This is a genomic window from Albibacterium profundi, assembly GCF_042159835.1.
GTDB lineage: Bacteria > Bacteroidota > Bacteroidia > Sphingobacteriales > Sphingobacteriaceae > Albibacterium > Albibacterium profundi.
In genome coordinates this window covers 576,714-634,384 of record NZ_JBBVGT010000003.1, presented here as the reverse complement: position 1 = coordinate 634,384, position 57,671 = coordinate 576,714, and the positions used below count along the sequence as shown (strand labels likewise).

Annotated in this window: 55 protein-coding genes and 1 tRNA gene (2 of these 56 cut by a window edge); 19 read left to right on the top strand and 37 right to left on the bottom strand. The window is 40.6% G+C overall.

Translation table 11 applies throughout. The features are described 5' to 3' along the window. Together WKR92_RS14170 and WKR92_RS14165 are read left to right on the top strand one after the other, a co-directional pair. Window positions 1-1,176: the 3' portion of a GMC oxidoreductase gene (locus WKR92_RS14170; protein ID WP_375558496.1), read on the top strand. The gene continues 504 nt to the left of window position 1, outside the view; the window shows 1,176 of its 1,680 coding nt (coding positions 505-1,680); its start codon lies off the left edge, out of view; it ends in the stop codon at window positions 1,174-1,176. 16 nt (window positions 1,177-1,192) lie between these two features. Continuing rightward, window positions 1,193-1,759 (top strand): gluconate 2-dehydrogenase subunit 3 family protein, encoded by a 567-nt coding sequence (locus WKR92_RS14165; RefSeq protein ID WP_375558495.1) that lies wholly within the window; start codon window positions 1,193-1,195, stop codon window positions 1,757-1,759. Here the strand turns inward: WKR92_RS14165 and WKR92_RS14160 are convergent. Then, window positions 1,756-3,858, bottom strand: coding sequence for a heavy metal translocating P-type ATPase (locus tag WKR92_RS14160; RefSeq protein WP_375558494.1), 2,103 nt, complete (start codon window positions 3,856-3,858; stop codon window positions 1,756-1,758). The genes WKR92_RS14165 and WKR92_RS14160 overlap by 4 nt on opposite strands. A gap of 99 nt (window positions 3,859-3,957) precedes the next feature. Between WKR92_RS14160 and WKR92_RS14155 the strand changes: the two genes are divergently transcribed. Continuing rightward, window positions 3,958-4,803: a helix-turn-helix domain-containing protein gene (locus tag WKR92_RS14155; RefSeq protein ID WP_375558493.1), complete on the top strand. Its 846-nt coding sequence runs from the start codon at window positions 3,958-3,960 to the stop codon at window positions 4,801-4,803. Between the two features lie 2 nt (window positions 4,804-4,805). Here WKR92_RS14155 and coaA read toward each other — a convergent pair whose 3' ends face one another. The 10 genes from coaA to WKR92_RS14105 all read right to left on the bottom strand — a co-directional run bounded on the left by coaA (window position 4,806) and on the right by WKR92_RS14105 (window position 15,400). Beyond that, on the bottom strand, window positions 4,806-5,750 hold the full coding sequence (gene coaA, locus WKR92_RS14150) for a type I pantothenate kinase (protein WP_375558492.1): 945 nt from the start codon (window positions 5,748-5,750) through the stop codon (window positions 4,806-4,808). A 1-nt stretch (window position 5,751) separates the two neighbouring features. After that, complete coding sequence (locus tag WKR92_RS14145) at window positions 5,752-6,159, bottom strand: OsmC family protein (RefSeq protein ID WP_375558491.1); 408 nt, start codon at window positions 6,157-6,159, stop codon at window positions 5,752-5,754. Window positions 6,160-6,169: 10 nt separating this feature from the next. Continuing rightward, complete coding sequence (locus WKR92_RS14140; protein ID WP_375558490.1) at window positions 6,170-6,556, bottom strand: methylglyoxal synthase; 387 nt, start codon at window positions 6,554-6,556, stop codon at window positions 6,170-6,172. Between the two features lies 1 nt (window position 6,557). Continuing rightward, on the bottom strand, window positions 6,558-7,790 hold the full coding sequence (locus tag WKR92_RS14135; protein ID WP_375558489.1) for a spore maturation protein: 1,233 nt from the start codon (window positions 7,788-7,790) through the stop codon (window positions 6,558-6,560). A 31-nt stretch (window positions 7,791-7,821) separates the two neighbouring features. Beyond that, window positions 7,822-10,650 (bottom strand): S9 family peptidase, encoded by a 2,829-nt coding sequence (locus tag WKR92_RS14130; RefSeq protein WP_375558488.1) that lies wholly within the window; start codon window positions 10,648-10,650, stop codon window positions 7,822-7,824. A 35-nt stretch (window positions 10,651-10,685) separates the two neighbouring features. Then, window positions 10,686-12,587: an AMP-dependent synthetase/ligase gene (locus WKR92_RS14125; protein WP_375558487.1), complete on the bottom strand. Its 1,902-nt coding sequence runs from the start codon at window positions 12,585-12,587 to the stop codon at window positions 10,686-10,688. A gap of 77 nt (window positions 12,588-12,664) precedes the next feature. Continuing rightward, the gene (locus WKR92_RS14120) at window positions 12,665-12,991 is read right to left on the bottom strand and encodes a HesB/IscA family protein (protein ID WP_375558486.1); all 327 of its coding nucleotides are present in this window, start codon (window positions 12,989-12,991) and stop codon (window positions 12,665-12,667) included. Window positions 12,992-13,068: 77 nt separating this feature from the next. After that, the gene (locus WKR92_RS14115; protein ID WP_375558485.1) at window positions 13,069-14,457 is read right to left on the bottom strand and encodes a cysteine desulfurase family protein; all 1,389 of its coding nucleotides are present in this window, start codon (window positions 14,455-14,457) and stop codon (window positions 13,069-13,071) included. A gap of 25 nt (window positions 14,458-14,482) precedes the next feature. Beyond that, window positions 14,483-14,929, bottom strand: coding sequence for a hypothetical protein (locus WKR92_RS14110; protein WP_375558484.1), 447 nt, complete (start codon window positions 14,927-14,929; stop codon window positions 14,483-14,485). Window positions 14,930-14,983: 54 nt separating this feature from the next. Beyond that, complete coding sequence (locus WKR92_RS14105; protein WP_375558483.1) at window positions 14,984-15,400, bottom strand: HYC_CC_PP family protein; 417 nt, start codon at window positions 15,398-15,400, stop codon at window positions 14,984-14,986. A gap of 252 nt (window positions 15,401-15,652) precedes the next feature. On the opposite strand from WKR92_RS14105, the gene WKR92_RS14100 reads away from it, so the two are divergent. Further along, window positions 15,653-16,360, top strand: coding sequence for a class I SAM-dependent methyltransferase (locus WKR92_RS14100; RefSeq protein WP_375558482.1), 708 nt, complete (start codon window positions 15,653-15,655; stop codon window positions 16,358-16,360). A gap of 6 nt (window positions 16,361-16,366) precedes the next feature. On the opposite strand, the gene WKR92_RS14095 is transcribed toward WKR92_RS14100, so the two are convergent. Both WKR92_RS14095 and WKR92_RS14090 read right to left on the bottom strand, forming a co-directional pair. Further along, window positions 16,367-16,609, bottom strand: coding sequence for a Fic family protein (locus WKR92_RS14095; RefSeq protein WP_375558481.1), 243 nt, complete (start codon window positions 16,607-16,609; stop codon window positions 16,367-16,369). A gap of 166 nt (window positions 16,610-16,775) precedes the next feature. Then, a tRNA-Arg gene (locus tag WKR92_RS14090) sits at window positions 16,776-16,849 on the bottom strand. A 126-nt stretch (window positions 16,850-16,975) separates the two neighbouring features. Here WKR92_RS14090 and ligD point away from each other — a divergent pair. Further along, the gene (gene ligD / locus WKR92_RS14085; protein WP_375558480.1) at window positions 16,976-19,675 is read left to right on the top strand and encodes a DNA ligase D; all 2,700 of its coding nucleotides are present in this window, start codon (window positions 16,976-16,978) and stop codon (window positions 19,673-19,675) included. Here ligD and ku read toward each other — a convergent pair. From ku to WKR92_RS14065, 4 genes are all read right to left on the bottom strand, one after another. Then, window positions 19,672-20,442 carry a non-homologous end joining protein Ku gene (gene ku, locus WKR92_RS14080; protein WP_375558479.1) on the bottom strand — a complete coding sequence of 257 codons (771 nt, stop codon included), beginning with the start codon at window positions 20,440-20,442 and terminating at the stop codon, window positions 19,672-19,674. The two genes, ligD and ku, sit on opposite strands and share 4 nt — an antisense overlap. Before the next feature lie 62 nt (window positions 20,443-20,504). Beyond that, window positions 20,505-21,281: an enoyl-CoA hydratase/isomerase family protein gene (locus WKR92_RS14075; RefSeq protein ID WP_375558478.1), complete on the bottom strand. Its 777-nt coding sequence runs from the start codon at window positions 21,279-21,281 to the stop codon at window positions 20,505-20,507. A 23-nt stretch (window positions 21,282-21,304) separates the two neighbouring features. Further along, entirely contained in the window at window positions 21,305-22,771 is a 1,467-nt protein-coding gene (locus WKR92_RS14070) for an ATP-binding cassette domain-containing protein (protein ID WP_375558477.1), read from the bottom strand. Further along, complete coding sequence (locus WKR92_RS14065; RefSeq protein ID WP_375558476.1) at window positions 22,768-24,126, bottom strand: MATE family efflux transporter; 1,359 nt, start codon at window positions 24,124-24,126, stop codon at window positions 22,768-22,770. Before WKR92_RS14065 ends, WKR92_RS14070 begins: the two co-directional genes overlap by 4 nt. A 119-nt stretch (window positions 24,127-24,245) precedes the next feature. On the opposite strand from WKR92_RS14065, the gene WKR92_RS14060 reads away from it, so the two are divergent. From WKR92_RS14060 to WKR92_RS14045, 4 genes are all read left to right on the top strand, one after another. Further along, window positions 24,246-24,728 (top strand): Sec-independent protein translocase subunit TatA/TatB, encoded by a 483-nt coding sequence (locus WKR92_RS14060; RefSeq protein WP_375558475.1) that lies wholly within the window; start codon window positions 24,246-24,248, stop codon window positions 24,726-24,728. Then, window positions 24,712-26,976: a Tex family protein gene (locus WKR92_RS14055; protein WP_375558474.1), complete on the top strand. Its 2,265-nt coding sequence runs from the start codon at window positions 24,712-24,714 to the stop codon at window positions 26,974-26,976. The genes WKR92_RS14060 and WKR92_RS14055 overlap by 17 nt, the downstream gene beginning before the upstream one ends. Before the next feature lie 45 nt (window positions 26,977-27,021). Further along, window positions 27,022-28,272 carry a dicarboxylate/amino acid:cation symporter gene (locus tag WKR92_RS14050; RefSeq protein ID WP_375558473.1) on the top strand — a complete coding sequence of 417 codons (1,251 nt, stop codon included), beginning with the start codon at window positions 27,022-27,024 and terminating at the stop codon, window positions 28,270-28,272. 182 nt (window positions 28,273-28,454) lie between these two features. After that, the gene (locus tag WKR92_RS14045; RefSeq protein ID WP_375558472.1) at window positions 28,455-29,741 is read left to right on the top strand and encodes a citrate synthase; all 1,287 of its coding nucleotides are present in this window, start codon (window positions 28,455-28,457) and stop codon (window positions 29,739-29,741) included. Between the two features lie 80 nt (window positions 29,742-29,821). On the opposite strand, the gene WKR92_RS14040 is transcribed toward WKR92_RS14045, so the two are convergent. Next, window positions 29,822-30,031 carry a hypothetical protein gene (locus tag WKR92_RS14040; protein ID WP_375558471.1) on the bottom strand — a complete coding sequence of 70 codons (210 nt, stop codon included), beginning with the start codon at window positions 30,029-30,031 and terminating at the stop codon, window positions 29,822-29,824. 103 nt (window positions 30,032-30,134) lie between these two features. Between WKR92_RS14040 and WKR92_RS14035 the strand changes: the two genes are divergently transcribed. Continuing rightward, on the top strand, window positions 30,135-31,313 hold the full coding sequence (locus WKR92_RS14035) for a prolipoprotein diacylglyceryl transferase (protein WP_375558470.1): 1,179 nt from the start codon (window positions 30,135-30,137) through the stop codon (window positions 31,311-31,313). Next, window positions 31,306-32,097, top strand: a complete 792-nt coding sequence (locus WKR92_RS14030) for an inositol monophosphatase family protein (RefSeq protein WP_375558469.1) — start codon at window positions 31,306-31,308, stop codon at window positions 32,095-32,097. Before WKR92_RS14035 ends, WKR92_RS14030 begins: the two co-directional genes overlap by 8 nt. A 54-nt stretch (window positions 32,098-32,151) precedes the next feature. On the opposite strand, the gene WKR92_RS14025 is transcribed toward WKR92_RS14030, so the two are convergent. From WKR92_RS14025 to WKR92_RS14010, 4 genes are all read right to left on the bottom strand, one after another. Further along, a complete protein-coding gene (locus WKR92_RS14025) occupies window positions 32,152-32,706 on the bottom strand; it encodes a NifU family protein (RefSeq protein WP_375558468.1) in 555 nt (184 codons plus the stop codon). Between the two features lie 62 nt (window positions 32,707-32,768). Beyond that, complete coding sequence (locus tag WKR92_RS14020) at window positions 32,769-33,374, bottom strand: bifunctional nuclease family protein (RefSeq protein ID WP_375558467.1); 606 nt, start codon at window positions 33,372-33,374, stop codon at window positions 32,769-32,771. Between the two features lie 68 nt (window positions 33,375-33,442). Continuing rightward, window positions 33,443-34,414 (bottom strand): electron transfer flavoprotein subunit alpha/FixB family protein, encoded by a 972-nt coding sequence (locus tag WKR92_RS14015; protein WP_375558466.1) that lies wholly within the window; start codon window positions 34,412-34,414, stop codon window positions 33,443-33,445. 37 nt (window positions 34,415-34,451) lie between these two features. After that, a complete protein-coding gene (locus WKR92_RS14010) occupies window positions 34,452-35,189 on the bottom strand; it encodes an electron transfer flavoprotein subunit beta/FixA family protein (protein ID WP_375558465.1) in 738 nt (245 codons plus the stop codon). A 45-nt stretch (window positions 35,190-35,234) separates the two neighbouring features. Between WKR92_RS14010 and WKR92_RS14005 the strand changes: the two genes are divergently transcribed. Continuing rightward, window positions 35,235-35,582 carry a tetratricopeptide repeat protein gene (locus tag WKR92_RS14005; RefSeq protein WP_375558464.1) on the top strand — a complete coding sequence of 116 codons (348 nt, stop codon included), beginning with the start codon at window positions 35,235-35,237 and terminating at the stop codon, window positions 35,580-35,582. On the opposite strand, the gene dnaB is transcribed toward WKR92_RS14005, so the two are convergent. Beyond that, the gene (gene dnaB / locus WKR92_RS14000) at window positions 35,579-37,126 is read right to left on the bottom strand and encodes a replicative DNA helicase (RefSeq protein ID WP_375558463.1); all 1,548 of its coding nucleotides are present in this window, start codon (window positions 37,124-37,126) and stop codon (window positions 35,579-35,581) included. The genes WKR92_RS14005 and dnaB overlap by 4 nt on opposite strands. A 340-nt stretch (window positions 37,127-37,466) precedes the next feature. Between dnaB and rlmB the strand changes: the two genes are divergently transcribed. Further along, on the top strand, window positions 37,467-38,237 hold the full coding sequence (rlmB, locus tag WKR92_RS13995; RefSeq protein ID WP_375558462.1) for a 23S rRNA (guanosine(2251)-2'-O)-methyltransferase RlmB: 771 nt from the start codon (window positions 37,467-37,469) through the stop codon (window positions 38,235-38,237). A gap of 67 nt (window positions 38,238-38,304) precedes the next feature. Here the strand turns inward: rlmB and WKR92_RS13990 are convergent, their stop codons facing one another. Further along, complete coding sequence (locus tag WKR92_RS13990; RefSeq protein ID WP_375558461.1) at window positions 38,305-39,387, bottom strand: mannose-1-phosphate guanylyltransferase; 1,083 nt, start codon at window positions 39,385-39,387, stop codon at window positions 38,305-38,307. 66 nt (window positions 39,388-39,453) lie between these two features. Beyond that, on the bottom strand, window positions 39,454-40,422 hold the full coding sequence (locus WKR92_RS13985; RefSeq protein WP_375558460.1) for a KpsF/GutQ family sugar-phosphate isomerase: 969 nt from the start codon (window positions 40,420-40,422) through the stop codon (window positions 39,454-39,456). A gap of 94 nt (window positions 40,423-40,516) precedes the next feature. Here WKR92_RS13985 and recQ point away from each other — a divergent pair, with 94 nt between their 5' ends. From recQ to WKR92_RS13965, 4 genes are all read left to right on the top strand, one after another. Continuing rightward, the gene (gene recQ / locus WKR92_RS13980) at window positions 40,517-42,709 is read left to right on the top strand and encodes a DNA helicase RecQ (RefSeq protein WP_375558459.1); all 2,193 of its coding nucleotides are present in this window, start codon (window positions 40,517-40,519) and stop codon (window positions 42,707-42,709) included. 24 nt (window positions 42,710-42,733) lie between these two features. Next, window positions 42,734-43,549 carry a 3-deoxy-8-phosphooctulonate synthase gene (gene kdsA, locus WKR92_RS13975; protein WP_375558458.1) on the top strand — a complete coding sequence of 272 codons (816 nt, stop codon included), beginning with the start codon at window positions 42,734-42,736 and terminating at the stop codon, window positions 43,547-43,549. 229 nt (window positions 43,550-43,778) lie between these two features. Further along, window positions 43,779-45,122, top strand: coding sequence for an NADP-specific glutamate dehydrogenase (gene gdhA / locus WKR92_RS13970; protein WP_375558457.1), 1,344 nt, complete (start codon window positions 43,779-43,781; stop codon window positions 45,120-45,122). 21 nt (window positions 45,123-45,143) lie between these two features. Beyond that, complete coding sequence (locus WKR92_RS13965; protein ID WP_375558456.1) at window positions 45,144-45,392, top strand: hypothetical protein; 249 nt, start codon at window positions 45,144-45,146, stop codon at window positions 45,390-45,392. Between the two features lie 267 nt (window positions 45,393-45,659). On the opposite strand, the gene WKR92_RS13960 is transcribed toward WKR92_RS13965, so the two are convergent. After that, window positions 45,660-46,229 carry a DUF6580 family putative transport protein gene (locus WKR92_RS13960; RefSeq protein WP_375558455.1) on the bottom strand — a complete coding sequence of 190 codons (570 nt, stop codon included), beginning with the start codon at window positions 46,227-46,229 and terminating at the stop codon, window positions 45,660-45,662. A 103-nt stretch (window positions 46,230-46,332) separates the two neighbouring features. Between WKR92_RS13960 and rnhA the strand changes: the two genes are divergently transcribed. After that, complete coding sequence (rnhA, locus tag WKR92_RS13955; RefSeq protein WP_375558454.1) at window positions 46,333-46,800, top strand: ribonuclease HI; 468 nt, start codon at window positions 46,333-46,335, stop codon at window positions 46,798-46,800. Window positions 46,801-46,845: 45 nt separating this feature from the next. Here rnhA and lysA read toward each other — a convergent pair whose 3' ends face one another. From lysA to rpsO, 7 genes are all read right to left on the bottom strand, one after another. Then, entirely contained in the window at window positions 46,846-48,012 is a 1,167-nt protein-coding gene (lysA, locus tag WKR92_RS13950; protein ID WP_375558453.1) for a diaminopimelate decarboxylase, read from the bottom strand. Window positions 48,013-48,033: 21 nt separating this feature from the next. Beyond that, complete coding sequence (locus WKR92_RS13945; protein WP_375558452.1) at window positions 48,034-49,347, bottom strand: aspartate kinase; 1,314 nt, start codon at window positions 49,345-49,347, stop codon at window positions 48,034-48,036. Between the two features lie 26 nt (window positions 49,348-49,373). Further along, complete coding sequence (locus WKR92_RS13940; protein ID WP_375558451.1) at window positions 49,374-50,327, bottom strand: D-2-hydroxyacid dehydrogenase; 954 nt, start codon at window positions 50,325-50,327, stop codon at window positions 49,374-49,376. 11 nt (window positions 50,328-50,338) lie between these two features. Beyond that, window positions 50,339-51,409, bottom strand: a complete 1,071-nt coding sequence (gene serC, locus WKR92_RS13935; RefSeq protein ID WP_375558450.1) for a 3-phosphoserine/phosphohydroxythreonine transaminase — start codon at window positions 51,407-51,409, stop codon at window positions 50,339-50,341. Between the two features lie 176 nt (window positions 51,410-51,585). Beyond that, window positions 51,586-52,257, bottom strand: a complete 672-nt coding sequence (rpe, locus tag WKR92_RS13930; protein ID WP_375558449.1) for a ribulose-phosphate 3-epimerase — start codon at window positions 52,255-52,257, stop codon at window positions 51,586-51,588. Beyond that, window positions 52,254-54,383, bottom strand: coding sequence for a polyribonucleotide nucleotidyltransferase (locus tag WKR92_RS13925; protein WP_375558448.1), 2,130 nt, complete (start codon window positions 54,381-54,383; stop codon window positions 52,254-52,256). The genes rpe and WKR92_RS13925 overlap by 4 nt, the downstream gene beginning before the upstream one ends. A gap of 122 nt (window positions 54,384-54,505) precedes the next feature. Further along, window positions 54,506-54,784, bottom strand: coding sequence for a 30S ribosomal protein S15 (rpsO, locus tag WKR92_RS13920; RefSeq protein ID WP_375558447.1), 279 nt, complete (start codon window positions 54,782-54,784; stop codon window positions 54,506-54,508). A gap of 103 nt (window positions 54,785-54,887) precedes the next feature. On the opposite strand from rpsO, the gene WKR92_RS13915 reads away from it, so the two are divergent. Beyond that, on the top strand, window positions 54,888-55,301 hold the full coding sequence (locus tag WKR92_RS13915) for an acyl-CoA thioesterase (protein WP_375558446.1): 414 nt from the start codon (window positions 54,888-54,890) through the stop codon (window positions 55,299-55,301). Here the strand turns inward: WKR92_RS13915 and WKR92_RS13910 are convergent. The 4 genes in view from WKR92_RS13910 to WKR92_RS13895 are tightly spaced (at most 13 nt apart) and all read right to left on the bottom strand, a layout consistent with a single transcriptional unit that may run on beyond the window. Next, window positions 55,286-56,203 (bottom strand): ribonuclease Z, encoded by a 918-nt coding sequence (locus WKR92_RS13910; RefSeq protein WP_375558445.1) that lies wholly within the window; start codon window positions 56,201-56,203, stop codon window positions 55,286-55,288. The genes WKR92_RS13915 and WKR92_RS13910 overlap by 16 nt on opposite strands. A gap of 12 nt (window positions 56,204-56,215) precedes the next feature. Then, window positions 56,216-56,602 carry an STAS domain-containing protein gene (locus WKR92_RS13905; protein WP_375558444.1) on the bottom strand — a complete coding sequence of 129 codons (387 nt, stop codon included), beginning with the start codon at window positions 56,600-56,602 and terminating at the stop codon, window positions 56,216-56,218. 13 nt (window positions 56,603-56,615) lie between these two features. Beyond that, the gene (locus WKR92_RS13900; RefSeq protein ID WP_375558443.1) at window positions 56,616-57,569 is read right to left on the bottom strand and encodes a phosphoribosylaminoimidazolesuccinocarboxamide synthase; all 954 of its coding nucleotides are present in this window, start codon (window positions 57,567-57,569) and stop codon (window positions 56,616-56,618) included. 8 nt (window positions 57,570-57,577) lie between these two features. Next, window positions 57,578-57,671, bottom strand: partial view of a PhoH family protein gene (locus WKR92_RS13895; RefSeq protein WP_375558442.1) — the 3' end only. It continues 863 nt past the right edge of the window; 94 of the gene's 957 nt are visible here — the last part of the coding sequence; its start codon lies off the right edge, out of view; the stop codon is at window positions 57,578-57,580.

Below are 57,671 nucleotides of genomic sequence, written 5' to 3'. Positions count from 1 at the left end.
GTATTGCCCGATGGAGATTTTATGCCTCCGATGGAGATGAATGTTGTTGAAAAACATATCGCTGCGCGTCTAAAGAAACAGTACAATAACAATCGTCATATGATTATCGGTCGCGTAGCTAATATTACTCAGCCGCACCACGATCGTACTAATTGTCAATACCAAAACAAATGCTGGTTAGGATGTAATTTTGGAGGATACTTCAGTTCAAATTCTGCAACCCTTCCTGCAGCGGCAAAAACAGGAAATTTAACCGTTCGACCGTTTTCAATTGTAACTCAGATCCTTTATGACAAGGATACCAAGAAGGCAACAGGAGTGGAGATTATCGATGCGGAAACCAACCAAACTTATACCTATCACGCAAAAGTAATTTTCGTGTGTGCTTCCGCGTTTAACTCGACTTGGGTGCTGATGAACTCAGCAACGGATGTTTGGGAAGGTGGTCTTGGCAGTAGCAGTGGTGAGTTAGGACATAATGTAATGGATCATCACTTCCGCTTAGGAGCGAGTGGACGAGTAGAGGGTTTTGATGACAAATACTATTACGGCTCTCGTCCGAACGGTATCTATATTCCTCGCTTCCAAAACGTCGGGGATGATAAACGGGATTACCTACGTGGATTTGGGTATCAAGGCTCAGCTAGTAGATCAGGCTGGTCACGAAACATCGCAGAACTAAACATTGGTGGGGAGTTCAAAGATGCGCTAAGCGAACCGGGCGACTGGTCCATCGGTATTACAGCCTTTGGTGAGATTCTACCACATCACGACAATAAAATCAGTTTAGATAAAGAAAAGAAAGACAAGTGGGGCTTACCTGTATTGGCAATGGACTGCGAACTGAGAGAGAACGAGCTGAAAATGCGAAAAGACATGACAGCCGAGGCCAAGGAGATGCTTGAAAAATCAGGTGCTGTTGATGTTCACACATGGGATTCAGGCTATTACTTTGGCCAAGGTATTCACGAGATGGGAACTGCCAGAATGGGACATGATCCTAAAACCTCTGTTTTGAATAAACACAACCAGGTTTGGGATGCATTAAATGTATTCGTGACCGACGGCGCTTGTATGACATCTGCAGCAGCAGTTAACCCATCGCTCACTTATATGGCACTTACGGCTCGGGCAGTTGACTTTGCTATAAGTGAGTTAAAGAAACAGAACCTTTAATATTGAATACAAAGACATGAACAGAAGAGAAGCAATTAACAGAGTAGCATGGATCTTTGGAGGTGCCATTATCGGTAGTCAATTATTTTTAGAGGGTTGTACCAGACCGGCAACTACGGATGTGGCCACCTTATTCGAAGAAGATCAAATTAACTTTTTGGGTGATATTGCCGACACCATCCTTCCGCCTACAGGTTCGCCAGGAGCGAAAGAAGCAGGGGTAGGGGCTTTCATTCCGGTGATGGTACGTGATTGCTACACCGAGGAAGACCAAAAAGTTTTTCTAGAGGGCTTAAATAAACTCGAGGAATCAGCAAACAAAAAATACAAGAAGAACTTTCAACAGCTCAGTGCGACCGAACGTACCGATCTTCTTGTAGAGATTGATGCTGAACAAAATGAATATCACAGTAGCAAAGAACCAGAGCAGCCTAATCACTATTTTCGTATGATTAAGCAGCTGACCTTATTGGGCTTTTTTACATCTGAATTAGGCGCGACTAAAGCGTTGCGTTATAATCCAATACCTGGTCGCTACGACGGAGACTATCCTTATAAAAAAGGAGATAAAGCCTGGGCTTAGTCTAATTTCTTGATCTTCAATCTGAGGGAGTTGCCTATAACAACAACGTCAGAGCAAGCCATAGCTAAAGCAGCCAACATAGGTCCCAAATACCCTAGAGCTGCTAATGGTATGGCGAAGATATTGTAGAAGAAAGCCCAAAATAAATTTTGCTTAATAGTGATCAACGTATGCTTACCCACTTTTAAAAGGGTAATTACAGAATTCAGGTCATTATTAAGCAAAATTACCTTTGCCGATTGAATGGCAATATGACTTGCATTTCCTAAAGAAACACCTACATCAGACGTCGTCAATGCAGGCGCATCATTTATGCCGTCGCCAACCATAGCGGTTGTACCTTTCTTTTTAAAAGAATCGATAACCTGCAGTTTCTGTTCGGGACGTTGTTCTGAATAAACCGTATCAATTCCCAGCTTCTGGGCAACGAATTCGCATTTTTCTTTCCGGTCGCCACTTAATAAGACCGGTGTTATTTTACGCTCTTTTAATAGATCGATTAAGTTCTTCGCCTCCGGTTTCAGTTCATCCTCAATTGCAATCTTACAAATTAGTTGATCATTTTTCTTCAAAAAGACATCAAAGCCATCGATATCAGTTTCCGGTTGTACAATCTTACTTGAGCCTATCTCATATTGATTACCGTCGGCATCAATAGCCTTGATACCCATTCCTTTCACCTCGTTCACTTCGGTGAAGATAAATCTCTTCATCTTATCACTCTCTAATTCTGCCACGAGTGACTTGGCAATTGGGTGGTTAGAATAAGACTCAAGCGCTACGATCAACGATTTTGCTTCAGCCATATCCAAGTCAAATACTTGTATATCGCGCACAGCAAAATTACCGGTGGTCAAGGTACCTGTTTTGTCAAACACCATGTATTTGAGATTCGCCATCTCTTCAACCGTGGCACCCCCTTTTATGAGCACGCCTTGTTTTGCCCCTCGGCCTAATCCGACCATTACCGCTGTTGGGGTCGCCAAACCCATCGCACAGGGACAGGATATAACTAATACGGCGATCGATCTCATAATGGATTCGCCCAGTTGCACATCAAATATCAAATAGGATAAAACAAAGGTTAAGACAGCGATACTCACGACAACGGGAACAAAAATTGCTGCCACCCGATCTCCTAATCTTTGAATAGGTGGCTTAGAACTCTGCGCGCGTTTCATAATCTCAACAATCTGCGAAAGCACAGAATGTTTACCAACCTTTGTTGCCAGTATTTTTATACTACCTTGCTCGACTACAGTACCGCCAATAACAGAATCATATTTATTTTTTTCGATTGGCAAACTTTCTCCCGTTAGCAAGGATTCATTGACAGATGCGTTTCCCCATATAATGTCCCCATCGGCTGGTATCTTTTCTCCAGTATTTACCAACAGCGTATCGCCACTATTTATCATACGCGAATCGATTACCTCTTGTTCATCACCAATCAGTCGAATTGCCTTCACCTGCTGATATTTCAACAAGTCTTTAATCGCCGAGGTCGTTTGAGACACCGATCGCTTTTCGAAGACATTTCCAAGTAACACAAGCGTAATAATAACCGCCGTTGTCTCGTAAAACATATAATCCGGACCGAGATTGAGGACCGTTCCCGTCAAGCTATAGATAAACGCCGAAGTGAACCCGATAAATATTAAGACATCCATATTGGGAACGCCACTGCGAAGCGAGTTGATCGCGCTTTTCCCAAAATAACTCAAACCCAAAATAAAGACCGGTAAACAAAGTGCCAGTTGAATATAAGGATTGTGCAGCCAATGGAAGGGCAAAAACATATGAGAAAATAGCGGAACAGCAAATATTAAACTGAAGATAAATTTGTTCTCAACCTTCGCAAAGAAACCCTCTTGTGGTATTTCTTCATTTTCATAGACCTTAAAACCGAGGCCTTCAATATCTTTGATAATACCATCGAGGTTTAATTCGCCCGCATTTGAAAATTTCACTTCTTCATTAGCGAAATCTACATGAACCTCTTTTAAACCTTTTTTCTCTAACATTTTATGAACCGATAAGGCACAGTTATTACAATGCATACCAGTTACGTTCAACTCAACTAAATTAGATTCACTCATAACGTTCTTTTTATCACTATCAAATTTACGCTGATGTTGACATGAAAAAGATGATAAAGTCAGGAATAAATAGTACTTTTCACGGATTATTAGATTTGTATGGAAAAAAGCAAGATCCCTATTCACAAAAGCCATAGCAATTTAGCAAGTCCGGAAGACTTTTTTAATATGCAGTGGATTGACCTGAATATCGAATCATTGGAACGAATTGAAAGCCCGCATCGTCACGACTACTACAGCATCTATTTTCTTGTGGCAGGGGAGACCCTTCAGTTTATCGATTTCCACGAATATAAAGTACAGGCTGACGCACTAATCGTTATGCGTCCAGAACAGATTCATTATCACGTCCGGGCAACCAATGCCAAGTTATTACGCATTAATTTTAAGGAGCAGTTCCTTCTTCGCTTCCAAACAGGACGGCACAACTGGCAAGATATATTCAGTGTAGACGTTATTAAAGTAGACGCTCAGAGCATGAAGAGCTTCCTCAATTACATTGATCTGTTAGATACCGAAAGCAAATCTCCATTAGAAAGTAAGGATATTCTATCTAAATTGTTTAGCGCCTTGCTTGATAAAATATCACTCTATCTTAACACTGAGGACTCTCCGAATAGTAGCAAGTATACAGCAATCTACAAACAATTCAAACAACTCGTTATCCAACATTCATTATCTGAAGTGAAAGTGACCGACTATGCTAAACGATTATTCCTATCGGCTGGCCATCTCAATGACGTCGTCAAAGAGGTCACAGGCAAAAATGCAAAGACCATCATCAATGAACAGCGAATTCTTGAAGCAAAACGTTTGTTATACTGGACCGATATCCCTATTGGTGAGATAGCTTACAAGACAGGGTTTGAAGATCCAGCCTATTTTACGAGGTTTTTTAAAAAGTACACCAATATGCTACCAAGCGAATTTCAGAAGAAAATATAAGCTTATATCTTTTTAAACTTAATTTGTTTAATAGAGTGATCCACATCTTTTTCAAGAATTAGATTCGCACGGTATCGTGTCGGTAAAATGTTTTTAACCAAATTAGGTCCATTGATTTCCTTCCATATGTTTCTTGCAAAATCAATCGCGTCTTCATGACTCAAATTCGCATATTTATGAAAATAGGACTCCGAATTCTGAAAGGCCGTTTCCTGAAGATTTAAAAAACGATCTAAATACCAGTTAATCAAATTCTTCTCTGTAGAATGCACGTAGATTGAAAAATCAAAGAAATCGGATACGAATATCCGCGGGCCTTTGTATTGTTTCTTAAGATTAACCTGTAGGACATTAATACCCTCAATAATTACAATATCTGGTCTGTCGACCACCTGTTCAGCACCCTCTATAATATCGTATTCAAGATGTGAATAAACCGGCGCACTTACTTTTTCCTTCCCAGATTTAATCTCTGATAAAAACCGAATCAAGCGCTTGGTGTCGTAACTCACTGGGAAGCCTTTTTTATTCATAATATTCCTCGCTTCCAAAATATGATTCGGATAGAGGAAGCCATCCGTTGTAACCAGATCCACACGCGGTTTTCCCGGCGATAGTGATAGCACCTTTTGAAGAACTCTTGCTGTCGTGCTTTTTCCCGCCGCGACACTTCCTGCAATACCAATAATGAAGGGAAGCTTTTTAGATTTGCTTTTTAAAAACTTACTAGCCCTTTCATGAAGTTGCTGTGCTTCTTCGATATGGATCGTTAATAGATGCCCTAAAGGAAAGTACACCTCTTGAATCTCTGATAAGGTTAGCGGCTCGTTTAATGCATTTAACGAGCTGATATCCTCATTGGACAGGTTGTAGGTTATGGATCCGTTTAACTCGCGCCATCGTTGCCGATCGACGGTAATAAAGGGTGAGTATTCGTCATAACTCATCTTATTTTTGTATTAGGGTAGAATTAATCACTATTGGATTTTGCAGTAATTTATGCGTCGGGCATTTGTCAGCTATTTTAATGATTCTCGCTTTTTGCTCTTCATCTAAATCGCCTATCAGTTCAATGTTTGCATTGATATAGGTTGTCTGCTGTCCGGAAGTCTCTTGCACTTCCAAATCCATTTCCAATTTAACTTCCTCCAGTGCCCATTCCTTTCGATCTGCATACATACGCATCGTTATTGCTTTGCATGCAGCTAAAGAAGAAAGTACCAATTCAAAAGGAGCGAGGCCTAAATCTTCACCGCCCAGATCTTCTGGCTCATCGGCAATAATGCTATTCCGATCGTTCGTGATTTCCGTTTTGTATTTATCTTTACCAATACTGGCACTAATCCGATATTTCATTTACTCTAGATTATGAAAGTGATTCCTTTTGTAAGCCCAACAGAATGAGTTTTGCCGTCGCAGGATTGGTTGCAAGTGCCACATCATGCACATCGCAAATCCTCATCAGCATTTGAATATCAGGTTCATGAGGGTGCATACCCAAAGGATCCCTAAAAAATAAAATTCCACGTAACTGACCTTCGGCAGCCATCGCAGCGATTTGTGCGTCTCCACCTTTCGGCCCACTAAGTTTGCAATCTACATCCAAACCAGTTTCTGTGATTCTCTTACCTGTTGTACCCGTTGCAACAATCTTATATGCTTTTAGTTCGTCATGATACTGTTTTACAAACTCAATCATTTCAGGTTTTTTCCCATCATGGGCAATGAGTGCAATTGTCGTCTTTTCTTCCATGTTATCCGAAAAATATATATGCGATGATAATAGCGGCTACTACGCCGGCCAGTTCTGCTAACAACGCGCAGGGCAGGGTATGTCTTGTATTTTTAATGGCGACTGAACCATAATAAACGGCCAAAACATAAAAGGTAGTTTCTGTTGATCCTTGGACTACACAGGCTACTAAGGAAGCGAAATCGTCAGCACCATTGACTGCCATTAATTCCACCATTAAACCTCTGGCACCGCTGCCACTTAAAGGTTTCATAAACGCTACTGGCAATGCTTCAACAAAACGCGTATCGGCTCCAAACCAAGAGACCACCGCGCTAACACCGTCCACCATATAATCCATTACACCTGCCTCACGAAACACACCAATAGCTACCAATATTCCCACTAAATAGGGAATAATCTTAATTGCCACACCAAAGCCTTCTTTTGCTCCTTCTATAAAATTTTCATAAACATTTATCTTACGGAACATCGCCAGACCAATAAATGATACGATGATCCCGAATAGAATTACATTCCCGCCAACCATGGATATCTCTGAAATCCGGTCTTGCGGAAGCGTTGTAAAATAATAAAGCAAACCTCCGATAAAAAGTGCAATACTTCCTAGGTAAGCTAAAATGACCTTGTTAAATAAATTGATCCGTTGATAAATAGCAACCGTAACTAAACCTACAATGGTTGAAAAGAATGTTGCTATCAAGATCGGAATAAATACATCCGACGGGTCGGCAGCCCCAGCTTCCTTCCGATAAGCCATAATACTAATGGGCAATAGGGTCAAACTCGATGCATTCAGCACCAAAAACATAATCTGCGCATTCGTTGCCGTATCTTTTTTCGGATTCAACTCTTGCAGTTCTTTCATCGCTTTTAAACCCAAGGGCGTAGCTGCATTGTCCAGACCGAGCATATTCGCAGAAAAATTCATTAAAATAGAACCCAGAGCCGGATGATTTTTGGGTATTTCGGGAAATAGTTTGTTGAAGAAAGGGCCGACAGCTTTTGCGAAAAGCTGAATCATGCCACCTTTTTCACCGACCTTCATAATACCCAACCAGAATGCCATGAGGCCAATGAGACCCAAAGAAATTTCAGCACCTGTTTTTGCACTATCAAAAGTGCCGCTAATAATACGCTGAAAAATCTCAACATCTCCTAAAAATATCAGCTTAAATAAAGCAACTAAAAAAGCTATGAGAAAAAAAGATATCCAGACGTAATTTAAAGCCATAAACTAAGGTTGATGCAGTAAAAGTAAGATTTTAATCGACCAAATCAAATCCCCAATCAATTCCTTTCAATGTGGCCGGAACACCTTTTTCTAACCATACAGGTGCAGGCTTACCTTTCAGATAATGATCGAAGAACTGCTGCTCACGGATTTGGATATCTTTCCTGTTCTGTCTTTTCATCAGATTATGCTCATCGTCATTATAGTTCAGCATCCAAACGGGCTTCTGTAATCTCCTCAGTGCTGTGAACATTTCGATACCCTGATACCATGGGACAGCACCATCGCTGTCGTTGTGCATAATAACTACGGGAGTATTTACTTTATCCAGATGGAATAGGGGAGAGTTCTCGATATAAAGATCCAGATCCTCCCAAAGAGTGGCACCGATCCGACTTTGCGTGTGTTCATATTGAAACTGTCTGTTCAGGCCGCTTCCCCAGCGGATTCCACCATAAGCAGAAGTCATGTTGACAACCGGCGCTCCAGTCCACGCCGCAGCATACATATCGGTCCGGGTTATTAAGTGAGCAACCTGGTAGCCACCCCAACTTTGTCCCTGAATACCAATGTGTTCTCCGTCGACAAACGGATATTGCTTAAGGGCTTCTACACCGGAGTTAATATAGATTTCCGCAGATTTTCCTGGATAGCCAATATCATAGGAAATATTCGGCGCAAATACCAGGTAGCCATTGCTAACAAAAAAGCTAATATTTAATCTAGAAGGCGTCGGAACCGGTGGTATATAACCATATAAGCCATCACTAAGCTTTTCGTAGAAATAGACGATCATTGGGTACTCCTTATTTTCATCAAAATCTTCTGGCTTATAGAGAATACCTTCTGCTTCTTTGCCATTAGACGCTGTCCATTTAAACAATTCCGCCGTACCCCAATTGTACGCAGACTGCTGCTGGTTAATGTCGGATACCTGCACTTCTGACGTAAAATCGCTACTCAAATAAAGATTAGGAGATTCCACGTAGTTTTCCTTCGTATAAGCAAATAGCGATAAATCTTTACCAGCTGTTTCCCGACCGTAGCTGAAAGGCCCCATAGTTAGTTGTTCAGGATTCCTTTCTTTTGCCGAAGCGAGATACCAACCGCTTTCTTTGCTCGTATTATCAAATGCGCTGATATAGTTAAACTCGTTCCAGTCGATTATAATCGGTTCACGTCTCGATCGTTGAAAGCGGTCGCGTGTTAAATCATCGTAACGAAACGTAATTTGATGATCGCGTCCAAAACCATTGGTCACCATTTTTGGTTTTTTCCCGTTCAATGGTACGGACCAGATATCGTAGCGATCATATAAGTACACCAAGTCACCCGCTTCATTCCAACCGGCCATACCATACTGTCTTGGTCGGTCCGGTGAATCATTCTCCTCATCAAAGAAAACTACATCCAAATCCTCGGTTAAGGCCCTTAACTGTTTTTCGGCAACGGAATAACTGTACCAATGACCTTTGTCACGATCGAACCAAAGAACATAATCACCATTCGGCGAAAGCTCAACATTCGCACGAATGCTATCCGCAATCTGGAAACGTTCACCCGTCTTCGTCGATATCAGGTAAACATCATCATAGGTTGTCCCCAACCATTGAGAGGCTATTCGAGTACCGATATCCGAAGTTCCTAAAGCAAATTCATTGTTTCCATGATGTGTAATTGAAACTGAAGGAAGCTCCTCATTGCCAAGTGAAACAATTTTTTTAGTCTCAGGGTATATAACACTGAGGTAACTGCGACTAGAATCACGTTGACGATTCAACAGCTGACGAGGTTGCAGATAATCATCCTTCCAATGCCAGATATCTACTTTGGCTACCTCAAAATCGACTATATTCGTATCCACCAGCTTAGCGATAGGAGCCACACCAAAATATAACTTCTGTCCGTCTTCGCTAAAAATAGGTAAGCGACTACCATTCACACTCCAGTTATCCTGTATACCAGTGCTAGCTTCATCAACCAGCATCACCGCTGAATCACTATCCAGATTAAAGTAGTAAAGATTATGAAGCTCGTTAATCGACTTTTTCACAAAGGGTTGAAACGTAAATGCTATCTGCTCTGAGGCTTCATCAAATACAATATGATTATAATCGCCTTTACCACCCTTAATCCTCTGTAACTTATCCTCCTTTACATTGTATACATACAGGCCATCCTCATTTTTCAGGCTATCTTTTTTGGGTAATTCTTTATGGAAGACAAACAAGGAGCCATCTTTATTTAACTCGTACGAATCGACAAAGTCGAACGACCGCTCCGTATTCTCATCCAAGTTTCTGATGACCAACTTCGTTCGTGTATCCGTTTTCTTCTTTGATTTAGAAGCTTTGTTCTCGGTAGTATCTTTCGATAGGGTATCTGGTTCCACTTTTACTGTATCTTCCAACAAGTAACTTACAATGGAGGCGAAACCCTCTTCCGGAACTTCAAATGATTTCACCTTCGCAATCTTTTCAAGTCGGTTGTCGCTTATTGAAAAAATAGCCAAAGAGTCTTTAGGCATATCATCTCCCTTCTTTTTGTCAATCTTCGCTTGGCGTACATCTTGAAAGAAAGGTTTTATTAAGGCTATTAGATAACGACTGTTCGAGGTAAATTCAGCACCACTGCCACGAGCAACGCTGGTAATATCCTTTGCATCCCTATTAACCAGTTTGAGTTCCGCATCACCTTGTTGCGGGGTAATGGTATAAAACACGTATTGACCGTTATTGCTGATTTCCGTAGAGCCAATCGACTGCCACGAATCATATACAGAATGGTCTAAAGGCTTTTTTTGAGCAAAGCCTGAAGCAAAAAAAGTTAATAAAATAAGGCTCAGTACTAGTTTTCTCATGTCGTTATTTTAATCGTATTACTATGGACAGTTTGTTAGTGTGTAAGATAAAGTTTCGCTATTTCTTCAGCATATTTTTTCTCTACCACCCGTCGCTTTGCTTTAAGCGTAGGTGTCAGTTCACCAGATTCAATTGAAAAAGGATTTCGTTTAAGAGCAAAACTCCGAATACGTTCAAACTTGGCTAATTCGTTTGATAGTCGCTTAATATCTTCATCAATCCAATCAATTATTTCCTGATCTCTAATAAAATCGTCATCTTTATTGAAGAAGGCTTCATTCACACCAAACACCTCCCGCAGACCTTCTGCCGATGGAATAATGATTGCCGTGATATATTCTTTCTTGTCGCCAACTAAGAAAAGCGCGTCGATTTTTCTACTTTTTAAGTACACATTTTCAACCGGCGTCGGGTAAATATTTTTTCCAAAAGCATTAACCAACATGTTTTTCAGTCGATCCGTTATCTGTAGGTTACCCTTATAAAAGCGCCCAATATCACCCGTATGAAACCAGCCATTGGCATCAATCACATTAGCCGTCTCTTCCGGCTTTTTCCAATATCCTTTCATCACACAGTGGCCACTAACAATAATCTCACCTTCCGGACATTCAAAATCAGGATGAAAAGACTCATAACTCTGTTCCGTATAAATCTCCAAGGTATCGATATTCTGAATTCCGATTTTTATTCCCGGTACCACTCGTCCAACCGTCCCATACACCTGACGATGGTATTCGGTAACCGCTACCACAGGAGAAGTTTCTGTTAAGCCAAAGCCCTCTAACACTTTGATTCCTAAGTCGCCAAAAAACTCGCCAATATTTCTCGGGAGCGCACCACCACCGGATATAAGAAACTTCAACCGCCCACCCGTCTTTGCTTTGATCTTACTGAAGACCAACTTTTCGGCCAACTTGTATTTCAATGATAGAACCGGATTCGGAGTTTTTCCAGCTTCCTTTTTCAATCGGTATTTCCGACCGTTTTCCAGCGCCCAATTGAAGATTTTGGCTTTCGTTCCACCACCTTCGGTGCCACCCTTCATGGCCTTATCATGTATACGCTCCAGCAATCGCGGCACGCAATTCAGTATCGTTGGTTTCACCTCTTCCATATTCTTCGCCAGGAGCTCTAAACTTTGGGCAAAAGCAATTTGACAACCTACAGCCATAGCAACATGATAGGTTGCTGTTCGTTCAAAAACATGCGACAGCGGAAGGAAAGACAGAAAGCGATCGGTTTCATCAATCACCGGAATCTGATCTAGGCAAACACGTACATTATTAACCAGATTGCTATGCGTTAGCATCACGCCCTTCGGTGTACCCGTTGTCCCAGAGGTATAGATGAGCGTTGAGATATCGCTGGATAAGATAGCCTCCGTGCAAGCCAGAATATTGCGTTTATAATCGGGATACAACCCATTTCCCTGATCGAGCAGCTGATCGAAAGACATCACACCTGCACGTAAATTAGTTTTTTTTAACAGATCGTCATAATTAGGAAAGTTAGCGATAATACGCGTCAAGTTTTCACAATTATTCGATACGCTGATAAGTTTCTTAAACAGAAAAGGTGTGCCTACTAAGATAACCTTGGCGCCACTATCATTGAGAATATATTCAATTTCATGTGCTGGAAGGGTAGGGTAAACGGAGACATTAATGGCCCCAATCTGTTGCAGACCTTGATCAAAATACAGATAGTCGGGACTGTTATCGAGTAGAAAAGCTACGCGATCACCTTTCTGAATACCGATAGCCAACAAATAAGCCGATACGGCGTTGATTTTATCGTAAGCTTCCTTGTAAGAAATGGATTGCCAATCATCATCGACTTTATCCAAAAGGAAAGTATGGTCAAGAGGGTGGATCGTATCTACAACATTGCGAAGTAAATCCGGCACCGTCATGTCCGCCGTAACTGGGTTCATATTTTTTTATGTTGGTTAATCATTACAAACATAAAAAAAATATGTTTACGGCAAATTAATGTAAATATGATATTCGCTTAAACTGCAAAGCTTTCTCCACACGCGCAAGAACGTGAAGCATTGGGATTATTAAAGACGAAGCCTTTTCCGGTCAGACCATCGGAATAATCCAATTCAGTTCCTGAAAGATATAGGAATGATTTGATGTTCAGAACCAACTTGATGCCCTTATCTTCAAAGATTTGGTCGTTTTCTTGCTCTTGGTTATCAAAACTTAAGTTGTATGTAAGACCCGAGCAGCCTCCACTTTCTACCGCAACGCGAACGAAATATGACGGATCGTAGCCCTCAGCCTTCAAGATATCTAGTACTCTGCTTTTCGCTTTTTCTGTAACTGTTATCATATCGTTAAAACTTCAATACAAATATCGTCATTATCTCCGAGAGATGAAAATGTACATTGTCAGCTGAATATAGTCTTTTAGGTGATGACTCCTTTTTTGAAAAGCTCCCAAACCGGCGACTCCCCACGCAGCTTGGTGACTTTTTGATTCAGCATATCAATCAGCAGGTCAATTTCTGCTTCTGTATTAAATCGTCCTAAACTAAAACGCAAACTGCTATGAGCATCCTCCTTATCAAGACCCATGGCCATTAATACATGCGAGGGGTCTAAGGAACCAGTTGCGCAGGCCGAGCCAGAAGACATAGCAACATTCTTTAAGTTGGCCATCAATTGCTCCGCCTTAATAAAACGGATAACGATGTTTGATACATTAGGTAGACGTTTGGCGTCGCCGCTATTAACGAAGGTCTCGTCTATATTCAACAGGGCACTCTCTAGGTATGAACGTAGCTTAGCGATACGCTTTCCGTCTTTTTTCAACAGCTCCTTGCAGCGTTCACAGGCTGCACCTAAACCCACAATCCCCGGCACATTATAGGTGCCACCACGCATACCTTTTTCCTGTCCGCCTCCATGAACTAAGGGCTCCAACTGTATTTTACGACTCTTTTTTCGAACGTACAGCGCACCAACACCCTTAGGTCCGTAGATTTTATGTCCGCTAAGGGCCATCATGTCAACTCCAATCTCCTTTACCGAAACCGGGATCTTTCCTATAGCTTGCGTGGCATCGCAAAAGAATAGTATGTTTTTATCCCTGGCGATCTCTGCAATTTCCTTTACCGGGTGAATAACACCCGTCTCGTTATTCGCAAACATAAGTGAAATCAGAACCGTCTCGTCAGTGATGGCTTCCTCCAATTCGTTCAGATCGATATTACCATCTTTGTCAACCGACAGGTAGGTAACTTTCGCTCCCTTTTTTTCGAGCGCACGTAACACGTCAAGAACCGATTTATGTTCGGATACACAGCTGATAATATGATTGCCAATACTTTGATAGCGTTCAAAAACACCTTTAATCGCCATGTTTATGGATTCTGTGGCTCCCGATGTAAAAACGATCTCTTCTTCCTTTGCTTCCAGTAGATCAGCAACCCGCTCTCGCGCTCTTACAACCGCAGCCGACGCTTTTTTCCCAAACACATGGTTGGTACTTGATGCATTTCCATAATGTGTAGTAAAGTACGGAAGCATCTCTTCCAGCACTTGCGGATCAACTGCTGTGGTGGCATTATTGTCTAGGTATATCTGAATAGCCATAACCAAAGATATCGGTTTTTTAATAATATAGACGAACGAACTTTTCCCTACGGCGACTTTTGCTACACTCTCGTTTTGCTGTCTTTCGTAGTTCACAGTCTGTTCTCTCGGGGTTGAGTCGATAAATCGCGTAAACTCTCGACTCAACCCCGACGCAACAGGCTCTTGTGTCCGTCGGTCAGTAGAACAAGGTATAACCAAGTTCGTACATGTAACAAGTGAAAAATTAGCTTTCGATCAGCTTCTTATAATTTTCTTCATTTTCGAAGTAAACTACCTCACCGTTCTGGCCAATCAACACAATATAAGCATCCGCTTTGTCGACTTTCTTCTTACTGAACGGGTCGATTGCATAACGTACGCTCTCATCTTTCGGAATACGTTCCTTACACATATCGCAGCAGCCATAGTATGTTTTACCCTCGAAAGGTACTTCAAATTGCAAGCGCCCCATGTATGCATTGTTAACCATGCACACATAATCGTTTGGAACTTGATCGCCCAAAGCAGGCATATCAGCACCTGTGGCGGCCATCGGTTGCGGCATCGTTGTAGCCGCGCTTTGTTCCGTTTGAGCAGCTGTGGTGGTTTCTTGGTTATCAGTTGAATTACAAGCAGTGAACAACACAGCTGCTAAAGCAACCATGCTGAATAATTTTATATGAACTTTCATGTTTTATTGATTTTTTTATGTGAATTTATGGATAATAGCGGTGTTGGCCTGCTATCAAATCCGATACACACAGTGGAGAATATAGAGCGGGTTATGCCCGACCGGGAGTTTAGCCCTAAGATAGGGAAGGCCTTCTTTATCATTGATAAAGGTAGAATCAAAGATAGCTCCTAATATTGTCGGAGTCCCCTCATCCGAAGGCTTGATGGAAAAACTGTAGTTGCTTTCCTTTTTAAGGCTTTCGTCTATTTTGACAATTTTTGATGCTTCTTCACAACAGCCATCTTGTTTCTCGTCACTGCCCATATCGACCGAAGAACAGAACGGGCAAGGTTCATTGACTTCCCACGGCTCCGTCATCTCGGTCACGGGCTTTGTCAACATTTCCTTGCAGATATGAACGGTCTGGGTAAAACCAGTGGTTAATACCAGGTATAAAGACGAAAGGAAAATTACAAATAGCTTTTTCATAAAAACCTTGACGGCACAAAGATAATAATTTCTCCTACTTCTTTCTGAGGTAGCTGTCGAGTGGTCCCGCGGTGAACCCGATGGAACAGCCGTTTGACTACGTGCACCAGCCGGCCACCGCCCGTCCACCGCGGGGACACCCTATACAAGGGTAGTGCAAAGTCGATGTCTCTGTCACGGTATGATAGCATTACATGTAAGTGTTATTCTTAGATTTAAATAATAAATTTTAATTTACGAAAAAACGAAGGCATGAAATCCACCACCAAAGAGATTGAGGAACGATTTGATAATGATGTTGAACGGTTTTCCAATCTGGAAACCGGTCAGCAGTCGACCGTCGACGCGTCGATCAACATGGAATTAATCACAGAGGGGATTGCTCGTCGACATCCAGACCTTCAATCGGTACTTGATATCGGGTGTGGTGCGGGCAATTATTCGGTGAAGTTAGCGCAGAAACGGCCGAATGCAGACTATACATTGGTTGATTTAAGTCAGCCGATGTTAGATAGAGCATTACTAAGGGTAGGGGCAGAAGCGAAAGGAAGGGTAGAAGTGTACAAGGGTGATTTTAGATTGATCGATTTAGGCGGCAGGAAATTTGATGTGATTATCGCGACAGCCGTCTTACATCACCTGCGTGATGACGACGATTGGGAAAGGGCATTCCGTAGACTATACGAATTATTGAACGAAGGCGGCAGCATATGGATATTCGACCTAGTACAACAATCTGATCCGAACTTACAAGCGTATGTTTATCAAGATCTGTACGGCGAATACCTAATGGGTTTAAAGGATGAAAACTATCGTGATCATGTTTTTGCTTATATCGAAAAAGAGGACTCGCCACGAAGTCTGATGTATCAATTGAGTTTACTGGAGAAAGTTGGATTTACGAAGGTTGACGTTTTGCATAAAAATCTATGCTTCGCATCCTTTGTTGCTGTTCGTTAAGGAATACTAATCAAATGCTATTTCAAAATATCGAAGAATAGCTTTGTAATTATCCTGAACGGTCAGACATGTGTCTAATAGATATTCTCTTACATGAGGCCACTCCTGTAAACCTCTGTAATAAAATAATTTAAGGTCGTCATCAATTACAAAGGGCACGATATTGTTTGCGAGGCATTCTTTGAATAGTATCAACCTGCCAACGCGACCGTTACCATCCTGGAAGGGATGGATGATCTCAAACTTCATTTCTTTCTGCTCCTTAAGGTGATGGAGTAAAATATTATGGCTGATTTAGTCCAAAGCAAGTACCAAACAGACTAAAGTCAACATTAATAAAATGTTCGTGAGGAATGCTCTCTAGGTTGTTTAAAAGACATTTGGAATACGGTTATATATTCCAAATGTCCGGTTGTACCCCCAACAGGATTCGAACCTGTGACCGACGGTTTAGAAAACCGTTGCTCTATCCAGCTGAGCTATGGAGGCCTCTCATCGAGCGATGCAAAATTAACAAAATCTTTAATATTCAAGCAATAATTTCGAACAAAGTGCTTGGAAACATTTGTTAAATCATGTTGTTAGTTCTACTGTAACAGCATTCGATTGATTAACATGGGCTTATCTGAATATAATAAAAAGCGTGAATTTTCGAAGACACCTGAGCCAAAGGGAGGAAAGTCGGCAGGGAGGGAGCTGAGATTTGTGATCCAAAAGCATGATGCGACCAATTTGCATTACGATTTCCGTTTAGAAATGGGCGGGGTACTGAAAAGTTGGGCGGTACCTAAAGGGCCTTCTACCAACCCTGCGACAAAGCGCCTAGCCATGATGGTGGAGGACCATCCTTACGATTACCGGAATTTCGAGGGAACAATCCCCAAGGGGGAGTATGGAGGCGGGACTGTTATGCTTTGGGATGAAGGAACTTATGAGCTTGCGGAGAGTGAGCGACTAGATGTAAACAAGGATCTGGATATAAAGACACTGGAAAAGGAGCTTCTGAAACAGTTAAAGGAAGGCTCCTTAAAGGTTACTCTACACGGGCAAAAACTGAAGGGTGAATATGCCTTGGTAAAAACCAAGGGGATGGGTGAAAACTCGTGGCTTTTGATTAAACACAAGGATAAATTCGCTTCCGAGAAAGATATTTTGACAAAGGACAAATCGGTCGTCTCCAAAAGATCTCTGGAGCAGATAGCGAAAGCGGAGGGTCAGGATGAAACGGCCGAAAATAAATCCACGAAGGCTTCGGCTAAAAAAAAAGCAAACCCCACTACAAAGAATAAAGAAAGCTCAGGAACTGTTAGCAAGACACTTAAAGGTGCCCCCGAGCAACGATTTTATACCAAAGTTAAGCCCATGCTTGCTACCTTGGTTGATGAGCCTGTGGATAGCGACGAGTGGCTTTATGAAATCAAATGGGACGGATACCGCGCGGTTAGCTTTATAAAGGGTGATCGGGTTGAAATCAAGTCGCGCAACGACAAGTCGTTTACGGATAAATATCCGCCAATAGTCGATGCACTGAAAAATCAGAATATCGATGCTGTGGTCGACGGCGAGATTGTGGTAATCGATGAAAAGGGCATGGCTAAATTTGGTTCACTACAAAACTGGAAAGATGAAGAAGATGGAGAGTTGCTGTATTACATATTCGATATATTATGGTACAATGGGCATGATTTGAAAGCTTTGGAGCTCACAGATCGGAAGAAAATACTAAAGGAGGTGATTGTTGAAGATGATATCATCAAGATCAGCAAAGATTTTTTAGTAGATGGTACTGAGTTTTTAGCAGCCGCTGAAAAAATGGGCCTGGAAGGCATCATGGCAAAACGAAAGGATAGTACGTACGAAACCGGCCGCAGATCACCCAATTGGTTAAAAATCAAAGTTAATAAACGGCAGGAGGTGATTATCTGTGGCTATACAAAAAATGAAGACACCTCAAAGCCATTCAGTGCGCTACTTGCGGGGGTGCATGAAAATGGGAAACTGGTCTATAAAGGCAAAATTGGTACTGGATTTTCCATTCAAACGCAGAAAGATATGTTGAAAGAATTTGGCCCGCTAGAAGTAAAAACCGCGCCTTTTAACGACATACCTGATGTAAATAAACCTACACGTTATCGAGGACCGGTGAAGGCGGCAATCACGTGGCTAAAACCGAAATTAATCTGCGAGGTTAGTTTTACAGAATTTACAGACGAAGGACTAATGAGACACCCTTCTTTTAAAGGGATGCGAGAGGATAAAAATGCTAAAGACGTAGTTATGGAAAAGGAAAAGAAAGTTGAGGAAGTCGTGGAAGATGCAACGGATAACAAAGGTTCTGAAACTACAAAAAAGACAGGGACAAAAACCGCTAATAAAAAAGGGGCAAAAAAAGGGGCAAAAGAAATAAAATCCGAATTGAAGGTAAATGGGCAGCTTTTGACGTTCACGAATCTGGATAAAGTGTACTGGCCAAAGGAAAAAATCACGAAGGGTCAGTTAATTACATACTACGAGCAAGTTTCCCCCTTTATACTGCCGTATTTGAAAAACCGTCCGCAATCACTGAATCGCTTTCCGAATGGAATTAACGGTGAAAGTTTCTATCAAAAAGATGTAACCGACAAGGTGCCTGATTGGATTGATAAGTACCAGTATCATACCGACGATAGTGACGAGGATAAGCATTTTATGGTAGGGAATAACAAAGCGACCTTGCTGTATATGGCGAATTTGGGATGTATTGAGATCAATCCATGGAGCAGTACGACCAAGAAGCCGGATTATCCCACTTGGTGTATACTCGACCTGGATCCTGATAAGGGTAATTCTTTTGATGAAGTGATTGAAGCAGCGCAAGTGATTAAGCAGATCTTAGACGACATGAAGGTTCCAGGCTATTGTAAAACAAGTGGATCAACAGGCTTACATATATATATTCCATTGGGTGCAAAATATACATACGAGCAGTCAAAAGAGTTTGCTCGTATTATTGTAACCTTAGCAACTAGAGAGCTACCGAAAACAACGAGCATTGAAAGAGCATTGAAAGACCGGAAGGGTAAGATCTATCTGGATTTTCTACAAAACAGATCGCAAGCTACGATTGCTGCCCCTTATTCGGCGCGACCAAAACCGGGTGCAACTGTATCTATGCCTTTAGAATGGGATGAAGTAAAAGAAGGCTTAAAAATGCAGGATTTCACCATCTTCAATGCGCTGGACCGAATCCAGAACAAAGGGGATATCTTTAAGCCTGTATTAGAAAAGGGTATTGATATTAAGAAAGTGATAACCGACTATAAAAGTATGACTTAGGCCCCCTTTTTTGAATTAAGACTTTCCATGAGTTGATCGTAAAGATCGTCGCTTTTTGCCTTCTTGGGTTTGAGTTTTTTAACAGCAGCTTGTTTGCCTTTCGCCTTTGCTTTGATTATGCGCAGAAGCTCTTTGCTGTACTCGTCCTTAAAACCAGTAATATCGAAATCAGAACTATATTGTTTAATCAAGGCGAGCCCCATATCGAGTTCCTTCTTGCTAACTTTGACATCATCTACTTTTTTAAGTTCATCCCGCTCGCGTATTTCTTCTTGAAATCGAATTTTAGATACGACAATGACATCATCCAGCGGATGTATTACACATAGGTTTTCAGTATTACGCAGAACAAAACGACCGATACCCGCCTTTTTTGATTTAAGGAGTGCTTGAAGTAAAAGGGCATAGGCCTTTACTCCTTGTTTTTCCGGAGCCGAATAATAGGATGTTTCGTAATAGATTGGATTGATTTCATGAATATCCACAAAATTTTCAAGCTCAATAACTTTATTTTTTTCAGGTGCTGCCTCTTCAAAATCGTGATCGTCGAGAATGATATAACGATCCTTTAGAAAATAACCCTTAACGATATGATCATAAGGTACTTCCTTACGCGTATCTTCATTTATCCGTTGGTATTTGATATTGGCATGATCACGCTCGTCCAGCATGTCGAGATCTAGATTACTGTTCTGTACGCCGGAATAGAGTTTGACAGGGATGTTGACAAGACCAAAACCGATTGACCCGTTCCAAATAGCTCTCATAGTGTTTGTTTTTTACTTATGTAGCCAACAAGTGATGAGAGGGGATTGTTTGCTTCTTAATATCAACGTCCTTTGATCTTTTTAAGACTTTCCTTGGCATCTTTGTTAAGTACCAGTTTGCCACTGATAGCTGCATTTTCATAAAGTAGTGTATCCCAACCTTCGGTTCCGTCCCAGAAAACCTTTTTCAACGCTCGGAGCGCATCGATGTTGTAGCTGGCAAGTCGCTTACTAAACCCAGAAGCAGCTTCTTCCATTTCTTCCATCGTATCAAATATTTCCTGAAATAAGCCGTGCTGTTTAGCCCAAGGGGCGTCCCGCCATTGATCTGGGTTAAGGGTCAGCTCTACGAAGGGCACCAAGCCGATTTTACGTTTTACGACTGGTGCTATTACGAAGGGACCGATGTTAATCCCTAACTCGCTAAGCCTAATTTGCGCATGCTGAGTAGCAAAAACATAGTCGCATGCAGCTACAAGACCCACACCGCCACCAATAGCCTTCCCCTGCACTTGTGCTATAACCATTTTCTTGCACAGGCGGATAGCATTAAACACATAAGCGAAGCCAGAAAAGAATGTTTTTCCAGCGCTTTCGGTTTTGATATCGATTAGTTCATCAAAGCTTGCGCCTGCACAGAAACTCCGGTTACCGTCGCTTTTGAGTAGAAGTACTTTTACATTTTGATCTTTACCCGCTTCTGTTATAGTCGCAGCCAGCTCTTTTAATAAGGCGGCGGGAAACGCATTATGAGATGGGTGTCCGAACTCTATTCTAGCAACTCCGTATGAGTCTACTTCTTTCTTTATATACCCTTGGTTTTCAGCTGGATCATACATTAGGAAAATCGATTTGGTTCTGTTTAAACATTGGCTACCACGCAGCCATTTTCTAAAGATAAGCTTTTATTCACACAACGAGGTATATCTTCCGGATAATGACTCACATAGATCACGGTAATTTCACTGTCTGCACACAGTTGATCTACTAAACCTTTAATTGTTTCTTTTTGCTCTGTGTTTAAGCCTTGGCATGGTTCGTCGAGAATTAACAGAGGAGGACTCTTGACAAGCGCCCGTGCAATCAAGCAAATGCGCTGTTGACTTATCGACAGCTTATCAAAACACTTGTTTTCTTCACCCGAAAGCCCAGTTGCTTCCAACCATTGCAATACGATTTTCTTTTGACTGGCGCTACATTTCCTGAAAAGGCCCAAGGTGTCAAAGAAACCAGAACATACGATATCGAAACAGGTCTGCTGCGTTGGAAAGAACTGAAAGAATTCAGGTGAAACGTAACCTATTTTTTTCTTGATATCCCATATACTCTCACCACTGCCTCGTTTCCTATCGAACAAAATGATGTCATTGGCGTAAGCCTGCGGATTATCTCCATTGATTAAACTGAGGAGGGTAGATTTACCGGCGCCATTAGGACCTCGCAAATTCCATCGTTCTCCTTGACGTATATCCCAGCTAACGTTTTCCAGAATTTGCTTGCTACCATAACGAACGTTTACATTGTTCATCAATACAATATTATTGTATCTCAGCGGTTCTTTTGAATTCAACAATGGCTTTATGTTATCTGTAGTAAATTGCTTTTTATCTGAATATTGAGAAGAGATGGAGTTGATTTTAAAATCATCTATTTTCCGCTGTTTTGGCATAGCGTCTTTGTCAAATATGATAACATCGGTGACGATTGACGGTATTTCTCGGTGATGACTGGATATGATTAAATGTATGCCCGACTCAACAATCTCTGTAAACAAGGCATCAAATGCCACGCGAGTGGATGCATCGAGACCGACGAATGGATGTTCAATGAGAATGATCTCCGGATTTTTTATTAGAGCAGCCGCAAACATAAGTCGCCTCGTTTCTCCATTCGATAGGGATATCATAGGCTTATCGATCAGCTCGCTCAGTTGAAGGCGATCCGTAACACGATCAACATTCCATATCCCTGTTTTGTTGATAGTTAATGACTCTAGATAATCAATCACTTTAACGGAATCTTCAATCTCAAAACTATTAAATCGCTGCTGATAATAAAACTGGCTGATGTTCGATTTATTACGAAAATGGTGTCTGAATGATATATAAGAAATCCGATCCGCTGCTCTTCTATATTCGCCAATTGGCGTGGCGTCTAGATAATCTTTAGCAAATGGGTAATGAATCTCTCCTGATTGGACAACTTTCTTTGTCGCTAGAGTATCGAAGAAATCTTTTTTGGCTAGATCGTCGTTCCCAAGAACAAGCCAAGTTTGACCGTCTGTCCATTTGAAGTTAAATGTTGTATTTAGTTCTATTAGAGTTTTCATTTGTTAAGAGTAATCGATTTACTTTTGTATTTATAACGCAGGAAAAGGAGCAAGGAAGATGTCATAAGTCCAAATGTTAAGCCATACCAGATACCTTGCAATCCCATGTCCAGGTGAATACCAAGCAGATAGCTAATTGGCAAACCTACTATCCAATAGGCAACAAACACGATAAAAGTCGGTTTGTTCACATCCATCATGCCACGTAATATACCAAGTCCGACAACCTGTGTGCCATCAAATAGTTGAAACAACCCTGCGATAATCAATAGTTTCGCCGCCATGGCAATCACCACCGTATCGCTGGTAAAGATCCACGGAAGATATTGATTGAACAAAGCAAATACGACGGCGGCAAAAGTCATAAATATCAGAACAATATGGTAATTTGCATTTGCAAACTTAAGCATTCGGTGATAATTTCTTTTACCGAGACTGTTTCCGACTTGTATCGTTGCAGCTGACGCTATTCCACTGGCCATCATAAAGGTTATGGCGGCTAAATTAATTGCTACTTGATGCGAAGCCTGCTCTTCTGCACCCAAGACACCAGCAAGTATGGCCGCACCAGCAAAGGCACCTATTTCAAAAACATATTGCATGGCTACCGGGGAACCTATTTTTAAAATAGCATAACAGCTGGCAAAGTCGATCCGCTTAAAAACGAAATGTGAGATATATCGTTTAAAATCTTTCGAACGGAGGATATAAATCCCCATAACAAGAGCCATCGCACAACGGTCGATTAATGTAGCGTAGCCTACACCTCTGACACCCATCGGTTCGATACCAAACATACCTTTAACAAAGACTATCGCCAAAATAATATTAACGACATTTCCCCAAATGGTAATCCGCATCGCTTGCTTGGTAAAGCCTAAACCTTCAGCAAACTGTTTAAAAGCGCTAAAGATCATGATAGGAATGATCGAGAGGCTAAGAATAAAGAGATAAGGTTTCGCTTCCATAACTACCGCCGGATCCTGATCTAGGTGATCAACGAGCGCCATTGAGCCAAAATATACTGTGATGAACAACAAAATACCCGTCAAAATATTCAAAAACAGGCTATTAGAAAGTAAATGAGCGCAATGTGCATAGTTTCTTCTTCCATTTTCTTGCGCTATAAGAGGTGTCAGGCCAAAAGCAATACCTAACCCAATTACCATGACAATCATAAAAACACTGTTCACAAGTGAGACAGCAGCTAAAGGAATGGTACCAGCGAAGTGACCAACAATCACACTGTCAGCCGTATGCACGAGGGTGTGACCGAGTTGTGAGATCATAATCGGGCCGGCCAAATGAAAGCTTGACTGATAGTAGGCTTTGTATCGTTTAAGGAAATTCTTCACTGTCTAAAATTATAAGTCGGCAAAGATACAGCAAAATATTACAGCAATTTTCATTATGAGATTCCTTGTTCTGTTTAAAAAGTAATATCTTTGGGCTTATCAATCATTAATCGCAACAGATGTTTAGTACTGTTTTTCTATTTTTGAATATCGGTAGTCAGGAGATGATTTTTATCTTCGTGATTGCATTAGTGTTGTTTGGAGGAAAGAAACTTCCTGAATTAGCCCGTGGCTTAGGTAAGGGGATCAGGGAATTCAAAGATGCTTCCGAGAATATTAAACGAGATATCAATGATCAAATCAACGATTTTGATAAAGAAATTGAACGTCAACCGACTAAAAGCGAAACTAAACCCTCCGCTGCTGAAGGCACAAGCTCAACGGATAATGCCGCAGCGGATGCTCCGAAATTGGACCAATCAGTAGATATTCCTGAAATACCGGACGACTACGCTGGAGAGTATGATCATAACGATGAAAACTCTGATGATGTGTCACACTCAGACAGCTTTTACAAACACAATTACGACTATAACGAATCGGAAGAATATGTAGATTCTTCTGAAGGAACTGCTGCTGATAAGAATGATGTACGAAGCTAAGATCTCGAAAGAGTTAGGATTGACTCAATCGCAGGTTAAAAACACAATAGGCCTATTAAATGATAGTGCTACTATTCCTTTTATCGCTCGCTATAGAAAGGAACTTACCAACGGTCTTGATGAGGTTCAAATAACGGAAATACGCGATCTCCAAAAGCGGTTCCAAGACGTTGACAAACGCAGAGAAGCTATTATTAAATCAATCGAGGAGCAGCAAAAGATGACTCCAGATTTGCTGAAGCGCTTAAATGATGCAGATTCGTTATCGATACTAGAAGACATTTATCTACCATACAAGCCGAAGCGAAGAACACGTGCTACGATTGCCCGTGAGAAAGAACTACAAGGGCTGGCTGATATTTTATTGGAACAGAAGTCGGGTGACCTAAAGGATTTGGCTGAAGGATACGTGAATACTGACTTAGGCGTTGAAAATATCGAAGACGCTTTAGCTGGTGCTCGTGATATTTTAGCGGAATTGTTTTCTGAGAACGCCGTTGTTCGTGCGTCAATCCGCAATCTGTTTTTAAATAAAGGGATTTATAAGTCTTCCGTGATCGAAGGCAAGGAAGAGCAGGCCCAAAAATATAAAGACTATTTCGATTGGGAGGAGCCGATCAAGACAATTGCCTCACATAGACTGTTAGCAATGCGTAGAGGCGAACGTGAGGAATTTTTACGTCTAGATATCTCGGTGACAGAAACAGATGCGCTAAATGTCTTACGCAAAGAATTTCTATACGGAAAGAATGAAAGTTCTGAGCAGGTAGATATTGCCATTCAGGACAGTTATAAACGCCTGATTAAACCATCTATTGAAACCGAGGTACGAGTACTGTCTCGGCAACAGGCAGATCAGGACGCGATTGCTGTGTTCGCGGAAAACGCCCGTCAATTATTGTTAGCGGCGCCATTGGGTCAGAAAAGACTGTTGGCAATAGACCCGGGATTTCGGACTGGATGTAAAATGGTTTGTTTAGATGAGCAAGGTAAATTGCTTTACAACAGTACAATATATCCGCATAATGGCGAAGCGAAACTCCAAGACTCGACTCGAATCGTACAGAATATTATAGCTCAATATAATATTGAAGCTATAGCTATTGGCAACGGTACCGCCGGAAGAGAAACTGAATTATTTATTCGAAACTTGGTTCCATCGTCTATAACCGTGGTGATGGTCAATGAAAACGGAGCTTCAATCTATTCTGCATCTGCGGTGGCACGAGAGGAATTTCCCGATCATGATATTACGGTGCGTGGAGCTGTTTCTATTGGCCGAAGATTAATGGATCCCCTTGCTGAATTAGTTAAGATTGATCCGAAATCAATTGGTGTAGGGCAGTATCAACATGATGTAGATCAAACGAAACTGCAAAGCTCACTGGATGATACGGTGAGCAGCTGTGTGAATAATGTAGGTGTTTCATTAAACACGGCATCTAAACAAATACTAGCCTATATTTCAGGTTTGGGTCCAGCCCTCGCACAGGCGATCATAAAGTACCGAGATGAAAACGGCCCATTTAAAAGTCGCCAAGACTTAAAAAGGGTTCCCCGTTTAGGTGAAAAGGCTTTTGAGCAAGCTGCAGGTTTTCTTCGGATTGCGGATGCCGATAATCCACTAGATGCCAGCGCAGTGCATCCGGAGCGTTATAGCATTGTTGAAAAAATGGCAAAAGACACCAACAGCACGGTGTCCGATCTTTTGAAAAATGAAGAGAGTCGAAAAAAGATCGACTTAAAAAATTACATCACGGATGAAGTTGGTTTGCCTACTTTAAATGACATTCTTGCCGAACTTGCTAAGCCTGGAAGAGACCCTCGAGAACAATTTGAAGCATTCTCGTTTACAGAAGGGGTTAACAGCATTGAGGACCTGAAAATAGGCATGAAGATGCCGGGGATCGTGACTAACATTACCAATTTCGGGGCATTTGTTGATATTGGTGTCCATCAAGACGGACTGGTGCACTTGAGTCAATTAGCTAACAAGTTCGTGAAAGATGCGAATGAGATCGTAAAAGTAAATCAGCAGGTGGAGGTGAAAGTGACCGAAGTTGACATCGCGAGAAAAAGAATCTCGCTTTCAATGAAAGAGGAGCAGCCCCCTCGAGAAGCACGACCAAAGAAAACAGATCAAGCACGCAAGAAGCAAAACAACAAACCATTCAAAAAACGTTCGGAACGTAATGAGCAATCGGATATGCAATCAAAACTTGCGGCTCTGAAAGCGAAATTCGGATAATCTGTTATTTTTCATCTTTTTTGTAAAATTAAATTTACCTTTAAGATGAATATGGCTTCTACCAACACCTTTTTTAAGAACTACAGCAGTATTTTATTATTAATTCTGGGCATTCTGATAGGTAGCTTAGTCGGCTTGTTTGCAACTGACCTGATATACTATTTAAAGCCCATCGGGGATATCTTCCTCAATCTCCTTTTCACCGTTGTCATACCGCTGATATTCTTTGCGATAGCATCAGCTGTTGCGAATATTGATCAGGGTAAGCACTTGGGGAAAATCATTAGTACCATGGCCCTGGTATTCTTGGGTACGGTGCTCATAGCAGCTATCTACATGATCGGCGTCATGGCTTTCTTTCCATTAGAGCAGGGCATCTATTTAAGTGACGAAGTGATAGATGTTCCACAAGGTGAATCAAACTGGGGCGAAAATATTGTTCAGTTTCTAACGGTAAGCGAGTTCAATCAGCTGCTTTCCCGAGAACACATGCTTGCTTTTATTATCTTCTCGTTTTTAGTCGGTATAGCTGCATTGCGCTCAAAGGAAAAAGGAAGTGCATTCCGGGCCTTCCTTGATTCGGGAAATGAAGTAATGAAAGTTGCACTAATATTGATCATGAAAGCAGCACCTGTGGGTTTAGGGGCTTATTTTGCTTACCAAGTGGGAACAGTAGGGCCGCAATTATTCGGTATCTATGCAAAGCCCATGGGCTTATATTATATATTTGGAAGCATCTATTTCATCCTTGGGTTTACGTTTTATGCATTTGCATCTTACGGAACGATCGGGGTCAAGGCTTTTTGGAAGAATACGATTTTACCGGCAGCAACGGCCATTAGTACATGTAGTAGTATTGCTGTAATACCGGTAAACCTGGTTGCAGCAAAGAGGATGGGAATTCAAGAAAGTATTTCGAACGTCGCTGTCCCTTTAGGCGCCACCTTACATAAAGACGGGTCTTCTCTATCATCAATTGTTAAGATCACAGTAGCTTTTGCTATTATTGGAAGAGACTTTATGGATCCGATGACCATTATTACTGCGCTGGGGATTACGGTCATTGTTAGTATTGTGGCAGGCGGGATACCCAATGGCGGTTATATTGGTGAGATTCTGATGATTTCGGTCTACGATCTGCCTGTCGAAGCAATTCCAGCTGTGATGATTATCGGTACGCTTGTCGACCCACTAGCCACAGTATTGAACTCAAATGGAGACACTGTGGCATCGATGATGATAAATCGGATTTTAGGATATAAGCTAAAATCTCCGGCATCAGATATTGCTAAATAATGACTAAAATATTAGTCTCTTTCTTTTAAATTTACTACTTTTAGGAGCCTTATTCTGGCTTGTTAACTAAGTGAGAATTTATTGGTTGTTTTTCTATGTTATGTATCCTTAACGTTAAATATTTATGCATACATAGCATATATGAATGATTTTCTTATTTTTGTATTAAACCGAATCTTAATATGTCTGAAACTATTTCTTTAAAAATTAACGATAACAATCTGGAACTACCTGTGGTGACAGGAACCGAGGATGAAAAAGGTATTGATATTTCTAAACTTCGCGCTGAAACCGGTTACGTAACTCTTGATCGGGGCTTCAAAAATACGGGAGCTACAACGAGTGCGATTACCTACTTAGATGGAGAGAAGGGTGTGCTTCGCTATCGTGGTTATGCAATTGAAGAACTAGCGTCAAAATCAAGTTTTGTAGAAGTTATTTATTTGCTGATATACGGACATCTACCGTCTCATGATGAATTGGAAACCTTCAGATGGACCGTTAGACGCCATACATTGGTTCATGAAGATATGAAGAAGTTTTTCGATGGTTTCCCATCAAAATCTCATCCCATGGGTCAATTGTCTGCTTTGGTGGGGGCTTTGTCGGCATTCTATCCCGAATCTTTGAACCCGAATGCAACAGATGAGGAAGAGAACCTAACGATTATTAAAATGTTAGCCAAGATGCCGACGATTGTATCTTGGATCTATAAAAAATCACTAGGTCATCCAATTGTTTATCCGTCGAATAACTTAGATTATGTCACGAACTTCATTAATATGACGTTTGGGCAACGTACCGAAGATATTGATATTAATCCGGTAGCTGTATCGGCGATGAATACATTGCTTATTCTTCACGCTGATCATGAACAAAATTGCTCTACATCTACAGTTCGTATTGTAGGCTCATCAAACGCTAATCTTTTTGCATCTATTTCTGCGGGCATTTCTGCTCTTTGGGGACCATTACATGGTGGCGCTAACCAAGCGGTTATCGAAATGCTTGAAAAAATAAAAGATGACGGTGGAGACTGTGATAAATGGATTAATAAAGCTAAAGATAAAAATGATCCGTTCCGTTTAATGGGCTTTGGTCACCGTGTTTATAAAAACTTTGATCCTCGGGCGAAAATAATCAAGAAGGCATGTGATGAAGTTTTAGATAAATTAGGCATTGATGACCCAGTTTTGGAGATTGCAAAAAAACTTGAAGCAGCAGCTTTAAACGACCAGTATTTCGTAGATAGGAAATTATACCCCAACGTTGATTTCTACTCGGGTATTATTTATCGGGCATTAGGTTTCCCAACCGAGATGTTTACTGTGCTGTTCGCATTAGGCAGGCTTCCTGGCTGGATTGCACAATGGAAAGAAATGCGTACGAATAAAGAGCCAATTGGACGTCCTCGTCAGATCTATACGGGCGAAACGGAACGTTCATATGTAGATATTTCAAATCGTTAGGATATCGAATATAAAGAGTAAAAAAAATCCTGTTGAATCAACAGGATTTTTTCTTCCAATAGAAGATGGTTTATTATATTTTAGCGTTTTTTGTCGAGTAAAATGAAAATAACCCCCGCAGCTAAGAGTATCCCACCGGCATACGATGGCCATGATACTTGTTCCTGTTTTTCAGCGTTGACCTCTAGGGGGCCAATATCAACCACTTTTTCTTTTTTAGTATAGCTAAACCCAGTCCAGATTAGCATGACTACACCAACAATGGCCAAAATAATTCCGAATGTTTTCATAAGTATGTTAGTTTGATTAAATTATATAACATAAATCCATTTTGAATGTTTTGTAGTTTGTTGTAAATAATTCTTGTAATATTGTCTTTAACTTATTTGTCCTATGTTTCCAACCTTATCTCATTTAATTGAATATTTTACAGGAATATTTATTCCACTGCCTATTCAAACCTTTGGGTTATTCGTAGCAATTGCCTTTATCGTCGGCTATTCTTTGTTTGTGAAAGAGATGAAGCGCAAGGAGAAGGAGGGCTTGATAAAGCCGTATAAACGTGTATCTATCCAAGGCGAGCCTGCGGGAACGGGCGAGTTAATTCTAAATGGTGTTATCGGCTTTCTTTTGGGTTTCAAGGTCGTTCACGCTCTATTCAACTATAGCAGTTTGGTCCAAGATCCACAAGGTTTTCTTTTATCAGGAGAGGGAAATTGGTTGGGTGGTATAGTAGGGGCAGGACTATTTGTTTATTGGATATGGAAAGAAAAAAAACAAAACCAGCTTCCTAAACCGAAGAAGGTCACCGAAAGCGTTATGCCACATACATTGATGGGAAACGTCTTGGTATGGGCCGCGATATTTGGATTAATAGGTGCGAAGGTTTTTCACAATCTTGAGTATTGGGATGAATTTATGGCAAACCCGATTGAAGGAATCTTTTCGTTTAGCGGTCTAACATTTTACGGTGGACTCATTTGTGGAGGTGCAGCAGTACTCTATATTGCCAATAAATACGGGGTTAAGCCTGCGCATATGCTTGATATTGGTGGAGTGGGTATGATATTAGCCTATGGTGTAGGTAGACTGGGCTGTCAGTTATCTGGTGACGGGGATTGGGGAATCGAGAATACAAACCCTAAACCAGATGCTCTGTCTTGGTTGCCTGACTGGGCTTGGTCCTTCAAGTTTCCGCACAACGTATTGGATGCAGGAGTGCCTATTGAAGGATGCACAGGTAGATTCTGCCATGAACTACCTGTCGGCGTTTATCCGACCTCATTGTATGAGTTTGTCATGTGTTTGATCATCTTTGGGATCTTATGGGCGATCAGAAAGAAAATTCGGTTCCCGGGTATGCTATTTGCAATCTATTTAATCTTTAGTGGAATTGAACGGTTTACAATCGAGTTAATTCGTGTAAACTCAAAATATAACGCTTTCGGATTAGAGTTCACACAGGCTGAAATGATTTCTGTAATCATGGTTATTGCGGGAGTTATTGGAATTTTCTGGAGCATGAACTACGGCAAGAAGAATCCGGAAACAATGGCTCCGAGATATGATTGATTTAGCACATACTACCAAACAACTCATTGAGGCTTGCAAGGAAACCGGCGACTACATAAGAAATGAGTATCGTGGTTTTTCATCGCATAATATTGAAGTAAAGGGTATTCGCGATACGGTTTCTTATGTTGACAAGGAATCTGAACGTCGCTTGGTTGAAGCACTCCGGCCCTTGATTGACGGCGCTGGGTTTATTACCGAAGAGAATACCGATACTAGTAGGGGCGAAGTTTATAACTGGGTTATCGATCCTCTTGATGGGACGACCAACTTTGTACATAAGATCCCTGTTTTTAGTGTTAGTGTGGCGCTGCTCCGGAACGAAGAGTTGGTTGTTGGTGTGGTTTATGAAATCAACCAAGATGAGTGCTTTTCTGCCTGGAAGGGTGGAGGCGCCTATTTGAACGGCGAGCGCATTCAAGTGACCGATAATCAATTGTTCTCAGAATCATTGATAGGAACAGGGTTGCCTTTTAGAGACTTTGAAAAGCTAGATGGCTATATTGAGGTGCTGAAGACTGTTATGCAAAAGACGAGAGGTATTAGGAGAATTGGTTCTGCGGCAGTCGACTTGGCTTATACTGCATGTGGTCGATTTGATGCATTTTTCGAGCAATACCTAATGGATTATGATATGGCTGCTGGTATTCTTATTGTCCAAGAGGCTGGGGGGAAGGTATATGATTTCGAAGGTGGGCAAAATATGCTGTCGAAAGGAAATGTTGTTGCGGGTAATCCTTACCTAAGCGAAGAATTACTGTTGGAAATAAAAAAGCATTTTTAAGATTATAACTTAAAAATGCTTTTAGCTCAGCGCTTTGCGCTATATTGTTGTAAGTTATACAGAGTCTGCGACAACCTCTTGTACTTCAGGAACCATACGCTTAAGCAAGCCTTCGATTCCAGCTTTAAGTGTGATAATGGATGAAGGACACCCGCTACAAGAGCCCCTTAGTTCAACAGTTACTACACCTTCATCGTATTTCTGAAAAGAGATAGCGCCACCGTCTTGTTCGACAGCCGGTCTTACGTAATCGTGCAAAATTTGTTGGATCTTAACTTCAATATCGCTTCCTTCAAAACTTACATTATGATCCGGAACGACTTCTAGAATGGTCAACTCAGACTCAACAGCACCTTTTACAAATTCCTTTAAGATCGGTTCGATGTCTTCCCAAGCACTATCAGGTGATTTTGTAACAGTCACGAAATTACTAGCAAAGAATACCCCGTCGACAAAGTTGAACTTAAACAGTTCGCTTGCAAAAGGGGAGGCCTCTGCTTTTTCCCGAGATGGGAAGTCGTGACTTCCGTTCACTAATAATTTATTAACTAAAAATTTGCGTGTAGCAGGATTCGGAGTTTCTTCCGTATATACTTTTATGACGGCCATAGCTTTGTTATTAAATAGTATACAAAATTACAAAAAAAATAGGTGTGAAAGTCAGCGCTACGTCAAGAGGCTTTTCGGCGTGCGATTTCATCGCGTATTTTTGCTGCTCGTTCATAGGCTTCGTCACTCAGTGCTTGCTGAAGTTTTTCTTTTAATTCAGCGTCTGATAGCGTAGAAAACGACATGGGAGAACTTTTCTCACTTGAGTCGCCTTTCAAGTTATCTGAATCCAAGTTTTCTAAAAATGCAAAATCGTTCCCCTCGATAATTATCCCAGCAGTGGAGAGAATAAATTCATAAGTGTATATCGGACAATTAAATCGGACTGCAATAGCGATCGCATCAGAAGTCCTGGCGTCAATCTCTATATCCTTTTTACCATCATTGCATATCAATTTAGCGAAAAATATTCCGTCGACCAGGTTGTAGATCAAAACTTCGCTGACTACGATGTTGAAAAGGTCTGCGAACGATTTAAACAGATCATGCGTTAGCGGCCGACTAGGGGTCATTTTTTCGATTTCAATAGCAATGGCCTGTGCTTCGAAACCACCTATGATGATCGGGAGTCTTCTCCGACCGTTAACTTCACCAAGAACAAGTGCGTAAGCACCAGACTGAGTCTGACTATACGATAAACCGACAATATCTAATTTAATTTTATCCATGTATTCACTTTAACAAAGATCGATAGGTGATAGTTCTAGGAAATAAACATCACCTATCGATCTTATTATTATCCTGCTTTGTAGGATTTTACGGCTTCGATAAGTTTAGGAACGACCTCAAATGCATCACCTACAATACCATAATCTGCTACCTTAAAGAAAGGGGCATCAGGGTCTGTGTTGATAACAACGATGGTTTTAGAGGAACTAACGCCCGCTAAATGCTGAATAGCACCCGAGATACCGATAGCTATGTATAAGTTTGGACGAACGACGATACCTGTTTGCCCAACGTGCTCTTCATGTGGACGCCAGTCGGCATCCGACACGGGTTTAGAACAGGCTGTGGCCGCACCTAGCACCTCGGCTAGTTCTTCTATCATACCCCAGTTTTCGGGCCCCTTAAGGCCACGACCGCCGGATACGACAATTTCTGCATCAGCTAAACTTACTTTGTCCGTGGCACGTACGATATCTTTTATGATCGTTTCTAGGGTATCGGTCTTTTCCGGACTATAGTCTACAATTTCAGCTTCAACTTCGTTTTTACGCAATTCAAAAGAGTTGGGTGTCAACGAAATGACTTTTATTGCAGATTTCATCTCAAGGAAAGCAAAAGCTTTACCTGAAAACGCTGATCGTTTAACCGTGATCGCATCATCATTGATCACTGGCAGCTCTACTGCACCTGATGCTAAGGCTGCTTCTAATTTAGCGGCAATTCGAGGCGCGAGCCCCTTTCCACTAAACGAGTTAGAAAGAACAACTACTTTAGCATCCTGTTCTTTGGCAGCGGAAGCGATAACCGATGCATAAGCGTGATTAACAAAAGATTTGAATTGTTCAGAACGAACGTTTAAAACCTTGCTCGCTCCGTATTGTCCTAAACGCTCGAGATTAGAAGAGTCTACAGATCCAATGGATAAAGCGGTAAGATTGGTATTTAGGGAATCTGCAATTGCCTTTGCATAGGAAACGACTTCGTATACGGACTTCTTGAATTCACCTCCGGTATTTTCTACATATACTAATACAGACATGTTTGTTTCTATTTTAGGTGTACTATTTTAACCAAGCTTAGATAACTCTAGCTTTGGTATGTAATAACTCAACCAGCTTTTCTGGCTCGTCAGCAGGAATCATGGTAACGGCTCCACGTGGTTCAGGCGTCTCAAATTTTTTGATTGCGGAATTCTCTTCAACGGCGATTGCCTCTACTACATCAAGCGGCTTGCTTCTGGCTGACATAATTCCGCGCATATTGGGTATCCGTGGTTCAGCAACGCCTTCAGAAACACCGATCACAGCTGGCAGAGGAATCGAAAGGATCTCTTTCCCGCCTTCAACTTCGCGATCTACTTCGATTTGTTGATCTTGTAGTTCGACTCTCTTTGCGATAGAAACTGAGGGTATATTGAGCAATTCACCTACCAGACCGGCAACCTGCGTACTATTATAGTCTATAGACTCTCTTCCGGTTAATATTAAGTCAAAATCGTTTTTCTTTGCATAATCCGCTATCTGATGGGCAACAAACCAAGCATCTTTGGGTTGAGCGTCAACTCTAACTGCTTTGTCGGCTCCAATAGCTAGGGCTTTTCTAATGGTGGGGTCGGTTCCTGCATCACCAACATTTATAACGGTTACTTCTGCCTTACCGCCTTCAGCCATCTCAACTGCTTTGGCTAAGGCAATTTCATCATATGGGTTTACAATAAATTGTACCCCTGAAGAATTAAGTTCGGCATTATCATTTGTAAAGGTTATTTTTGTTGTGGTATCTGGAACACTGCTAATACAAACTAATATTTTCATATATATTCCTTTTTTACAAATCTAACAAAAAGTAGCGATTGAACAATGAGTAATAAACGTTTAGAACAATTATTAGGCTTTTTATCGGACGGATCTAAGGACCCTTTTATCAAGTATGCGATAGCTACTGAATATGCAAAAATAGGTGATCATGAAAAAGCATTGAGTTATTATAATGACCTCGTTGATAATGAGCCACTTTATGTTGGCACATACTACCATTTAGGAAAACTCTTAGAGCAGTTGGAACGAAAGGAGGAGGCTGTTTCGATTTACGAAAAGGGGATGTCTGTAGCTACCAAGGTAGGAGACAGACATGCGTTGTCAGAACTGCAGACGGTTTACCGATCGGCTCTTGGAGAATTCGATGATGACGATTATGATGACGACTAAAAAGGATCGTCGTTCATATCATTCAGTCTGGAAGAACGGGTAATAATACCTGAATTGAACTCTTCTGAAGGGGACATGCCCGCAGAAAACGAATCAGGTGAACCGAAGTCATCTTCAAGATCAGTAAACTTCACAAATTTACCTACAAACTTCAGCGGAACGGTTGCTATCTCACCATTTCTGTGCTTGGCGATAATCACCTCACCGACACCAGCGGTACTATTTCCGTTTTCATCTTCTGTGAGCCCGTAATATTCAGGGCGATACAGGAAAAGTACCATATCGGCATCTTGTTCAATCGACCCCGATTCACGTAAATCGGATAACATCGGTCGCTTACTGTTGCCTGGTCGACTTTCAACTGCACGACTCAATTGAGAGAGGGCTATGACTGGTATATTGAGCTCTTTGGCGACCGATTTTAACGCACGAGAGATGCTACCTATTTCTTGCTCACGATTACCACCTTTGCCATCTACTTTTCCATGCATTAACTGCAGGTAATCGACAATAACCATTTGGATATCATATTGAGCTTTCAGTCGCCGGCATTTTGCTCTAAACTCAAATACGTTTAGCGCTGGGGTGTCATCAATTAATAAAGGAGCCTCCGTTAACTTTCCAATTCGAGAATGCAACTGAGTCCATTCATGATCGGCCAAGTTACCTTTTCTTAATTTTTCTTGCTCTATTTCAGTCTCTCCCGATATAAGGCGGTTGACCAACTGTACAGAAGACATTTCAAGTGAAAACACGGCAACTGGTTTATCATATTGAACAGCAGCATTTCTGGCGCAACTCAAAACAAAAGCGGTTTTACCCATGGCGGGTCGCGCAGCGATAATAACTAAATCTGATGGTTGCCATCCCGAAGTAATACGATCGAGCGCCGTAAAACCAGACGGGACGCCAGTTAGTGAGTCGGTCCGATCACGCAATTTTTCGAGTGCATCAACCGCATTACGCATGATGTCGTCAATTTTTTGTGTATCTCGACGTAAGTTATTTTGTGCAATATCGAAAAGAGACTTCTCCGCGCCATCCAGCAATTCGAAGATATCAGATGTTTCATCATACGCTTTTTTTATGGTATCGGATGATATCTGAATCAATTCTCGTTGGATGTACTTTTGCGAAATAATCCGAGCATGGTATTCGATGTTCGCAGCCGATACAACACGATCAGCTAATTGGGTAAGATAATAGGCTCCGCCGACTAGCTCTAAGGCGCCCATTTTGCGTAGTTCAGCAGTAACTGTTAATATATCTATCGGCGAAGACTTCTGGAAAAGATTGGTAATAGCTTCAAAAATCTTACTGTGTGCTTCTGAGTAAAATGTTTCAGGCTTCAGAATATCAATAACAACGGAAAGTGCATCCTTTTCCAACATCAATGCACCTAAAACTGCTTCTTCTAAATCCGTAGCTTGAGGCGGGAGTTTTCCGAGCTCGTGAGCTATTTGCTGGAACCTAGACCGTCGGTCCGAAGTCCCGAATTTATTTGGACGATTAGACGAAGAAGAGAAGTCATTATTTGTACTCATTGATTATTAGACAGCTTAAGATTTACTACTATACTTACTTTGATTATTGGGGTAACAAAGGTATCTAAATTTAATCGAATTGGCGATATCACTTACACACATGTAAAATTATAAATTATTAGAGATATGATTATTGAGTTGGTTTAGGTCGATCTTATCAACAATTTAAGTGCAAAACTTGTTGATATCTTTCGACGGCATTTGAGTATCAGCAACTTGACGCAAGTGTTAATAACTTTCGTTCTGTTAGTATGTCAACATTAATGTCATAATAATTGGCATAGATTTATTGTATGATAATATTATTGATGTAACTTCGTGCAGATTTTTTGTTTAAGCTATGCAACACTATTCAAGACCCCAGAAAAAAGAAACCAATCAACTCGTTTTTGGCATCCGTGCTGTGATCGAGGCTATCGAAAGCGGTAAAGAGCTGGAGTCGCTCTTTATACAGCGAGGTTTAGGAGGCGGGCTAATTACTGAATTGAAGACTTTAGTCAACCAGCATAACATACCCTACCAACAGGTTCCGATTGAGAAACTCAATCGCCTAACAAGAAAAGCACACCAAGGCGTTGTAGCGGTTATTTCGCCAATTGTTTATCAGAACATTGAACATATTATTCCGGATATATATGATAGGGGAGAGACACCGTTAATTCTAATGTTAGACGGCGTGACGGATGTGCGAAACATGGGTGCAATCGCTCGAACAGCCGAATGCGCCGGAGTGCACGCTATTGTTGTCCCTAAAAAAGGTTCCGCAGAAATCAACCCAGATGCGGTAAAGACCTCAGCTGGCGCACTGTTTAATATTCCTGTTTGCAGAGTGGATAGTTTGTATAAAACCGCAAAATTCCTTCAAGAATCAGGCTTGCAAATGGTTTCTTGCACGGAAAAAACTGAAGCTACCATTTATGAACCCGACTATACTGCACCGACCGTGCTTATCTTGGGTTCAGAAGAAGATGGCATCTCAGACGAATTGATCCGGATTTCTGAAAACTTAGCGAAAATACCGCTATTCGGAAACATTGCCTCATTAAATGTGTCTGTGTCTGCCGGTGTTGTTGTTTACGAGGCCATTAGGCAGCGTCGCGGTCAAAGCTAAGCAGCTTTTGCTAAGAGCCTAGCTATTATCCGCGTTGTTCCGTGAAAATGCAAAAAGAACACCTCGATTAGAGGTACCTGCTTCCGTGCTTGGATTTCACATCTGTTAAGATCTGCTTGATGTTCTTTTCCTGATCTCGTGGGATGATCAGCAATACATCTTCAGACTCTACAACAATCATGTCGTTGACTCCTTGTAAAACCACTAACTTATCCTTCTCAGCGCTGACCATACAATTAGAAGTATCGTAAAACATAACATTGTCCTTCGGTATTGCCAGGTTGCCAGAGAAATCTTTTTCGGCAAGGTCATATACCGACCCCCAAGTACCAAGGTCTGACCATCCGAAGGTGACAGGGAGCACGTAAACATTTTCAGCTTTCTCCATCACCGCAAAATCTATAGAAATATTTGGACAACGTTGATACGCCAAGGCTATGAATTGCTTTTCTTTATCGGAGTTTAAATAGTGGGCTCCGTCTGAAAAGATATCGTTTAACTCTTCAACATGGGCATGCAATGCTTGGATAATCGCATTAGCAGACCAAATGAATATTCCGGCATTCCAGAGAAAGTCGCCGCTCTGAATAAACGTTTTGGCTATCTCAAGGTTAGGTTTTTCCGTAAACGTTTTGACTTTCTTTAACTCGGTTTTGGGTGAGCCGTCAATGTATTGTATATACCCATAACCGGTATCCGGCCGCGAGGGACGTATTCCCAATGTTATAAGTCGGTCCTCTTTAGCGGCAGCGTCTATCCCTTTTTTAATAGCCTCATGAAAGTTTGCTTCATCTAAAATCAAATGATCTGACGGAGAAACAACGATTGTAGCGTCTGGGTTTAGGTTTTTTATCTTGTGACATGCATAGGCGATGCAGGGAGCCGTATTACGCATAATAGGCTCCGAAAGAATCCGTTCGTCTGCAACCTGTGGTAATTGTTCTTTTAACAACTCTAAGTGAGACTCGTGGGTTACGATAAATATATTTTCTTCTGGTATGATGGCTTTGAACCGATCAAATGTGGTTTGGATCAACGTCTTTCCGGTTCCAAAAATATCTAAGAATTGTTTTGGGTATATGGTTTTGCTTACTGGCCAAAAACGGCTACCGATTCCGCCAGCCATAATAACCGCAAATATGTCTTTCATTTATAATTAATTATTCGTTATAGATTAAGTCGCGAAACATTAACATTACCAAATGTAATGATTTGATTAGATAATCCCTTCTTTTAGTAGGTCATGAAGATGTATTATTCCGTCATAACCCTGGTTCTTGTTTAAGACGATGATTTGGGTGATATTATTTGTTCGCATTAAATTGAGTGCATTAACGGCTAATTCACCCTTTTGTATTGTAACTGGTCTTCTACCCATAATATCGTTGGCAGTTAAATGCCCGATTTTATCATGTGTCTCGATCATTCGACGGATATCACCATCAGTTATGATACCTAAAACTTCATCATTTTCCATTACAGCGGCAGCACCCAGACGATTTTTGGTAATCTCCAAAATAACGTCTTTAACGGGTGTCGTGGTGGATACGACTGGTTTCTCATTTTGAGCGGATAGGTCACCAACCTTCAAATAAAGTCTTTTTCCGAGCGAGCCACCTGGATGATAACGCGCAAAATCTTTATCTGTAAACTCCCTGCACTCTAAAAGAGCAACAGCTAGGGCATCACCCATAGCTAGTTGGGCAGTTGTGCTGGTTGTCGGTGCCAAATTCAAGGGGCAAGCCTCTTTATCGACACTGGTGTTTAAGATATAGTCTGCTTGTAATGCTAGATAAGATTGGGTATCACCGACGACTGCAACAAGCTTATTTTCGGACTGCTTTAAAAGCGGTACAAGAACTTTGATTTCTGGAGTGTTTCCACTTTTTGAGATTGCAATTACTAAATCATCGGCTTGTAGCATTCCCAGATCGCCGTGAATAGCATCTGCCGCATGCATAAAAATAGAAGGTGTTCCAGTTGAATTAAGGGTCGCTACAATTTTTTGCGCAATTATAGCACTTTTGCCTATTCCGGTAATAATCACGCGGCCTTTTATGCGTAATATCTCTTCGACAACCTTAACGAAGTCATCGTCAATTCGTTCAGTCAATTTTAGTATTGCATCGGCCTCAATTTTAAGTGTAGAAACGGCTATGGATTTTATCTCAGGATTAGTTTTCACAAAATATTTTTTTTATATTTAGTATGGAATTAAGACAAAAATATGTTATTTTGAGTAATCTACGAGAACATATTAGATATTTTCCTTGAGGACAATGCAAATAGAAAAATCATTATTCGATAATCTGCAAATTTTCTTTGGCTTTGATACGTTTAAGGGTGAGCAGGAAGCCATCATAACCAATTTGTTGCAGAAACAGGACACGTTCGTTATTATGCCGACGGGAGGGGGTAAATCTATATGTTACCAATTACCCGCATTGATGAGTGAAGGAACCGCGATCGTTATTTCGCCCTTGATCGCCCTCATGAAAAATCAGGTTGATCAATTGCGCGCTTTCGGAGGCTCGGATAGCATCGCACATTTTCTTAACTCATCTTTAAATAAAAGTGAAGTAGCCAAAGTAAAAAAAGATGTTTTGAACGGAGACACAAAACTGCTTTATGTTGCTCCAGAATCTTTGGCGAAAACGGAAAATATTGAATTTTTAAAATACATTACGGTATCCTTTGTTGCCGTTGATGAGGCTCACTGTATTTCCGAATGGGGGCATGATTTCCGTCCTGAATATCGCCGGATTCGGCAAGTAATCAATAGTATTGGCGAGAATATTCCTATCATAGCGCTGACGGCTACGGCTACCCCAAAAGTTCAGTCGGACATACGGAAGAACCTTCAAATGGTCGACGCAACGCTATTTAAATCATCTTTTAATCGACCGAACCTCTATTATGAAGTGCGACCGAAAATTAATGTTGTTAAGGAAATCGTTCGATTTATAAAAAACAATTCGGGGAAGTCGGGGATTATCTACTGCCTTAGCCGTAAAAAGGTTGAGGAAATTGCCGAGATACTGAAAATCAATGGGATCAAAGCTCTACCGTATCATGCGGGATTAGACGCAAGGAAGCGTGCGGAAACTCAAGATATGTTCCTGATGGAAGGTGTTGATGTGATTGTTGCGACTATTGCATTCGGAATGGGAATTGATAAACCAGATGTCCGTTATGTGATTCATCACGATATCCCAAAGAGTATGGAGGGCTATTATCAGGAAACCGGTCGTGCTGGACGTGATGGAGGTGAGGGGAGATGTATTGCATTCTATTCCGAAAAGGATATCGAGAAGCTTACCAAATTCATGAAAGACAAGCCCGTTTCAGAACGTGAAATTGGCACACAAATATTGAAAGAGGTGATCGATTATTCAGAATCTGCCGTGTGCCGACGGAAGCAGATCCTACATTATTTTGGGGAAAACTTTGATGCTACCGGCTGTAATTGCATGTGCGACAACTGCAATTCGGAATTTAGCAATTTCGATGCAGAAGAACCTTTGGTAAACGTTCTACAATTCATTAAGGATGAGGGCGATAAATTTGACGACCATCACATCATAAACGTTATGATGGGGCAAAACAATCAGCCTATATCATCGTACAAACACGATACACATCCACTGTTTGGAATAGGGAAAGAAAAGGGAATCGACTACTGGAAATCTTTTTTTCGCCAAGCCGTGCTTGAAAACTTCCTTTCAAAGGATATTGACAATTATGGTTTGCTCCAACTAACACAAAAAGGCGAAGCTTACTTATCCAACCCGTACGCCATTAAATTTATTTTAAACAGACCAATGGATAAGGCTAGTGAGGAAGGAGAAACGCAAGCAAATACAACAGGAGGGAGTGCGGTAGACGGTACGTTACTAAAACTACTTGATAACCTTCGTAAGAAAATAGCAAAACAGAAGAGTCTTCCTCCGTTTGTTATATTCCAGGATCCTTCACTGGAAGAAATGTGTATACACTATCCGGTAACGCTAGATGAGTTGAAACAAATACACGGGGTAGGGTCAGGTAAAGCGATGAAGTTTGGAAGTCAGTTTGTTTCCTTAATTAAGGACTATGTGGAGGAAAACGAAATTGAGCGGCCGGTAGATTTGATTATCAAGGGTACTGCTAATAAATCGGCTCTTAAGGTTTCAATAATCCAAAACATTGATAGAAAAATTGGCTTGGACGATATAGCATCGTCTAAAGGCATTACATACGAAGAAATTCTAAAGGAGGTAGAGTCGATTGTTTATTCAGGAACGAAATTGAATATCAACTACTTTATCGATGAAATGTTAGATGAGGATCGTCAGGATGAGGTATTCGATTATTTCAAAGAAGCGGATAGTGATTCGATAGACGAGGCTTTAAAAGAATTAGGAAGCGATGATTATACTTTTGAGGATATACAACTTATGAGAATTAAGTTTATGTCTGAAATGGGAAATTAATTTTATAGATACCAGAAATACACAATGAAAATCAACCCGTTAACCGATATAAAGAATGCGGATTCATCGAATTTTTTCTTGATGGCAGGCCCTTGTGCAATAGAGGGCGAAACGATGGCTTTACAGATTGCAGAAAAGATTGTAGCCATAACAGACAAATTAAATATCCCATATATTTTTAAGGGTTCATATCGTAAAGCTAATCGCTCGCGATTAGATTCTTTTACGGGAATCGGCGATGAAAAAGCGCTCAAAATACTAAATAAAGTTGGCCAGACATTCGGTATTCCCACTGTAACGGATATCCATGAAAGCGGAGAGGCGAGTATTGCAGCGGAATATGTAGATGTTCTACAAATTCCAGCTTTTTTATGTCGACAAACAAACTTGCTGGTAGCAGCAGCAGAGACTGGAAAAGTTATCAATATTAAAAAGGGACAATTTTTATCTGCGAGCTCAATGAGCTTTGCAGTTGACAAAGTAAAAGAGTCTGGTAACGATCAAGTTATACTTACAGATCGAGGAAACACCTTCGGGTATCAGGATTTAATTGTCGACTATCGAAACATTCCAGAGATGCAGTCGTTTGGAGTGCCTGTGGTTATGGACTGTACACATTCACTGCAGCAGCCGAACCAAACGAGCGGCGTCACAGGCGGAAAGCCTCAACTAATTGAAACCATCTCAAAAGCGGCCATAGCCGTGGGCGCAGACGGTCTGTTTATCGAAACTCATCCAGATCCAGCCACGGCAAAGTCAGATGGAGCAAATATGCTAAACTTAGACTTACTAGAAGACTTGTTGGCAAAACTAGTACGCATACGAGAAGCCACATTGTAAAACACACCGCCAAGGTAAGGGATGTTTTGTTCACTGCATACTATTTAACATAATATAGATTATAAAAAAATATAATATTCACGTTGTCGGATCGCAATCTGAATGTTTGTTATATATATGTTAACAAAACAATGATTCTATTAACATAATTTGATTAACACCTAATAAAACTTGCAATTTACACAGGAAATGACTATAATTGCTGGAATATTTAAGCAAACAAAACAACATGTCGAAAACTTTTAACGCATTTCTTAAGAATATTAAAGTAAAAAATCCAAACGAGCCAGAATTCATTCAAGCAATAACAGAGGTTGCAGAAGATATAATTCCATTTATGGAAGAAAGCTGCCCAGAATATATAGATTCTAAAGTATTGGAGCGTTTAAGCGAACCAGAGCGTGTTGTAAGTTTTCGTGTGTGCTGGGTTGATGATAAAGGCCATGTACAAATTAATCGAGGTTACAGAGTCCAAATGAACAGTCTAATTGGCCCTTATAAAGGCGGACTGCGATTTTCACCGTCCGTAAACCTCAGTGTTTTAAAATTCTTAGCTTTTGAACAGATTTTCAAAAACAGTTTAACAGGGTTGCCTCTAGGTGGCGGTAAAGGCGGTGCTGACTTTGATCCGAGAAATAAATCGGATAATGAAATCATGCGCTTCTGCCAAAGTTTTATGACTGAACTATCGAAGCATATTGGTCCTAACATAGACGTTCCAGCTGGCGATATTGGCGTTGGAGAACGTGAGATCGGTTTCTTATTTGGGCAATATAAAAGAATTAAAAATGAATTTACCGGTATCTTGACAGGAAAAGGTCAACATTTTGGCGGGAGCCTGATCAGACCCGAAGCTACAGGCTACGGGCTGTTGTACTTTGTTGAGAAAATGCTCTATGAAAAGAATCTATCTTTAAAGGGAAAAACCATAACCGTTTCCGGCAGTGGAAATGTCGCACAATACGCAGCGATAAAAGCGATCCATATGGGTGCAAAAGTAATCACTGTATCTAATAGCGATGGTGTACTTTACGATAAGGACGGGTTTACAATTGACAAAATCCATTTTATTGCTAAACTGAAAGCCAAGGGTTCACGAGATTTTAAAGAATATACTAAATTGTATAACTCAACCTTTACAGCAGGAAAGAAGCCGTGGATTTATCCTTGTGACATTGCCCTCCCATGTGCAACTGAAAATGAACTAGATGTTTCTGACGCCAAATTTTTGATAAAAAGTGGTTGTTTTTGTATTGCAGAAGGTGCAAATATGCCATGCACTGCAGACGCATTAAAAGTTATTCAAAAGTCGTCGATCGCTTATGCACCCGGAAAAGCTGCTAATGCTGGCGGAGTTGCTGTCTCAGGGCTAGAAATGTCACAAAACAGAATTGGCCAGTGTTGGTCTGAAGAAAAAGTTGACAATAAGCTGAAGCACATTATGCATCAAATCCATGATACTTGTATCCATTATGGAAAAGAAGAAAGTGGAAAAGTTAACTATTTAAAAGGTGCAAATATCGGCGGATTTATCAAGGTTGCAGAAGCTATGATAGCTCAGGGTATCGTATAACTATATTATTATATTGCGAAAATGAGAACTATAGCTGAACTCCCCCACCCAGATTGTAAAATCACCATCTTTTCGATGAATCAAAAATTCATTGTGAAATTCGAACAAGGTGCACTGGAACAAACCTATAAGATTTCCGAATTAGATGTTACAGGAGGTGTTGATGGAGTTTTTCAATTAATTGACGATGAATTTATAAAAGCAGTACTAAACCTGTTTAAGGATATGAATAAAGAATTCACCCAGACATACAACAGGCACGAATACTAGACGCTACAGCTCTCTAAAACATCCGCGCTGAAAAACAGATGATTTACTTGTTTACATTAGTAGTCTTAAACAACTGACCATAAGCACAATAAAACAGTAGACAAAATTTAATGTTGGCTTTCTGTCCTACATACATGGAAAATGACAGAAGAATGCATAAATCAATACTTAATATTGATTATATAAAATCCTGATTTACAGACAATAAAAATCCCCACAAAATTAAATTTTGTAGGGATTTTTGAATCGAAACGGTTCTACTATCTTTTAAGGTTTCGCTATAGCAAGCTTAGGTACATATGATTTTAATAACTCAAACCCACCAAACATTACACCGCTATACAAAAGGGTTCCTCCTAGGAAGTTCTTTTCAAACGGAATCGCTAATACCAAACAATGAATAAATCCTGAAAGATTCTGTTCGTAAACTGGATTATGTAGCCAGACACCAATGTCAGCAACAACCCAATGAATTAAAACAGCTGCGAAAGCAGATAACAAAATAGGCAGAGGTTTCACAATTTTAATTGCTTTACCTAACAACACGATTAAAGCAAAACTAAGATAAACCCAAAAAATACCCTCGTAATACAAAGTAAATTCTCCGAAATACGCATAATTCAGGATCACATCTGATGCGAATAATACTGCTAAGGGTATTAGGAATGCTTTCCACTTGCTTTTAAGGTAAACCCCACCAAATAAAGCGATGGCACCTACTGGAGTGAAGTTAGCCCAGCTACCAAAACTTTCAGGACTCATTCCACGTAACGCTGCAAAAACAAGAATCACAGCTACTATTGCCCATGTCCGGACGTTGATTTTTTCGATTGACATAATTTATAATATTGAACAGGTAAAGATAAAAAATATAACGATAGACAACAATTCGAATAAAGAATATCCAAACAAATTGCCCCTAAATCTTATCTTTGTTCGCATGATTCAAATTTTTACTGACGGAGCATCAAGTGGCAATCCTGGTCCAGGTGGATATGGTGTTATTTTAAGGAAAGGCTCGCACTACAAAGAGCTTTCAGGCGGATTTAGAAAGACAACTAACAATCGAATGGAACTTTTGGCTGTGATCACCGGTCTAGAAGCAATAAAGAACTTAAATCAGGACGTAACGATTTATTCTGACTCTAAATACATCATTGATAGTGTAGAAAAAAAATGGTTAGATAGCTGGATCAGAAAGGGATTTGTTGGAAAAAAGAATAAGGATTTATGGATGAGATTCCATTCAATCTACACACAACACACCGTTCGTTTTATATGGGTAAAAGGCCACGCCGGCCATCCTGAAAACGAACGGTGTGATACCTTGGCTGTGGAAGCTTCGAAAGATAAAAACAACTGGAAAATTGACTCTGTCTTTGAAGCCGAACATGCCAAGATACTTTAAGCCCCCCCAAACATGTTCTCGATGTTCAAGATATAAAGCACTTTATTAATTTCGTTCTCCGCTATAGACATAACGAATCTCGTTACGCAGATTGTAGCCAGATGACATCACTTCTCCATAAGCACCAGCAGAACGGATTGCAATAAGATCACCACGTTTTGCTTCGCGCAATGACACTTCCTTAGCAAAACAATCTGAACTTTCACATATGGGTCCTACAACATCATAGTTAAAGGTTTCGCTGCTTTCATCAGAATTCGATAATTGTTGAACTTTGTGGTATGCCTGGTAAAGTGCCGGTCGCATTAATTCGGTCATTCCGGCATCCAGTATAATGAAATTCTTTTTGATTCCTTTTTTCACATACAAGACTCGACTGATTAAACTACCACTTTGAGCAACGACCGCCCGCCCGAGTTCAAAATGAACCTCTTGGTTGAGTTTTCTTTCCAAGAATTGATCAAATGTTTTAAAATAGGATTCAAAATCAGGAATATCGTTCTCGTCCGGATTGTGGTAGTCAACCCCTAGCCCCCCTCCTACATTTAAAACCTGTAAATAGTGTCCTCTTTCTTCAAACCAGTTGTTCAGCTCATTTACTTTAACACACAGACTCTTAAATACATTAAGATCCGTGATTTGCGAGCCTACATGAAAATGAATTCCAATTAATTTTACAGAGGACAGTTTTTTCAAAGTATTAATGCAGTCTTCAAGCTCCCACGACTTTATGCCAAATTTATTCTCATCTAGTCCGGTTGTGATGTAATGATGAGTTTGTGCATCCACATTTGGGTTGATTCGCAGGGCAACACGAGCTACTTTGTTTTTCTCAGCGGCTAATTCGTTAATAACTTCTAGCTCCTGAATAGACTCTACATTAAATGAGAAAATATTATTTTCTAGTGCTATATTAATTTCCTTATCCGATTTTCCTACCCCTGCAAAAACAATTTTATCGGCATCAAAACCCATCTCCAGTGCCTTTAATACCTCGTTCCCACTCACACAGTCGGCGCCTAATCCATTTTCTTGAATCAATCGTAATAGTCGATCATTGAAATTGGCCTTTAAAGCATAATGCACATGAAAATTATATTTAGTCGCCTCAAGGTCAATAGACTTTAAAGTTCTTTTTAATAAATCAAGATCATAATAATAGAATGGCGTCTCCTCTCTCTCAAACTCTCTAATCAGCTCTATGTCAAACATATAATATATTGTCCAGTATTTCTAAAATAAACGATTGTGTAATGATTTCAGTGCTTCCAACTTGTCTTCCGTCTTTAAAAGCAAAGAAATGTTATAATCACTTCCACCATAGGATATCATACGAACAGATAGGTGCTTAACAGCATCAAGCACTCGAGATGCATAGCCATGAGTTTCAAGGCTAAAATCGCCCACAACACAAATAATAGTTTGATCAAAATCAATATCCACCCTACCAAAATCTTTCAGTTCATTCTTGATTTCTTCCAAATATTTAGGTTGATCAATTGTAAGCGATATTGCTACCTCCGAGGTAGTAATCATATCAATTGGCGTCTTATAGCGTTCAAAGACCTCAAACACCTTCCGCAAAAAACCATAGGCTAGCAGCATTCTAGAGGAATGTATCCTGATAGCGGTAATGTTATCTTTTGCTGCAATTGCCCGGACACCAGATTTGATTGCTCCTTCAGAACTAATTTCAGTTCCCGACGCCATAGGATCCATCGTATTCAGTAGCTTCACAGGAACGTTGTATCGCTGCGCAGGAAAAACACTCTGCGGATGCAATATCTTGGCACCGAAGTACGCCAATTCAGCGGCTTCATTAAAAGATAGATGTGCAATCGGTTTGGTGCCAGAAACTAATCTCGGATCATTGTTGTGCATACCATCAATGTCCGTCCATATTTGAATTTCTTCTGCTTGAATAGCGGAGCCAATTAGAGAAGCTGTATAGTCGCTCCCTCCTCTTCTGAGATTATCTATTTCGCCAAATGAATTCCGACAGATGAACCCTTGAGTGATGAACAAATTGCAATCCGGTTCCTTTTCGAGTAAAGCATTTAAGTTGGTCCGAATATGATCAATCACAGGCTCGTTGTCGTCGTCAATCTTCATGAAGTCTAACGCTGGCAAAAGTGCAGATTTAATCCCTTGTTCATTCAAATAAAAATGAAACAAGGTAGTAGATAATAACTCACCTTGGGCAAGTATTATTTTATCCTCAATGGGAGTATAAAGCTTGCCGTTAAACGAGTTAATAAGTCTAAAATGATAGTCTACCAGTTCAGTTCCGTTTCTCAAACCCTCTTCCGTCGAAAAAAGTTCTTCAAGATAAAGATCGTACGTTTTTCGAAGGGTCTTTATTTGTTGGTCAGCATCTTCTTTTCTACCTTGTTGAAACGCTTCTCCGATGGACACCAGCGCATTTGTCGTTCCTGATACTGCAGACAGTACGATAATCTGTCTATTATTTCTTTTCGCAATATCATAGAGCGATTTCATTCTTTCGGCACTGCCTACTGACGTACCTCCAAACTTCAATATTTTCATTAATATACTTCTATTAGCGTATCATCTTATTGAGAAACGGCAAGCTCTTGGATAATCAACGTAGCCAGCTCTTCTCCTACTCTTTTCTGTGCCTCGTTTGTCGCAGCGCCAATATGTGGAGATAAAGAGACTCTTGGATGTCTCAACAACGAAGTTTTTGGTGTGGGTTCGTTGTCAAAAACGTCAAGCCCCGCAAAAGCTATTTTCCCATTGTTCAAGTGCTCTAGAAGCGCGTCCTCATCAATCACCCCACCCCTAGAAGCATTTACAATTCCTGCTCCGTCTTTCATCTTTGCAAATTCTTCATTACCGATTAACGCTTTTCCAAGGAAAGGTACGTGAAGACTAATAAAATCAGCAGATCCTAATAACTCATCAAAACCTATTTGAGTAACTTCAAAATCCAATGTCTGACCCTCGAAGAAAGAAAGAGTAACTTTCGTATCAATTGGATGGGTATCGCAGACAACAACTCGCATTCCTAAACTCAAACCTATTTTCGCAGTTTCCCGTCCGATTCGGCCGAAACCGATGACACCTAAGGTCTTTCCACGAAGCTCGCTTCCTTTAGCATAAGCTTTCTTTAATCCAGCAAAATTAGACTCGCCTTCTGTCGCCATCTTCCTTTGCGCATCATAAAGAAAACGGACACCGCTAAAAAAGTGGCCAAACACCAATTCGGCTACAGAAATAGATGATGCCGACGGCGTATTGATAACAGCAATACCTTTTCCGCGTGCATATTCCACATCGATATTATCCATACCAACACCGCCGCGAGCGATAATTTTTAGGTTCGGACAGGCATCAATTAAGTCCTTTCTGATTTTAGTTGCACTTCGTACCGTTACTACATCGTATTCTGGCAATCTTGAAATTAATTCCTCTTGTGGTATATGGACAGTATCGACCTGAAAACCAGCTTTTTCAAGCATTTCTTTTCCCAGATTATCAATACCGTCATTTGCTAATATTCTCATTGTATTTTATGTTATTTTTTTACTTTTTCTTCAAACTCTTGCATTACGTCGACCAATAAATGCACGCTTGACAGCGGCAATGCATTGTAAAGGGATGCTCTAAAACCGCCAACACTCCTATGGCCTTTTAATGCAACTAGATCTCTTTCAGTAGCTAATGCCAAGAATTCGCTCTCTAAACTAGGATCTTCCATTGTAAAAGCAACGTTCATTCGGGACCGGTCCTCTAGATCTGCAGGTCCTTTGAATAAAGGATTGCGGTCAATTTCTTCATAGAGCTTTCTAGCCTTGGCTATATTCTCACGTTCAATTTCCTCAATGCCTCCCTTTAATCTCAACCACCGTAAATTCAACATTGCCACATAGATAGAAAATACCGGAGGCGTATTATACATCGATTTAGCCTTTATATGTGATTGATAATCAAATATTGCAGGCAATGTTCTACCAGTGTTTCCTAGTAAATCATTATTGACAATGACAATGGTTAACCCTGCCGGGCCGATGTTCTTTTGCGCCCCCGCGTAGATTAATCCATATTGAGATACATCGATCTTTCTGCTCAAGATATCGGAGGACATATCACAAACAACCGGGATTGGGGAATTAGGAACATCAAAAAGCTCCGTTCCAAAAATGGTATTATTAGAGGTATAGTGAAAAAAAGCTGCATCATTTGGAATGTGGTATGTTTTGGGAATACTTGTATAGTTGTTATCTTTCCCTGAGGCAACCACCTCCACATCTCCGATGTTACGAGCTTCTTTAATAGCATTTGAAGCCCAACTGCCCGTATCAAGATAAGCCATTCGTTCACCTTCCCGAGTTAGGTTCATCGGAACCATCGCAAACTGCTGACGCGCTCCACCTTGTAAAAAAAGAATTGAATAATTACTAGGTACAGACAAAAGATCCCTGATCAGAGACTCCGTTTCAAAAACAACAGCTTCAAATTCCTTTGAACGGTGTGAAATCTCCAAAATAGATAATCCAGTATCGTTGAAATTAATAACAGCTTCTGAAGCCTGCTTAAAAACTTCCTGAGGCAAGATACAGGGTCCGGCACCAAAATTATGTTTCATATGTATATGAGGTTAAATAAAATTTTTGATAAAAATAAATATTTATTTTCATCTTTTCATTATAAGTGCAGTAAAATTGCGAATGTAATCACAATTTAAATGTAATGATGAAAAAATTCAATAAAAAAAGCGGAGAATTAATTCTCCGCTTCATCTGTATTCTTTATTAGAAAATATCAAACGGAGATACTATCCAGGGATACCTTCTTCATTTCTTCTATTGTCTTCTCCGGCTCATCCGAAGCAAAAACAGCATTTCCAGCAACCAATACATCGACACCAGCTTTCAGTAGAGCAAGAACATTGTGCTGATTAACACCGCCATCAACTTCAATTAATAGATTTTCATTTCTTTCACTAGCCAATAATCGGAGTTGACGTATCTTTTGATAGGTATTCTCTATAAACTTCTGACCGCCAAAACCAGGATTAACAGACATGATTAGCACCAAGTCTAAATCTTCTATAATCTCCGTTAAGACCGACACCGGCGTATGTGGGTTTAATGCTACGCCAGCTTTACAACCCAAACCTTTTATAGCTTGAACTGTCCTGTGAAGATGTGTACAGGCCTCATAATGAACCGTAATAACCTCAGCACCTGCATCTTTAAACTGCTGTAAATAGCGGTCCGGATCCACAATCATCAGATGTACATCTAGCGGCTTGCTGGCATAATGATTAATTGAAGCCAATACAGGAAAACCAAAGGAGATATTCGGTACAAATACACCGTCCATGATATCGATATGGAACCAATCAGCTTTACTGCGATTGATCATATCGATATCTTCTTTTAGATTAGCAAAATCTGCTGATAATACAGAAGGAGCAATCAGATGTTTCATTTTGATTCGTTTTTTTCTGGTCTTGGAAGTAATACTTTTCTAGATAATTTTAATTTACCTTGTTTGTCGATATCTAGCAATTTTACTTTCACTATATCTCCAACTTCAAATATACCATCCATAGTTTCAAAACGCTTCCAGTCAATTTCAGAAATATGGAGTAAACCATCTTTACCAGGCATGATTTCAATAAATGCACCAAAAGGCATAATGGTTTTCACTTTACCTTCGTAAACTTCGCCCACCTCTGGTTTCGCAACTATATTCTTAATACGTCCAACTGCATCATCAATAGCTTGCTTGTTATCTGCAAAAACTTGAACAACACCTTTGTTATCTACTTCTTCAATTGAAATAGTTGCACCGGTTTCACGTTGCATCTCTTGGATAATCTTACCACCCGGCCCAATCACAGCACCAATAAACTCTTTATCGATTGAGAAGCTAACAATTCGCGGAGCGTGTGGTTTATAATCCTCGCGAGGTGCATCTATTGTTTTTAACATCTCTCCTAAAATATGTAGACGCGCTTCTTTCGATTGATTTAAAGCTTCCGTTAGAACTTCCCATTTTAAGCCATTGATTTTTAGGTCCATCTGACAAGCAACAATACCTTTTTCAGTACCCGTCACTTTAAAATCCATATCACCTAAATGATCCTCATCACCTAAAATGTCACTCAATACAGCATATTTGCCAGTTTCCTCATCCATGATCAATCCCATTGCTATACCGGATACAGGAGAACTAATTTTAATCCCAGCGTCCATTAGAGCGAGTGAACCTGCACAAACAGTAGCCATCGAAGATGAACCATTTGATTCAAGAATGTCAGAAACTACACGAATTGTGTAGGGATTATCATCCCCCCCAGGTAATACTTTTTTCAACGAACGCATAGCAAGGTTACCGTGTCCTACCTCTCTACGTCCTGGACCTCTGTTCGGTCTAACTTCACCCACCGAGAATGCCGGGAAGTTATAGTGCAGCATAAATTTGTTATATCCGTGGATGAACGCACCATCTATAATTTGCTCATCGTCCTTCGCGCCTAAAGTAACAGAAGTAAGTGATTGAGTCTCCCCTCTTGTAAATACAGCGGACCCATGTGCTGCAGGAAGATAATCTACTTCGCTCCATATTGGTCTCACGGTACGGGTGTTTCTACCATCCAAACGAATACCTTCGTTTAACACTAAATTCCTGACAGCGTCCGACTGAACGTCGTGGAAATATTTTTTAGTTAAGAAAATCGTATCATCGTCCATTTCCTCATCTGTAAGGAACTCGGCTTCAATTTCTTTGAACTTAGAAGAACGTTCTTTTTTCGACAAACCTGACTTAGCAACTTCATATACACGATCATAGGCTGCTGCATAAATAGTTTCGCGTAGCTCAGGGTTCGATGGTTCATGAGAATATTCTCTCTTCACCTTCTTGCCAACTAGTTCAGCGAGTTCGTTTTGAGCCTGAACTTGAACTTTGATTGCTTTGTGAGCAAACTCTATTGCCTCGAGCATTTCTTCTTCTGAAATCTCATTAGCCTCTCCTTCAACCATGCCAATATCATCCGCAGAACCCGCCACAATGAACTCCAGTGTGGAGCGTTCTAAGTCGGCAACTGTAGGGTTAATAACCAATTGGCCATCAATCTTTGCTACACGAACCTCAGATATTGGGCCATTAAAAGGTATATCGGAAACCGATAGCGCAGCTGATGCAGCTAAACCTGCTAACGCATCAGGCATAATATTTTTATCAGCAGATATCAAACTGATCATTACTTGCGTATCAGCGTGATAGTCTTCTGGGAACAATGGACGCAATGCTCTATCTACTAATCGTGATATTAATACTTCATAGTCTGATAAACGGGCTTCACGGCGCAAGAACCCTCCCGGAATGCGACCAGTTGATGCATATTTCTCTTGATAATCAACCGAAAGAGGTAAAAAATCGGTTCCTGGTTTCGCTTCTTTTGCCGATACTACAGTTGCCAAAAGCATGGTATCACCTTGTTTTACCACTACGGAACCATCAGCTTGTTTTGCCATCTTTCCGGTGGAGATTTCAACCAGGCGACCGTCGCCTAAATCGAATGATGTTTTAATTTCTGTGTAACTCATTTTGTCTCAATAAATACGGTTTCATCTTTCTGCCGTATCAGTCTAATATATAAATTTTACTATTTTTAAAAATAAAAAGCCATCTCCGATTTGGGATGGCTTTCTCAAAATTTCACTGATTTCTATTTGATAATATCTCTCAGTTTTAAGGCTTTGATAATCGCACGATACCTTTCAATATCTTTTTTATAAAGATACGCTAATAAAGAACGACGTTTACCAACCAATCTTTGAAGTGCTAACTGAGTAGAAAAATCTTTTCTGTTTTTCTTTAAATGCTCAGTTAAATGAGCAATACGATGAGTGAACAAGGCAACTTGGCCTTCCGCAGATCCCGTATTGGTTTCTGATTCAGCGAATTTTTTAAAAATATCCGCTTTGTACTCTTTACTTAAATACATTACCTGAATAATATTAAAGTGTGATTAATAAATTTTAGTGCAAAAATAGTCTTTATATATTAAAATACAATGAATTGAGTAATTAATTTTTAATTTTGGTTGAATGAAGACATATTCACGTTTCTCTACTTCTTATCGTGTTCGCCCCGATGACATCGATATGTTTCAACATGTCCATAACAGTAAATATTTTGACTATGTACTGGCTGCACGCTATGACCAAATGAGAGATTGTTACGGTGTCAGCATGGAAGAGTTTATCGACTCGGGATATGGCTGGGTCGTTCGAACTGCTCATGTAGATTATAAAAGAGCATTAACTATGGGCAAAGAATTCAGTGTCGAAACTGGTATAGAAAGTATGAATTCTAAAGGTTGCCGTGTCAGCTTCGAAATTACAATCAAAGAAACCGGAAAAGTCGCCTGTGATGGTTGGTTTGACTACGTCCTGATTGACATCAAGACAGGCAAATCAGCGAAAGTTACCCAAACGATGATTGATCAGTTTTCGATATGATACATTCTTCCTTCCGTTGCTAGGTGCGAATTAGGGAAAATCGATCGACACTCCTCTAACAATGGGCTCAGTTCGCGGTATCTCGCCGAGAAATGTCCTATTAATAACTTTTTTGCTCCCACTTTTAGCGCTATTTGTCCGGCTTCCAACGCAGTAGTATGATAAGTTTCCTGTGCACGTACAAGCATACCATGCAAAAAAGTAGCTTCATGATACAGCAAGCTTACATTTTCTATAGAAGAAAAATATACTCCCGAATTAAGTGTATCCGAACAGTATGCGTAACTCCGGGGTGCTTTTGGAGGGAGTGTTAAATCAGTATGCTGGTGTATAGTACCATTTTCATCGATATAATCTCCCCCTTTCTTTATTTCCGAAAAAAGGTGAGATGGGATATTGAGCTCATCGCACACATCGCGATTGATCTTAGCGAGCGGGGGGGGCTCATCAAAACGAAAACCGGTGCATGGAATTCGGTGATTCAATGGAAAACTGCGAACAGTAATATGTTCATTCTGAAGGATAACTCGTTCTTCATCGTCCACTGTTGGAATAAAATGAACGGGGTATCGAAGGCGTGTATCCGAATACAACAAATGAATATCTATAATTTCTTTGAGTGCCGGTGGCCCGTAAATCGACAGTTCGTCTTTCCTTCCGCCTAAGTGCATCGACGAAAGTAAACCGACTAAACCCAAATAGTGGTCACCGTGCAGGTGACTAATAAAGATATGCTTAATACGAGAGGGTTTTATTCCGTATCTTATTAGCTGCAACTGAGTACCTTCCCCACAGTCGATCAGGTACAGTCTATTTTCAATGGATAGGATTTGTGATGTCTGATTTCTTCCATAGGCTGGAGTTGCTGAGTTGCTGCCCAATATGGTTAAATCAAACATCATGTACAAAGTCGATTACTCCTCGGAGGTCGAAAATCCGCGAAACTCTTTCTCAATCTCTTCCATGAACACGATATCTTCCGCCTCTTGTATTGTTGGCACAGACACTAGAGCCTCTTCAAGCTTACAGAGTTTGATTAATTGGGTGATAGCTTCATTAGCGTTAGCCAGTATGAAAATTCCACCAAGTGCTTTACACATTCTATGTGCCATCAATGCCGACCGAAGCCCTGAAGAATCAATGGTTTCAACTTCAGAAAGATCGAGCACGATATTTCGTTGTCCATCTGTGTTGATTCGTACAAATTCTGACTTAACCTGCGGAGCCGCATTTCCATCCAAAACCTTCTCATGAGGCTTTAACACAACATAACGTTCGTGTCTATCAATTGTAAATTTCATGCTGCTATATCTATTAACTTTTTGCTATTTTTTTTAACGACTCTAATATACTCTTTTCTACTCGATTATTAACATCCTCTTCATCCGGGTAGATGAATTTTTCACCGATAATGTGTTCATATAGCTCAATATAGCGCTCAGAAATCGACTGAACAATTTCATCTGTCATCTCCGGTATAACCTGTCCTTCTTTACCTTGAAAATCATTTTCAATTAACCATTTACGAACGAACTCTTTAGAAAGTTGACGTTGGGGCTCCCCCCGATCCTGTAACTGCTGATAAGTGTCTTCGTAAAAATACCGTGATGAATCGGGTGTATGAATTTCGTCAATTAAATATATTTGATCACGAATCTTACCAAACTCATATTTCGTGTCAACCAAAATAAGTCCTCTTTTCGCAGCCTCTTCTGTCCCTCTTTCAAATAACCTTTCGGTATAATCAACAAGCTTTTGATAATCGGACTTACTAACAATACCTTGATCGATTATTTCTTTACCTGAAATATCCTCATCGTGACCTACATAAGCCTTTGTACTCGGTGTGATGATGGGTTTTGGCAATCGATCATTCTCATTCATGTTGTCCGGAAGCAGTTCACCACAGATTTCGCGTTTTCCTGTCTGATATTCCCGCCATGCGTGCCCCGACAAATAAGCTCTAATAACCATCTCGACCTTAAAGGGCTCGCAAATCCGACCAATACTCACTGCGGGATCTGGTACGTCTAATAGCCAATTAGGTAAAATATCTTCTGTCGCTTTCAACGATTTAGCAGCAATCAGGTTCAACACCTGCCCCTTATAAGGTATTGCTCTGGGTAATACTACATCGAATGCTGATATTCGATCGCTAACCACCATTACCAGATAACTATCTGCAATCGTATACACATCTCGCACTTTACCTTTGTAGAAGGCAGTTTGTTGCGGTAGTACAAATTTTGTTTCCTTTAATGCGTTCATTTTTTCTTCTAAATATCTCCGTATGCGGCAAGAATTCTACGAACCAATTTATGGCGAACCACGTCCGATCCACTTAAATAAATGATATCGATCCCTTCTATA

What these genes read in the sequence shown, in the direction of transcription:
- WKR92_RS13945 (WP_375558452.1), bottom strand. Translation starts at nt 49,347, where the DNA reads ATGAAAATATTGAAGTTTGGAGGTACGTCAGTAGGCAGTGCCGAAAGA.
- WKR92_RS13925 (WP_375558448.1), bottom strand. Translation starts at nt 54,383, where the DNA reads ATGAGTTACACAGAAATTAAAACATCATTCGATTTAGGCGACGGTCGC.
- WKR92_RS14095 (WP_375558481.1), bottom strand. Translation starts at nt 16,609, where the DNA reads ATGAAGTTTGAGATCATCCATCCCTTCCAGGATGGTAACGGTCGCGTT.
- WKR92_RS14015 (WP_375558466.1), bottom strand. Translation starts at nt 34,414, where the DNA reads ATGTCTGTATTAGTATATGTAGAAAATACCGGAGGTGAATTCAAGAAG.
- WKR92_RS14120 (WP_375558486.1), bottom strand. Translation starts at nt 12,991, where the DNA reads ATGATAACAGTTACAGAAAAAGCGAAAAGCAGAGTACTAGATATCTTG.
- WKR92_RS14160 (WP_375558494.1), bottom strand. Translation starts at nt 3,858, where the DNA reads ATGAGTGAATCTAATTTAGTTGAGTTGAACGTAACTGGTATGCATTGT.
- WKR92_RS14125 (WP_375558487.1), bottom strand. Translation starts at nt 12,587, where the DNA reads ATGAACCCAGTTACGGCGGACATGACGGTGCCGGATTTACTTCGCAAT.
- WKR92_RS14050 (WP_375558473.1), top strand. Translation starts at nt 27,022, where the DNA reads ATGAATATGGCTTCTACCAACACCTTTTTTAAGAACTACAGCAGTATT.
- WKR92_RS14140 (WP_375558490.1), bottom strand. Translation starts at nt 6,556, where the DNA reads ATGGAAGAAAAGACGACAATTGCACTCATTGCCCATGATGGGAAAAAA.
- WKR92_RS14135 (WP_375558489.1), bottom strand. Translation starts at nt 7,790, where the DNA reads ATGGCTTTAAATTACGTCTGGATATCTTTTTTTCTCATAGCTTTTTTA.
- coaA (WP_375558492.1), bottom strand. Translation starts at nt 5,750, where the DNA reads ATGAGTTATGACGAATACTCACCCTTTATTACCGTCGATCGGCAACGA.
- ku (WP_375558479.1), bottom strand. Translation starts at nt 20,442, where the DNA reads ATGAGAGCTATTTGGAACGGGTCAATCGGTTTTGGTCTTGTCAACATC.
- WKR92_RS14165 (WP_375558495.1), top strand. Translation starts at nt 1,193, where the DNA reads ATGAACAGAAGAGAAGCAATTAACAGAGTAGCATGGATCTTTGGAGGT.
- kdsA (WP_375558458.1), top strand. Translation starts at nt 42,734, where the DNA reads ATGAAAATCAACCCGTTAACCGATATAAAGAATGCGGATTCATCGAAT.
- serC (WP_375558450.1), bottom strand. Translation starts at nt 51,409, where the DNA reads ATGAAACATAATTTTGGTGCCGGACCCTGTATCTTGCCTCAGGAAGTT.
- WKR92_RS14040 (WP_375558471.1), bottom strand. Translation starts at nt 30,031, where the DNA reads ATGAAAACATTCGGAATTATTTTGGCCATTGTTGGTGTAGTCATGCTA.
- WKR92_RS13900 (WP_375558443.1), bottom strand. Translation starts at nt 57,569, where the DNA reads ATGAACGCATTAAAGGAAACAAAATTTGTACTACCGCAACAAACTGCC.
- rpe (WP_375558449.1), bottom strand. Translation starts at nt 52,257, where the DNA reads ATGAAACATCTGATTGCTCCTTCTGTATTATCAGCAGATTTTGCTAAT.
- WKR92_RS14110 (WP_375558484.1), bottom strand. Translation starts at nt 14,929, where the DNA reads ATGAAAGTTCATATAAAATTATTCAGCATGGTTGCTTTAGCAGCTGTG.
- WKR92_RS14075 (WP_375558478.1), bottom strand. Translation starts at nt 21,281, where the DNA reads ATGTATGATCCAGCTGAAAACCAAGGGTATATAAAGAAAGAAGTAGAC.
- WKR92_RS14055 (WP_375558474.1), top strand. Translation starts at nt 24,712, where the DNA reads ATGATGTACGAAGCTAAGATCTCGAAAGAGTTAGGATTGACTCAATCG.
- WKR92_RS14030 (WP_375558469.1), top strand. Translation starts at nt 31,306, where the DNA reads ATGATTGATTTAGCACATACTACCAAACAACTCATTGAGGCTTGCAAG.
- WKR92_RS14010 (WP_375558465.1), bottom strand. Translation starts at nt 35,189, where the DNA reads ATGAAAATATTAGTTTGTATTAGCAGTGTTCCAGATACCACAACAAAA.
- WKR92_RS13965 (WP_375558456.1), top strand. Translation starts at nt 45,144, where the DNA reads ATGAGAACTATAGCTGAACTCCCCCACCCAGATTGTAAAATCACCATC.
- WKR92_RS14155 (WP_375558493.1), top strand. Translation starts at nt 3,958, where the DNA reads ATGGAAAAAAGCAAGATCCCTATTCACAAAAGCCATAGCAATTTAGCA.
- WKR92_RS14100 (WP_375558482.1), top strand. Translation starts at nt 15,653, where the DNA reads ATGAAATCCACCACCAAAGAGATTGAGGAACGATTTGATAATGATGTT.
- recQ (WP_375558459.1), top strand. Translation starts at nt 40,517, where the DNA reads ATGCAAATAGAAAAATCATTATTCGATAATCTGCAAATTTTCTTTGGC.
- rpsO (WP_375558447.1), bottom strand. Translation starts at nt 54,784, where the DNA reads ATGTATTTAAGTAAAGAGTACAAAGCGGATATTTTTAAAAAATTCGCT.
- WKR92_RS13905 (WP_375558444.1), bottom strand. Translation starts at nt 56,602, where the DNA reads ATGAAATTTACAATTGATAGACACGAACGTTATGTTGTGTTAAAGCCT.
- WKR92_RS14145 (WP_375558491.1), bottom strand. Translation starts at nt 6,159, where the DNA reads ATGAAATATCGGATTAGTGCCAGTATTGGTAAAGATAAATACAAAACG.
- WKR92_RS13940 (WP_375558451.1), bottom strand. Translation starts at nt 50,327, where the DNA reads ATGAGAATATTAGCAAATGACGGTATTGATAATCTGGGAAAAGAAATG.
- lysA (WP_375558453.1), bottom strand. Translation starts at nt 48,012, where the DNA reads ATGTTTGACATAGAGCTGATTAGAGAGTTTGAGAGAGAGGAGACGCCA.
- rnhA (WP_375558454.1), top strand. Translation starts at nt 46,333, where the DNA reads ATGATTCAAATTTTTACTGACGGAGCATCAAGTGGCAATCCTGGTCCA.
- WKR92_RS14045 (WP_375558472.1), top strand. Translation starts at nt 28,455, where the DNA reads ATGTCTGAAACTATTTCTTTAAAAATTAACGATAACAATCTGGAACTA.
- dnaB (WP_375558463.1), bottom strand. Translation starts at nt 37,126, where the DNA reads ATGAGTACAAATAATGACTTCTCTTCTTCGTCTAATCGTCCAAATAAA.
- ligD (WP_375558480.1), top strand. Translation starts at nt 16,976, where the DNA reads ATGGGCTTATCTGAATATAATAAAAAGCGTGAATTTTCGAAGACACCT.
- rlmB (WP_375558462.1), top strand. Translation starts at nt 37,467, where the DNA reads ATGCAACACTATTCAAGACCCCAGAAAAAAGAAACCAATCAACTCGTT.
- WKR92_RS14035 (WP_375558470.1), top strand. Translation starts at nt 30,135, where the DNA reads ATGTTTCCAACCTTATCTCATTTAATTGAATATTTTACAGGAATATTT.
- WKR92_RS14130 (WP_375558488.1), bottom strand. Translation starts at nt 10,650, where the DNA reads ATGAGAAAACTAGTACTGAGCCTTATTTTATTAACTTTTTTTGCTTCA.
- WKR92_RS14105 (WP_375558483.1), bottom strand. Translation starts at nt 15,400, where the DNA reads ATGAAAAAGCTATTTGTAATTTTCCTTTCGTCTTTATACCTGGTATTA.
- WKR92_RS13915 (WP_375558446.1), top strand. Translation starts at nt 54,888, where the DNA reads ATGAAGACATATTCACGTTTCTCTACTTCTTATCGTGTTCGCCCCGAT.
- WKR92_RS14060 (WP_375558475.1), top strand. Translation starts at nt 24,246, where the DNA reads ATGTTTAGTACTGTTTTTCTATTTTTGAATATCGGTAGTCAGGAGATG.
- gdhA (WP_375558457.1), top strand. Translation starts at nt 43,779, where the DNA reads ATGTCGAAAACTTTTAACGCATTTCTTAAGAATATTAAAGTAAAAAAT.
- WKR92_RS14005 (WP_375558464.1), top strand. Translation starts at nt 35,235, where the DNA reads ATGAGTAATAAACGTTTAGAACAATTATTAGGCTTTTTATCGGACGGA.
- WKR92_RS14070 (WP_375558477.1), bottom strand. Translation starts at nt 22,771, where the DNA reads ATGAAAACTCTAATAGAACTAAATACAACATTTAACTTCAAATGGACA.
- WKR92_RS13990 (WP_375558461.1), bottom strand. Translation starts at nt 39,387, where the DNA reads ATGAAAGACATATTTGCGGTTATTATGGCTGGCGGAATCGGTAGCCGT.
- WKR92_RS13910 (WP_375558445.1), bottom strand. Translation starts at nt 56,203, where the DNA reads ATGATGTTTGATTTAACCATATTGGGCAGCAACTCAGCAACTCCAGCC.
- WKR92_RS13960 (WP_375558455.1), bottom strand. Translation starts at nt 46,229, where the DNA reads ATGTCAATCGAAAAAATCAACGTCCGGACATGGGCAATAGTAGCTGTG.
- WKR92_RS14025 (WP_375558468.1), bottom strand. Translation starts at nt 32,706, where the DNA reads ATGGCCGTCATAAAAGTATATACGGAAGAAACTCCGAATCCTGCTACA.
- WKR92_RS14020 (WP_375558467.1), bottom strand. Translation starts at nt 33,374, where the DNA reads ATGGATAAAATTAAATTAGATATTGTCGGTTTATCGTATAGTCAGACT.